The sequence below is a fragment of the Paenibacillus sp. FSL H7-0756 genome, assembly GCF_038006765.1.
Lineage (GTDB): Bacteria > Bacillota > Bacilli > Paenibacillales > Paenibacillaceae > Paenibacillus_AQ.
This window is the reverse complement of sequence record NZ_JBBOVT010000001.1, coordinates 2,133,844-2,191,514: the sequence shown is the minus strand read 5'-3', so window position 1 is coordinate 2,191,514 and position 57,671 is coordinate 2,133,844. Positions and strand designations below refer to the sequence as shown.

The window sequence follows — 57,671 nt, the reverse complement described above, 5'->3', positions numbered from 1 at the left end:
CCAATCCTCGCGCACTTGCCAGTTATACTCAAATAGCTTCTGCATCTGCTGCCTCCTATTCTCCATAAATCTCCTCACTTCATTATTGTGTCACACTTTAACACAAACAGGACAGGCCCGCTACCGCTAATTGCGGCAACCAGCCTGTCCCCTATACTTGTCCTGCATTTATTCAAAAACATACTCGCCTTCACCAACAGTCAGAGTCTGTCCCTTCAGCTGGGGTGAATCGGTCCGAAGAATGACCCGGCTGAACTGGTTCTCCGTGCCCTGCACGAAATTGAAGGTCTGCTGATCTCCTGCCTTAAGACTGTAGCTGCCGTCCACACCATCCGCAGGCCCGCTCACCGGGAGGCCGAACAGCTCACTCCAATGGCTGGCGGCAGCGGCAGGCTCGGAGACACGGAAGACCGCACCCGCCATGTCTACCTTCCCGGCAGGATGGGGCTGATTGATTCTGGCTGCGTTCAGACTGTCCAGCCGCTCCTCATCCGATTGACTCCACTGGATAATGAACGGATAGACCAGTCCCTGAAAATCGCCGTCAATGGTCATCATCCGCCACTCAATTAACCTGCCCTGGTTGTCCAGACGGCGGCCGTCAATGATGGGCGACAGGGCTAATCCCGCAGCCTTCAATTTACCCTCTACTGCCTCAATATCATCTGTGCGCAGCACCACTCTGCTTAATACCTCATGCTCCGGCAGAACGGTAACGGCATCCCGCACAACCACATTATGCTTGGTCGCACGCGCCAGCTCCAGGTTCTCAATCCCGAGGAACTCCAGGTAGGTGAGCCCGAAATAGCTCAAGGCGTTATACGTTCCCCAATCCTTATGCGATCCGCCCCGGAAGGCCGTCAGGCCATGCTCCGCGAAGAGCTTCACCGGCTGGTCCAGATCGTTGACATAGTGCACCAGATGATCCCATTTGAGCAGGGTCATTACTTCTTCACTCCCAGCTCTGTCGTCCGCTTCACAGCCGCCAATACGCTCCGCTGCAATCCGGCCGCGAAGTCACTATTATTCAGCTCGTACAGCCCGTGCATCCCAACCCCGCCAGGCGAGTTGTTGATATCCAGCAACTGTCTCGGGTGGAGGCCGGTCTGCTGCAGCATCGCTACCGCTCCCAGCATATTCTCCAGCGCCACCTTCCAGGCTTGCTCCCGCGGCAGTCCGGCGAGAACTCCGGCATCTGTGAACGACTCAATGAAATAATAGATATAGTTCGGTCCGGCAACGCCGAAGCCGGTGAAGATATCAATGTAGGACTCGTCCAGAACCTGCACCTTGCCGAAGCCGAGCAGGAATGCTTCTACCTGCTCCAGCGAAGCGGCTGCATTCAGGGCTACACCGCTGTATCCGTAACCGGTATCGGTCAAGGTATTCGGAATTACCCGGACAATCGGGCGCTTCGCTCCGAAATAATCTCCGAGCTGGGCAATCGTAACCCCGGCCACAATGGATACAATAACTGCAGACGGTGCAGCATACTCGCGAACCTGTGCTCCAAGTGCAGCCAGATCATCCTGCGGCCGGACAGCAATCACGATCAACTCTGCGCCGGACAGCGCATCTTCCTGCGCGCTCTCCGTGTCTACGTTATATTTGCTTTTTAGTAGCTGAAGCCGTCCTTCATGAATATCCGCTACACTGATCTGTCCGGCAGCCAGCGTGTCGCCTGCCAGACAGGCCCGGATGATCGCTTCCGCCATCTGTCCGCCGCCAATGAAATGAATCTTGCCTTTTGACACTTCCATTCACTCCCTGATTAGATTAGTTATTAGCCCAAGCCTCCGGCAGAATGAACCCGGCATATTTCTCTTGTCCGAGGATGTATTCCTCAAACTCCTTGGATTCATATGCAGCCTTCAGATCCTTGGCCCACTGGGTATCCTGGTCCTTCTTGTTCACCGATACGATGATTCTATGCTGCATAGGCGTATTCTCAATCTTCAGCGCATCTGTAATCTTGCGGTCGGGAGCGTTAGCGATATAATTCCCGTTCACCACACCATAGTCAACATCCTGCAGCGAGACCAGAATCTGCGCCGGGTCCAGCACCTTCAGGTCAATCTTGAACTTGTCCGGCTCCACGCTGTTCACATTGAAGTCCGCTACCCCGGCGCCCTCTTTGATCTTGACCCAACCCAGCTCCTCCAGAATCCGCAGCGCACGCTCCTGATTAACCGGATCGTTCGGAATCGCGACGGTAGTGCCGTCCTTCACATCGTCAAGGGTCGTATGATTAACGGAATACAGCCCCTGCGGAGCGCCTGGAACATAGGCAATCCCCACCATATCGGCACCAATTTCCTTATTGATCGCATCCATATAAGCCGTGCTCTGGAAGATGCTCGCGTCAATCGAGCCTTCCTTCATCGCCGGGTTGACCTGCATATTCTGCGAGAAGGTTTTGATATCTACAGTATACCCTTTTCCTTCCAGGATCGGGAGAATGGATTGCCGGAACTGCTCCTCATACGTGCCTACGCCGAATCCGACTGTGATTTCCTTCTTGTCCCCGGAGCTTGCCGCTTCCTTATTGTTACCGCAAGCCGCCAGCACCGCCATCGAACTAATCAGTAGAATTGCCAGTAATTTTTTCATCACTCTCATCCCCTATCCTAATACTGTGTTTTTAAAATGCACTAATGCCTCGTCTGTAACCGTCAGCGGAATGGCGCAATTGGGCGACAGAATAAACGGCTGACCCTTCATTTTGGACAAAGCTTCCTTCGCCTGCTGTTCAATCTGGTTCAGATCATTTCCGGCAAACAGCCCGTGATCCACTCCGCCCACCTTCGTGGCCTTGAGATCGGCTTCCAGCCCAGGATTGCCTTCGGCTACCGTATCCCAGCTGATCCCGTCAATCCGGTAATCATTGAATTTCACAGGCTGGGCATGAGCACCGCAGGTATGTAAAATATTCTTGCCATAGCTCGCCGCCTCCAGCACGATAGAATCATAGGGTCTGGACAGCTCATCGAACATCGCTTCATCGAATAATCCGGGGTGGGCTGTGCCTGTCACCGCATAGAACAGACCATCTGATCCTGCCTGCCGCAGCTCCTGCACATAATCGGCCAAGGTTAAGGCAATCGCATGCAGGGCATGATGCGCGGCGGCACGATGTTCCTTGAAGAGCGATTCCAGCGTCACCGGCTGCCCGATCCCGAATACGGTCTCCGTAACATAAGCAGAACGTCCTACGATGAACAGCAATACCGTGAGCGGGGAGAAGACCGTCTGAATCAGCGGTGTATCCGGCAAGCCCTGACGAATCTTCCTTACCGCCTCCAGATGCTCCAGCAGCGAAGGGGTTTGCGCGGCTTTTTTCACCTCAAGATCCCAGAGATTCGCGGCAGCCGGAACAGCAGTAGTCAGTTGTCTCGGGAATACCGTCCGGTAATCTGCGAAGTTATACTCATTTCCCCAGGCTTCCGCCAGATAGGTCGCTCTCGGGTTGATTTTGACCCAGTCCCAATTATATTTGTCCGTAAAAGAAATCGTAGACGACGCCAAGTCCTCCGCATTCTGCTCCTTGTCAATAAAGTGGCGCCATCCGCTGATAATCGGCCGGTCGGCAAGTTCCCCGGATAAGATCGCCTGAAAACGCTCCTGCTTGCTCCATACACTCATCTGCCTATCCCCTTTGTCTTGTATTCTCTAGTAACGGCGAATCTTCCGCGCCAAGGTGTTGCCCAAGGACTGAATACCCTGCACCAGAATAATCAGAATAATGACCGTCGCGAACATGACGACCTCGTCAAAACGCTGATACCCGTACACGATTGCCAAGTCGCCGACCCCTCCTCCGCCTACTGCCCCGGCCATTGCCGTAGCCCCGATCAGCCCGATCGTCGCTGTAGTCAGGGAGAGAATTAACGAGCCCACCGCTTCCGGCAGCAGAAAATACCAGATGACCTGCAGCGGAGTTGCGCCCATCGCTTCCGCAGCTTCGAGAATGCCCGGATTCACTTCCAGCAGCGAATTCTCGACCAGCCGTGCGATATAGGGGGCGATATAGATAATCAGCGGAACAATTGCGGCACTGGTCCCAATCGATGTATGAACAATTGCTCTTGTTAGCGGAATAATGGCAAACAGCAGAATAATAAACGGAACCGAACGGATGACATTAATTAAGGGATTCAGTAAGGTATACAGCCACTTGCTCTCCAGGACGCCGCCCGGACGGGTAATGACCAGCAGGATGCCCAGCGGAATACCCAGCAGCGAGCCGATGAATAGCGATACACCCACCATCTGAATCGTTTCAATAATCGCCTTCAGGAATTGCTCACTTGTGATCGATGTCGAGAACATAGGACTTCACCTCCTCTATGCGGACCTCATGCTGCTTCATATAATTCAAGGCTGCTTCCATCTGGGCCGGTTCACCTTGCAGCTGTACGATAATCATGCCGAGCGTCGTCTCTTGAATCTCTGTCGTATTCGCAAACAGAATGTTGACCTTGACCCCGTAGGTACGGATAATCTCGTACAGCACAGGCTCAGAAGCGCTCTCCCCGGCAAAATTCAGCTTATACACCTGGCTCCCCTGCTCAGTCTTCAGCGTTCTGCGGACGCTTGTAGTCATGCTGTTCTGAATAACAGTCTTGACGAAATTCTGTGTCGTCTGATGCTTCGGTGCTCCGAACACATCCAGCACGCTGCCCTGCTCGATAATCCGTCCCTCTTCCATCACGGCTACCTTGTTGCAGATCTCCTGAATCACTGACATCTCATGCGTGATGATCATCACCGTGATGTTGTATTCTGCGTTGATCCGCTTGAGCAGCTGCAGGATGGACTGTGTCGTCTGCGGGTCCAGAGCGGAAGTCGCTTCGTCGCACAACAGTATCGAAGGGTTCGAGGCCAGCGCCCGGGCAATCCCGACCCGCTGCTTCTGTCCGCCTGACAGCTCGCTCGGATAGCTTCCAGCCTTGTCGCTTAGCCCCACGAATTCGAGCAGCTCCTCCACCCGCTTGCGGATTTCTGCCTTGCTCTTTTTCAGCAGCACGAGTGGAATAGCCACATTGTCGAACACCTTTTTGGACTCCAGCAGGTTAAAATGCTGAAAAATCATGCCGATGTTTTTCTTGGCTGCCCGCAGCTCCTTGTCGCTGTACGCTCCCAGATCGTATCCGTCTACCAGAACCTGGCCCTCAGTCGGCCGTTCCAGGTAATTGACCAGGCGGATTAACGTGCTTTTTCCGGCTCCGCTGTAGCCGATGACCCCGAAGATATCGCCCTTTTCAACCTTTAGGCTAATCCCCTTCAGCGCTTCAATCTTCACCTCTTTGCGGGTGAACGTCTTGTACACATTCCGTAGTTCAATCATATTGGTTCCCCTCAATCATCTGGTAAATTTAGGATTCAGGATTCATGTCTGCTGCTTCAGCTTCGCAAGCGCCCTTTCTGCCAGCAGAGCGAAGTACTTAGCCGCCGGCAGGATAGCCGCCTCATCGACATCGAAGCAGGGGTGATGCAGCGCATGGTTTGGGCCGGTACCAATATTCACAAAAGCACCCGGGATCTGCTGCAAATAATAGGCGAAATCCTCTCCACCCATCTGGGGCGGAATATCATGTACCTCATAGCCTGATCGTGCCGCGACCTCTTTGGTGAAGTCTGTCCATGCCCCATGATTGACGGTAGCGGGCGGCCCGGGATACCAGTGCAGCTTCGCCTCTGCTCCGGCTGCGGCTGCAACCCCTTCTATGATCCTCGTCATTTGGGCCGGGATGCTGCTGCGGATCTCTTCATTATAAGTACGTACAGTACCCTCCAGCTCCACCTTCTCCGGCAGGACATTCCAGGTGAAGCCCCCGTTGATCCGGGTCACACTAAGCACGACCGGCTCTTGCGTGTTATTAAGGCGGCTGACTACGGTTTGCAGCATCGTAATGATCTGCGCGGCGGTCACAATGGTGTCTACCCCTTTCTCCGGTGTAGCTGCGTGAGCGCCAACCCCTTTTACCGTAATCTCAAAGCGGTCAACGCCAGCCGTTAAAGCTCCCGTTCTTGTACCGAACGCCCCGTTAGGCAGATCCGGTGAATTATGTAATCCGAATATCGCGTCAACCCCGCTTAGCCCGCCGGATGCCAGTACATCCTCCGCACCATGCCCCGTCTCTTCTGCCGGCTGGAACAGGATTCTGACCTTGCCCGGCAGTTCATGCTCACGCTGCTTCAGCAGGCTGGCCGCGCCCAGGATCACAGCGGTGTGGAAATCATGGCCGCAGGCATGCATGGCTCCCGGAATCTCTGATGCGAACGGCAGGCCCGTCTGCTCCTCAATCGGCAGGGCATCGATATCGCAACGAATCGCTACAATGCTGCCATCACCTTGTCCCACCTCGGCGATCAGCCCGGTCTTCAGAGGAAGATCCAGCACCCGTATCCCCGCTTCACTCAGCCACCCGCGCAGCTTCTCTGTCGTTCTGAACTCTTCATTACTCAGCTCAGGTTCACGGTGCAGGTTCCTCCGCACTTCAGTTAGCCGGGCTGCCAGTGCTTCTTCCGTCTCATGCTGTGGTCTCATAGGCTTGTTCTTCCCCCTTCATTACGTATGCTCAATTCCTCTAATCCGCTCCAGTGCAGTCGCAAGGCTGCTTAGGATATGCTCCCGCATTGCCCGCTCCGCCCCTTCTTCATCCCTGGCTATGATTCTCTGCAGAATCACAAGATGCTCCTCATCCGCCTGCGTATTCCAGTCCCCATGTAGCGAGACATAACGGCAATACCGGAGGGAACGGTCTCTTAACTGGTTCAGCACCTTCTCAAAAGTCTTCAGCGCGCTGATCTCCCACAAGTAATCATGGAATTCGAAGCCATAGGATACAACATCCTGCTGATCCCCCATCTGGAAGGATTGCTTCAGCTTCTCCAGAATGAGCGTTAACTGCTGAATATCCTTGATGGTAGCGTTTCTGGCGGCGCTTCTGGCGATATGGCCTTCAAGCATGCTGCGGATCTGGAAGATCTCCTCGACCTCCTTAATCGTTAAAGGGGCTACCCGCAGCCTGCCGTTGGGCTGGCGCACCAGGAAATCCTCATTCTCCAGCCGCTGAATCGCTTCCCGTAGCGGAGTCCGGCTGACCCCGAGCAGTGCCGCCAGGCTCTCTTCGTTAACCGCCTGATCCGGCTCCAGCTCGCTATCTATTATTTTTTGCTTAAGTGCATAGTAGGTATTATCCTTCGACAATCTTCGTGAACGCATTTCCATGGATTTCATTGCTCCTCGCTATTCATTTGCGGGTCGCCCGGCTAACTGTATAATTGTATACATTTATTAAAGATGAGAGATATCCAAGCTATTTTGAAAGCTTCTGTTGAAAATCTCTTTGTGTAATCAAGCTTTTTTCATACTATAATCCCATTATACCCACTAGTCAAGTATGTTTTATAGGGGAATCAACATTCGACAATAATTTGACAATTAAAGTCGTATTTTCACAAAAAATAACCCTCCACCACCTATTAAGTGTGAAGGGCTATTCACCTTACTAAAGTTCAAATACTATCTCATCACTTGCCTCACTATTCTTGAAAGGGAAACTGTATTCTTTGAACCTAAATTGAATTCCCGAAATCTCATCAGGTAATGGCGGAGAAATCACGTATTTATAAGATGCATGATCAGATCTGCTCCCACCATTAATCATTCGGCAATCATATTGGTCATTAATATCTAGTTCGTAATGGCTATGCTGATGAGATTTGGAGTCAATATCCTGCTTATTGTCCCAATCTATATTAAGTGTTAATACACTTGCATTGGTGTATTGCTTCATAGAAGTTAGAGTATAGAACCGGTCACCTATCACGGCTGACTTCAGAATTGCGATGTATTGTCTAAAACCGGCTGGTTCGATCATGGGTTTAAATTGTTTTTCATTCATCATACTTGCGAATAATGAGTTCAGGAAATCTTCATAGAGTTCGAAGGTCTCTGACCATTTAGAAATATACTCAAGCGGAGGAAATCCTGGATTATTATCCGAGACTTCCTTTCTCTTCTTGATCAAAGAGCAAATGTCTTGATCGATATCAATAATTCGTTCATCATAATGCTCTGTTGGGCGTTCAAATGGCATTCGTATCATTGTTACCCTCCTCGCAGATCCATTAATTATTTCATCACCATATTTTAACATATAATGGTTTGAGTCAACATAAAAAACCTCCTAATAAGTACAGTTTGCACCATACAAATTAAGAGGTTTTGAAATCCGCAATCCACGCTTACTTTATCAGTCATTCAGCATTTGCAGGCTTAGCAAGGCTCCGCCGCCGGATTCCCCGCCTCTTCCTTCGTGCGGAATGAGGAACCGCAGCCACACGTAGCGCTGGCGTTGGGGTTGTTGATGGTGAAGCCGCCGGTCATGCCGGATTCCTCGAAGTCGATCGTAAGGCCGTTCAAGTAACGGATGTCGTCTTTGCTGACGACTACCTTCAGACCTTCAACGTCCATGTAGACGTCCTGCTCACTCTCGGTATCGTCGAAGCCCATTGCGTACGAGAATCCGCTGCAGCCCCCGGCGGTGACGCCCAGACGGAGAAACATATCCGGCACTTCCTGCTCCGCAAGCATAGCCTTCAATTGGCCTGCCGCTGTCTCACTTATGCTAATCATAATTACAACCTCCTTAGAATTCACTGTATTGGAATCAAGCAGCCTTCTGGCTGTGTGTAATGAAATCAAAGCCTTGCGCGGGAAAAGAATGAGTATGATGTATATCATTTTCATTGGCTCTTGAAATCAGTATACTCCACTATTCTTCTGCCCTCAAGTCGCAAACTCTCCGCTGATATGCAATTTATACCGGAAGTCCTACGGTTTCTGGCGGTTGCTCCCCCTCAAGTAGAGGTTTATAATAAGAAAAGCGATAACCAAGAGTATTTTCAAAAAAATTCGAAAAATTGTCACGGGGGTTGCAGTTAACCTCTATTTATAATGCCGGCTGTTGCCGGATATTCTCAGGTACACGATTATGCGATGCAACCGCCTCGCCAACCTTCAGGAGGAACTTATATGTCTACCCTAATTACACCCCACACGGATGCCCGGATGGCGAACATCATTGAGAAGGTTCGCGGCGGAGAACGATTGAATTTGGAAGATGGCGTTTATTTATATGAGAGTAACGATCTCTTAACGATCGGACAGCTGGCCAATGAGGTCAATCTGCGAAAAAACGGGAACAAAGTCTATTTTATCGAGAACATGAGTCTATATTTCACCAATGTCTGCGAATCCCGCTGCGCCTTCTGCAATTTCCGCAAGGATGAAGGCGAAGAAGGAGCTTATACCCTCTCCGGCCAGGAGATGGTGGAGTATGTGCAGCAGCATATTCATCCCGGCGTGCGCGAGTTCCATATTGTAGGCGGCCATAATGATAATGTGCCCTTCCAGTACTACGTTGATTCGCTGCGGGCCCTGAACGAGCATTTCCCCGAGGTGACTCTCAAGGCCTATACAGCGGCAGAGATCGATTTCTTCACCCGTATCAGCGGACTCAGTATCCGTGAGGTGCTGGAGCAGCTGCGCGCTGCCGGACTGAAGACCCTTACCGGAGGAGGGGCAGAGATTCTGTCTGACCAGTACCGCAAAAAAATGCGCGTCGATAAAGCCAATGTCGAGGAATATCTCGAGGTGCACCGCACCGCCCATCATCTTGGCATGAAGACCCATACCACGATGCTGTACGGGTCGATTGAGTCCCGTGAGGACCGCATCCGCCATATGCTGCAAATTCGTGACCTGCAGGACGAGACCGGCGGCTTCATGGTATTCATTCCGCTGTCCATGCAGCCCAAGAATAAGAATGCCGGCATTATGCGCCGCAACTCCGCGAATGAGGATCTGAAGACCATTGCGGTCAGCCGCCTGATGCTGGACAATTTCGATCATATCAAGGCTTACTTCATTAATATCGGACCCCAGCTGACCCAGGTTGCCCTGAACTTCGGCGCTTCCGATGTGCACGGAACGATCCTGAAGGAACGAATCAGCCATGCTGCCGGCGCCCTGACACCGGAAGGGCTGACCCGCGATGAGCTGATCTGGCTCGTGAAGGGTGCGGGACGGATTCCGGTAGAACGGGATACCTTCTATAACGAGATCAAGGTATACGAATAAGAACAGAACAAGCTTACCTCAGCCAGTGAACGCAGAACGGCCTTGTCCATTACGTACCCGAAAGGAAGATCAGTTCGCATGAGAACCTTACTTGTCCTGGGCGGCGGCTACGGCGGTCTTGCCCTCATTCAGCAGCTGCTGGATCATCATCTCCCTTCTGATGTGGAAATCATTCTGGTGGACCGGATGCCGTATCAGGGGATCAAGACCGAATATTATGCACTGGCCGCAGGCACCGTCACCGATTACCATCTGCGGATTCAATTCCCGGTACACCCCCGCCTGACCGTTCGTTACGGGCAGGTGGGTTCCATTGATCTGGAGAGCAAGCTGGTTTTGCTCGATTCCGGGGAGCCGGTAGCCTATGATATCCTCGCGATTGCCCTGGGCTGTACGGATAATTACCATAACATTCCTGGAGCTGAGGAATACACCTGCAGTATTCAGAGTTTCGCCGGAACCCGTGAAACTTACCGCAGGCTGAACGATGTGAAGCCTTATGGAACCGTCAACATTGTCGGCGGGGGACTCAGCGGCGTAGAGATTGCCTCGGAGCTGCGGGAGAGCCGGCCGGATCTGAATATCTCGCTGATGGACCGGGGAGAACGTATTTTATCTTCTTTTCCGGCCAAGCTGTCCAGGTATGTTGAGGAATGGTTCAGTGAGCATCAGGTGGAGACGATTGGCGGAGTGTCGGTCTCTCATGTCGAAAAGGATGCCATCTTCAATGGCACCCAGGCTATTCCGGCGGATGTTACGGTATGGACTGCCGGCATTCAGCCGGTGAAGGTCGTACAGCAGCTTGAGCTTCCGAAGGACCGCGGAGGCAGGCTCATTGTGGGGGAGTATTACAATATAGCTGAATACCCGGAGGTCTATGTGATCGGGGACTGTGCCAGCCTGCCCTTCGCCCCCAGTGCACAGGCGGCAGGTGCCCAGGGCGAGCAGGTGGGCCAGATTATGCAGGCGCTATGGCGGGGAGAAACCCCGAAGCTGCATAAGATTAAGCTGAAGGGAACCCTCGGTTCACTCGGCAAAAATGCCGGCTTCGGCCTGATGGGCCGCCGCTCTGTCATGGGCCGGGTTCCTCGCCTGCTGAAGAGCGGCGTGCTGTGGATGTCTAAACGCCATTTCGGCTGATGAAGCCCGGCTTGAACCCAGGCGGTTTAGTCAATCTCCAGGTTGTCCCAGGCTTCTGCCTCTTTTATGGCGGCTTCTATGGCCTCTTCCAGAGCAGCAGGGGAATCGGCCTCAATGATCTCCCCGTCCACCATGGCGAACGGCTGGAGATAACACTCTCCGCAGTTGTTCAGACAGCCGTACTCCACTACATCATATTCAGGGTTTTGTTCCAGCTTAAGCTTGAGCGGTTCAGTACCGTGGCCGATGTTGCTGGCACAGAATTCTATAATTGGTCTCATGATGATCTCCCTATTCTGCCTTAACCATTTTATTTTTTAACTTTTTGTACTATAATAAACATACGAAAGGAGTGATTGAGAAATGAGTGAGAATGTACAAAGCGCAACCATGTACGATGAAGTACTGGAAGTCCTTGATAAACTTCGTCCGTTCCTGCAGCGCGATGGCGGTGACGTGGAACTGATTGATGTTGAAGACGGCATCGTTAAGCTGAAGCTTATGGGTGCATGCGGCAGTTGCCCAAGCTCCACGATCACGCTAAAAGCCGGGATCGAACGCGCCCTGATTGAAGAAGTAGAAGGCGTGGAAGAAGTCGTTCAGGTATTCTAATCCCGTTTCATAAACCATCCCGGCCTCCGCTAAGAGGCCGGGATTTTTTTTATTATAGAGGATTTCGTCTGAAGGATCAACCACCTGGCTGTGCAAAAAACCAGAAGCCGCTCCGCCAGCCATTTCTGGCTACCGGGCTGCTTCTGGTCTCATTAGGATTATTCAGCTTACCTAAGCTTAAGCTTAGAATGCTGGAATAATCGCTCCGTCGTATTGCTTTTCGATGAATGCCTTCGCTTCCGGGGAAGTCAGCGCTGCCGCCAGCTTCTGAATGGCATCCGAATCCTTGTTGTCAGGACGGGCTACCAGCAGGTTGGCATACGGGGAATCTCCGCCTTCAATGAACAACGCATCCTTCGTAGGAGACAGCTTGGCATCCAGGGCAAAGTTAGTGTTGATCAGCGCCAGGTCTACTTCATCCAGCTGACGGGGCAGCATGGCTGCATCCAGCTCAATGATATCCAGCTTCTTGGTGTTCTCAGTGATATCCGCTTTGGTAGAGGCAATATTGGTGTCATCCTTCAGCTTGATCAGACCGTTCTTCGCCAGCAGAATCAAGGCGCGGCCTCCGTTCGTTGCATCATTCGGAATCGCAACCTTTGCACCCTCTGCCAATTCGTCTATCGATTTGATTTTCTTGGAATAGGCGCCAAATGGCTCTACATGAACAGCGGTTACAGCTACGAGATCTGTGCCGTTCTTGGTGTTCTGATCATCCAGGTAAGGCTTGTGCTGGAAGAAGTTCGCATCGAGCTGCTTCTCGGCAAGCTGTGTATTCGGCAGGATATAATCCGAGAATTCTTTGATCTCCAGCTTAATGCCTTGGGCTTCAAGCTGCGGGGCAATCGCTTTGAGGATTTCCGCATGCGGTACAGCAGAGGCACCAATCACTAGAGTTACCGGTTCTGCCGCAGGCTCTGTAGTCGCTTCTGCACCAGCGGCTTCCGTAGGTGCCGTTGTCGCAGCAGAATTCGCGGCGTTATTCGCCTTGTTGTTTCCGCAAGCGGCAAGTACCAATACCAAGGTCAGGCTGAATAATGTAAGCAGTACTTTTTTCATCTGTAAATCCCCCTCTAATCCATATGTTTTATTGAATAAGGCTATATGTGGACGTACCTTATTTCCGTGTAAAATGTCTTACCAGCCGGTCGCCGGCCATTTGCAGCAGCTGCACCAGAATGACCATCAGTGCTACCGAGATAATCATAACTTCCTTCTCATAACGGTAATATCCGTAGCGGATGGCCAGGTCACCCAGACCACCGCCGCCGATCATGCCGGACATCGCGGTATACGAGACAAGGGTCACTACAGTAATTGTTACTCCGGCCAGCAGACCCGGACGAGCCTCCGGAAGCAGCACGCGCATAACGATCTGCCCGGTGGACGCTCCCATGCCCTGCGCCGCTTCAATGATTCCCCGGTCAACCTCCCGCAGTGCCGTCTCCACTAGTCTGGCAAAGAAGGGCGCCGCGCCGATCACCAGTGCCGGGATCGTTCCAAGCACACCTATCGAGGTTCCCATAATCGTCTTGCTTAATGGAATCAGGGCAACCATCAGGATGATAAAAGGGACCGACCTTAGGATATTCACAATAAAGGATAATACCGAGTAAACAACCCTGATAATAACGTTATTTGACTTGCCCCATAAATATAACACAATTCCGAGCGGTAAACCAAGGATTATTGTGAATATTCCTGAAATTGCGATCATTTTGAGTGTAGCAATCGTAGCTTCCAGCATCTCTTCCCAATTGATTGTGCTAAAATCCAATCCGCCCATTACGAAATCACCTCCACATCAAGACCCTGCGCTACTAACTCCGTGAGCGTGGCTTCAACCGCATCAGCAAGTCCTTCGAACCGTACAATCAGCTGCCCGTAAGGAACATCCTTAATCGTAGAGATGGTGCCATGGAGAATGGCGAAGTGGACCCCGGTTCCTTGAACCACCTGGGAGAGCGTGGACCCGTAAGTCTTTTGCCCGAGAAAAGTGATTTTGACCGACTTCGTGAAGCCTGAGTGCACAGCATCAATCGCTTGCCGGAGCGGTCCGTCCGACTGGGTCTCACTGCGGATGAATTCCTTGGTGACCTCATGCTTCGGCTTCAGAAAGACCTCGGCCACTTCCCCCTGCTCCACAATACCGCCGCCATGGATCACGGCAACGCGGTCGCAGATGCTCTGAATCACATGCATCTCATGGGTAATCAGCACGATGGTCAGATGGAATTTGCTGTTGATATCCATCAGCAGGCGCAGAATGGAGTCAGTCGTCTGCGGATCAAGCGCCGAGGTCGCCTCATCGCATAACAGAACGTCCGGATCACTCGCCAGCGCCCGGGCGATTCCGACACGCTGCTTCTGTCCGCCGGACAGCTGAGCCGGGTACTTATTCCAGTGCTCCTCCAGCCCGACCAGAGCGAGCAGATCTTTAACCTTTTGTTCAATCTCGTTCCTTCCGGCTCCGATCAGCCGCAGCGGAAAGGCGATATTATCATAGACTGTTGCCGATGAGAGCAGATTGAAATGCTGAAAAATCATCCCGATCTTGCGCCGCTGCTCCTGCAGCTGTCCCTGGCTGAGCGCTGTCAGTTCGACACCGTCCACCCACACCTCGCCCGCAGTCGGGCGCTCCAGCAGATTAATGCAGCGGATCAGCGTGCTTTTACCGGCCCCGGAGTGACCGATCACCCCGAAGATTTCCCCCTTCTTAATCGACAGGCTCAGCGCAGAGAGTGCAGTTGCCTGCTTACTGCCTTTGCCATACACCTTGGTTATATCCTTCAATTCTATCAACCGCTGCGTCCCCCTTCTGTTCTAGCTTCCATCATTGCAATAAAAAGACCCCTTACGATCCATGCAGATCGCAAGAGGCCCTGTGTGTATAATGACAATGCCTTCTCATCTGCCAAATACCCCGAAACCGGCGGCATTGTAGGAATTAGCACCATGACATTTGGATGCAGCGCTTCGCTGTATTCAAACCGGTTGCCGGGCTTCATCGGGCCTATCCCTCCGCCGCTCTCGATAAGATAATAGTATGAGGTTATATATTCCGTATCCTGTCAGAAGCTAATGTATGCTTAAGTATAGTTCAGTTTCGAGTTTTTTGTCAAAGGTAAGTTTTTACGTACGTTCATGTCCGGATTTCAGGCCGGGGGCCGCTTTATTCTTGTGCCATTGTTCATTACCGTACCTGTATGCTGCGGTCAGGGCTTGGCATACCATCTCCAGACTCTGCTTCAAATCCTCCAGATGGCTGTCCAGATCCTCCAGACGGATTTTGTCATGCAGCCCCTGGTGGCGCTGCCAGAGATCATCGGTCATCTCCGCGTTCATGTAATGGATCTCGGCATTACGCCGCTTGCGCAGATTCTCCACCGGCTCCCGGTAGGAATTCCTGATCCGCTCCAGTTCGTCCGCAAGCGGATGATGCGGGTGCAGCAGCTGAAATTGCCTCAGCACCGTAAAATAGGAGAAATGCGTCTTCACCTTGCCTGTATTGAGATTGTACAGATTATTCAGCACCGTACCCAGCTTGTCCAGCAGTGAGAAGACACGGATGAAGCCATCCTTGTAGAAATACACATATCTGGCGTACTCCCCCTGCTCGGTGGACGACATATCATCCATATAACCGGCAATCACTGACTTCCGGAAAAAGGCGGCTGCGAACCAGCTCTGCTCCAGCTCATCCAGAGAGGAGATCAGGCCCCGTGTCCAGATTTCCAGCTTGCGGTATTCATGGTCATGGTCTTCATGTGCCGCCATCTCCTTGCGCAGCATGGAGGCAGCCTTCGCCATGGACTCCATAGCTTCAGCCAGCACACCGCTGTTCACGCGGGGCGGCTCTCCCAGTAATGTCCGCAGCATCTTTGACCCTCCTTAAAGTTCACTTCTACGCTAGAGGAAAATAATGGTTCCAGTTGCGCGCTACCCGCTTCGCAATATCCTCGCTCGGAGCCAGCTCCTCCGGGTATCCCGGCTTCATCCGGGCATCTACAATGATCGGCAGCGTATAGCTGACACTGCCCCGGTGTACCCCGGCCGCCGAATAAATATCATCCGCCGGATTGAAGCGGGTGAATACAGACCACAGGAATGAGGTCTGCGTGCTTACCGCCTCTTCCGCCTGATCGACCAGCACAATCAGCGGCCAGGCGGTCTCCCTCTCCTTGAAGGCAGCCACCAGCCGCTCCGGCAGCTCCGGGTCCTCTTCATAGGATGCACCGGAAACGGCTAAACATCCTCCGCAATAAGGCACAGCGGCGGTGATTGATGGAAGCTGGCCCTCTGTATAAATCCTTGGCAGCTGACGGACCGGGCTTCCGATGCCCGCCAGCACCGCCTTACTGCCATGGTTCAGCTTGCGTCCGGTATAATCCAGCGTATCCATCGAGGTATTGGCAAAGATCGTCAGATCCGTGTGCGGGTTGAAGCGCTCAAGCACCGTTTCCAGCAGCTTGGGGAAATCGGTAAGCTCCACCTGAACATTAGTCAGCAGCAGGAATTTGGTTAAGGAGAGCTGGCCCTCCCCTAAGATACGAAACGCTGACACCATATACTCACGCGGATAACTCTCCCTCACGACCGCTGAGGTCAATGAATGCGAACCGGATTCGGAATAGGACCATAGCGCTTTGACCGAAGGGATCAGCAGAGGATAGGCCGGAGCGAGCAGCCGCTGCAAATAATCCTTCAGATAATAATCCTCCTGGCGCGGCTTGCCGGTGATGGTCGCCGGGTAGATAGCATCCTTGCGGTGCCACATCCGCTGAACATGCATAACCGGGAAATCATGCTGCATGGAATAGTAGCCGGACTGGCTGCCATACGGTCCTTCTGCTCTCCGCTCCAGCGGAGACACGCGTCCCCGGATGGAGAATTCGGCCTCTGCCGGAATCCGGTGACCGCCCAAGGGGTCCTGCACCATGGGAAGCTTGCCGCCCAGCATCAGCGACGCAAGCAACAGCTCCGGAATCCGTTCCGGGACTGGAGCCACTGCCGCAGCAATCAGGGCCGGAGGCCCGCCGATGAAGACAGACACCGGCAGGGTCTCGCCGAGATGCTCTGCCTGCGAATGATGGAAGCCGCCACCCTTGTGAATCTGCCAGTGAATGCCTGTGGTGCTATCATCATACATCTGAATCCGGTACATTCCGAGGTTATGATCCTTGGGGTTGGTGATATTCTCCGTATAGACCAGAGGGAGCGTGAGGAATGCCCCGCCATCCTTAGGCCAGGCTGTGATCCGGGGCAGCTCCTTCAGCGGATCACTGCTGCTGCAGACACCGAGCACCGGAGCCTCTCCTTGCGGTATGTTCTTGGTTCCTGCCCTCAGCAGCTCAAGCAGCACCGTCCTCTCCCGCCATAAGCCGGCGGCTGAAGGCGGAATCAGCTGCTCCATCGCCGTTGTCAGCGACTTAAGCAGCTGCTCCGGTCTTGTCCCAAAGGCCTTGTTGACGCGCCGGACTGTCCCGAACAGATTCGTAGCGACCGGGAACGGTGTTCCTTGCACGTTCGTGAACAGCAGTGCCGGGCCTTCCTCCTCCACCACCCGGCGGTGAATTTCGGCAAGCTCCAGATAAGGATCAACAGGTGTATCTATCACTGCCAGATCCTTATCCCTGCGGAGCTGCTCGATCCATTGTCGTAAATTACTGTATCGCACTATAGCGTTCCTCCTCAAACAGGACCTTATGCTTATCCCGTCCACCGTTGCCGTATGCTTATTACTTGCTGCCCCTGCCAGCTCCGCTTAACTGCCAGACTCTTACACTCATGTAACACAGAACCCCGAAGAGTCCGGAGATCAGCACAATATGAGACATTGCAGCAAATATGTACAATCTTTCATTATTCAGTGTGTATACTACAGCCGCTCCGCTGAATACCTGCATCAGGCATAACAGGACTGCTGCTACTCCCAGAGCCCTCAGCTCCGGCAGCTCCTTATACTTCCAGAAGGCCAGATGCCCAAGTATAGCCGTAAGCAGGAACAGAATCGCCGCCGCAATCCGGTGGACGAATACGATCCCTACTCCGCCGCTCATCTCCGGAATCCATTGTCCGTTACACAGCGGCCAGCCGGAGCACCCGCCCTGGGAACTGGTGTGGCTTACGTAGGCCCCAATGTAGACAACGATATATGAATATACTGCAGTAACCCAGGTTAAGTTGCGGAAGGCCGGGCGGACTTTGGGACTTCCTGTGCTGAATTCCGCTCCTGGAGCGAAGGTCCGTCTGGTCCCAAGCGCCAGCATCAGGGAACCTGCGAAGGCGATCAGCGAGAACCCCATATGCAGGGCCATGACCGCAGCTGACTGCGACTTCACTACTGCAAGCGCTCCCATCCCGCCTTGAACGATGACGAAGATCAGGGTCAGGAGGGCACAGGCCAGCAGATCCTTGCGGTGCCTGGCATAACGCCAGAAGGCAACCATGGAAGCCAGTGATAACAGGCCTGCCAGGCCGCTGAACAAGCGGTGGGTATATTCAATCAGAGAGCCGATGGTGTAGGCCGGAATCAGCTTCCCGTGGCACAGTGGCCACTCATTCCCGCATTCCAGTCCCGAGCCGGTTTTCGTCACCACAACCCCGCCGAACAGTGCCATGAACATAATGAGACAGGTCAGATAGCTGAGCCATTTTAATTGAAGTGTCGTCAATAGTATCACCCGTATTGTATAGGAATGAGTATGAAGCATATAAATTCTTATATTTATTAGAAAAAAGCACCGCTTCTGCTCAAAATAGGGCGAAAGCGGTGCTGCGTAATTACTTGTGAATGCTGAGATAAACGTCCAGCGCCGTATCAAGAAACTTCTCGATTTCCTCCCGGGACTTGCGGAGCTTGTTCACGAACCGGACCAGTTCCCGTCCATCGGTATACGCGACAAAGCTTGGAATGCCCAGTATATTCTGTTCCTGGCTGACATCGCCTACGGCATCGACATCCACTTCGACCAGGGTAAGGCGCTCTGCATATTTTTGTTCCACATCCGGCATGAACGGATCAATGAATTTGCAATCCACACACCAATCTGCCTTGAAGACTGCCACCGTCAGGCGCGAAGACTGAATTGCCACCTGGAACTGGGCAGGGGAGCTGATTTTGTCCATCAATTGACCATTCCCTTCTATCAGAAAGTTCCACACGAAGCTTGCTCTTTAAGTGAATCAAAATGTACGGAATAAGTCAAACAATAATGACAAATCAAGACAATAGTCATATCATTATTCACCAGCACGCACACGGGCAGGCTGCAGTTTCATCAAAGGACCCAGCACCTTACGCAGCGGACGGGGATAACCGGCAATCTCCTGGCTGCTGAGTACGCCCAGAATGATCAGGAGAACCAAATAGACAATTACGACTGCCGCTCCAACCACCAGACAGGTAATCAGGAAGGCCAGACGGGCCGGCATAAGCTGCGTCATCAATATACCTGCTTCATTCAAGCCATAGCCGATACCTGCCGAGGCCAGGACCGCAATAGAGAAGCCTCCCCAGCGTTTGCCGAGAATGGTGAAGGGGACGATTTTTTTGAGCATCCGCAGATTAAGCATTGTAATCACTATGAAGCACAGTGCCGTAGAACCGATAATGCCATAAATGCCAAACCACTGGCTGAACAGGAAATTGGAGCCGAACTTCACGAGGATACCCACAAGCACGTAATACATGGATATCCGGGATTTGCCCATTCCGAGCAGGATCGAGTTCGTAGTCATCATCGTTATCTGGAAAATAGTACCGAGTGTCAGCATCGCCACAATACCGCTGCCGTCAAGCGATTTGAACAGCAGGCCGTTAACCGAGTAGGCAGCCACAACAAGTGAGACTACAACCGGTGTGCCTGTAAGAATGGAGACCCGCATGGCGAGTGTGACCTGACGTTGCAGGTGCTGTTCATCTTTGCGGGCGAAGGCGGCAGATATAATCGGAATCAGCGATGCACTTAGGGCGATCGACAATACCGGAGGAATTCCGGCCACACTCTGTGCCCGGCTGCCGAAGATCCCCAGCGTCCACGTAGCTTCCTTCAAGCCGATTTGCCCGCTAAGCAACGGCACAATAAAGGTAGTATCAATGAAGTTCACTACAGGCACCGTAACGGAAGACAATACAATCGGTATGGACAGCTTGAAAATATCCTTGTAAATCTTAAGCAGCGGGATACGGGCTTCATTCGAGTCATACAAAGCGACCTTCTCCTCGCTGCGGCGCAGCTTCATCGCATAATACAGCATCACGCCGAAGGCGCCGATACTGCCGAGTACACTGCCGAAGGATGCGCCTGCGGCCATCCAGGTGTTGCTGTAGCCCTGGCGCAGCAGAATAAAGGCAAGCAGAATAGCTGTGGATACCCGGGCAATCTGCTCGACAATCTGTGAGATGCCCCCGGCCATCATATTGTTACGGCCCTGGAAATACCCGCGCATCATCGCGATTGCGGGGAACAGCAGCAGCGCCGGGGCAATCGCCCGGATGGCCAGTGTGCTCTCGGGAACCTTACTGGATTCCGCGTAATAAGGAGCAGCTATGTAGAGCGCTACGCTCATAATCACACCAACCACAGCCGCAAAAATCAGCGCCGCACGATACACCTGCTGTGCTTCCTGCGGACGGTTCAGCGCATAGCGCTCGGACACCATTTTACTAAGCGTGCTGGGAATACCGGCTGTCGCCAGAGGCAGCAGCAGCAGATACACATTGTTGGCTTGTGTAAACGCAGCGTTACCGACTTCATTGAATAAATGCTCCAGCGGCACCCGCTGGGCAAGCCCGAGGACACGGGCTACCAGTGCGGCTGCCGCCAGAATTAGCGTGCCTTTGACAAAGGATTCTTTCTTGGTGGACAAGCTGTTTCGCCTTCTTCACAATAAATTTAATAGCGTCCGATCCAGATAAAGAAGAGGACGATCATAACAATCTGCAGAATAATCTTGACGACTGTGCTGCTGAACAGCCCGAGCAGAGCGCCGAAGCTGACCTTCACCGCTTTACCGGCCTTCTCGCCGGCAATCAGCTCGCCGATGAAGGCACCCAGGAATGGGCCGATCAGCAGGCCGAACGCCGGAATCAGAAACGGGCCGATAATCAGACCGATGGTGCTGCCGATCACGGAGGCGCGGGAGCCGCCGAACTTCTTGACGCCCCAGGCCCCGACCACATAGTCGGCAATGAACAGCACCACGACGATCAGCGTCTGGGCAATCCAGAACCAGGGACCGAAGGAGCCGAAGGAAAAGAACCAGCCATATACAAAGAATGCCAGGTAAATCGCAAGCGCCCCCGGCAGGATCGGATATACCGCCCCTGCCATCCCGATTGCGAACAAAGCAATGATCAGAATCCAGCCCAGAATTGTCAATTCCCTCAACTCCTTAAGTTTGTTTCGGTAGGTGAACTCATATAATCCGGAATTCTCTAATGGTGGCGGTCATTATCTTTTCATGTATTAAGTTAAACCTTTCCAAACCACTTTACTCGCCCCTCAGCTTATGCTCGCTTCGATATTCTACCAGCCGGGGTTTCAGCCTCTGTCAGGATGTACTTCTGAATCACTTCCGCGATTCCGTCTTCGTTGTTCGTAGCTACTACTGCATCCGCTTCCTGCTTAACAGCTTCCTGGGCGTTGCCCATAGCCACTCCGAAGCCGGACTGCTGGATAGCTGCCAGATCGTTGAGGCTGTCGCCTACGGCAACAACCTGGGACATGTTAATGCCCAGCAGCTTGCAGACTTCAAGAATGCCTGAAGCCTTATTGACGCCCAGCGGATTAATCTCCAGGTTGAATGGCGAGGAGTTGGTGATCTCCAGCCCGCCCAGCTCCTGCAGTCGCATCAGCAGCTTATGGCGGATATCGTTATCCTCGGTGGAATAGCCGAATTTCAGCCATTCCCTGCTGTCAATCTCACCGTCCCAGCTATCCCGGTTGTACACCTCATCTACAGAGTAAGCCCAGAACCAGATATCGAATTCCTCAGCAATTTTGTGCATCTCTTTGACCAGCTCCACATCCATCAAGGAGCGGCGGTACAGCTCATGAGGCGCACGCCAGACTTCACTTCCGTTCACCATAATCATTGGAGTGTTCAGGCCAAGCTGTTCAGCATAAGGCATTGCACTGCGCGAAGAGCGCCCGGTAGACAGGCAGACATGTACGCCGGCCTCCATCGCTTTTTTGATCCATTCCACTGTAAGCGGGGTAATCTTCTGTTCGTCGTTCAGTAGGGTTCCATCCATATCCAATGCAAGCAGGCGGTATTTGGCAGTCATTTGCCACCCCTCCATTCTTGGTCGCTCTTTCGTTTGAAGGCAACCGTATATTTGGTATTTCTCGCAGATCCGTCTCCATCATGGCTATAATATCATCAGTTTGTTGCGGCAGTATTATCGGAACTGTCACCGGAAGCAGCGCCGTCATTCGGGTTCGCTGTTTTCAGGCTTTTCTTAGGCACGCCATCCAGCCCGTATTCCCAGTCGTAAGCGTCGAAAATTTTACGCGCAACCGGTGCCGCACTGTTGGAGCCGAATCCCCCTTCGGGGATGACTACAGCAACAGCCAACTTAGGATTATTACGCGGGGCGAAGGCAATAAATACCCCGTTATCGCGCAATTGCCCTTTACCAAGCTGCTGTGAGGTCCCTGTCTTACGGGCAAAATCATAAGGGAAATCTGCGAATGCCGAGACCTTACTGTTCATACCCTTTTTAATTTCTCTCCAAAAGGACTTGTCAAAGGTCGTCACTTCATCCAGCACCTCGCGCTCAAATTTCTTGACCACCTTGCCCGATGAATCCGTGATCTTGCTGACAAGCTGCGGCTTGATCCGCACCCCTTCATTGGCAAGCGTAGAAGCATACTGAGCTAACTGCAGCACCGTATAGCGGCCCTGCTGTCCGAAGGAGGCATAGACCAATGCGGCTTGCGCACTGCCCGCTGCCTTAGTATCCGTGTAGTTGATCTGTCCCAGGTATTCATTAGGGAGACCGCTCTGCGTGGATACGCCAAGGCCGAATTCCTTCATATATTTATCCCAGACTCCAATTCCCTCGCCTTTATATTGCTCATAGAGCTTCTTGCCGATCATATCTACCATGAACACGTTGGAGGAATCCTCAATCGCCTTAGCCGGACCCATCCGGCCGTATACGTGCCCCGAGGAATTGCGGACGGAGGATTTATCATCCTTACCGAAATAGGCAATCCCTTTGTCTGTGTACGTATAGGAAGTGCTGAAAAAGCCTTCATTCAGACCGATCAACACCGTCAGCGGCTTAATGGTGGAACCGAGCAGTACGGTGGAACCAAATCCATGGCCGGACAGGCCGGAAGAATAAGGGGTGATCGTCCCGTTCTGGTAGTTGCCCATGATCTTATTCCAGGTATCCGAATCCAGCTTCTCCGCTGTCCAGACATTGGTATCGTAATCCGGCATACTGGCCATGGCTACGATATTGCCGGTATCGACTTCCATCGCCACCGCATAGCCTGTCTTGGCGTCAGGATGAGTCTTGCCTTGTACAGCGTTGCGGTGCAGCCAATTGATCTGTTCGGTGATAGCCTGCTCCGTCTTAAGCTGAACATTCTTGTCAATCGTCATCCAGATATCATTACCCTTGACAGGCGGCACTACCTCTTCCACCTTCTCGGCCATATTCTGCGGATTCACCGAGATGACCTGATAGCCGTTCTTGCCGCGCAGCTCCCGCTGATATTGCAGCTCCAGGCCGTCGAAGCCGACGAATTCATCGTCTTTATAATTCAGGCCGGGATCTGCGCCGATCTTCTTCATGGCGCTCTGAATATTCTTGTAGATGTTGAGCGTATTGGAGGATTTGAAGGGCTTGATATACCCGACCGTCTGTACGGCTACGGTATCCTTGTCGTAATGACGTACGCCTTCTTCCACGATCTCAAGGCCCGGGAATTCGCTTTTGTGCTCCATGAAATAAGCGATTTCCTTGGTGGTCAGACCGGATTTGATCTTGCGGGCCATATAGCCCGAATATTTCTTGAAATATAAATCCAGAGAATTAATTACTTCATTAACAGTCAGCTTCTCGCCGTTCGGGTCGCCATATTCATCAAATTTCGCAACCAGATTATTTGCCAGCGCATACGCATTGGCTCTTGCCTCCGGCTTAAGCGAGCTGATTCCCGTTTCCTTATCCACCACTTTAGCTGTATATTCCTTCGTTAGCGTAACATACAGCGTTTGAACGGAGGTGGAGTAAGCAATTTGCTCGCCTGCGGCTGCGCGGATACCTCCACGGATCGAGGCGAGTGGTACACTTTTGGTATCCCGGCTGGCCTCCACCTCCGTCAGTGTCGGTCCTTCCACAAATTGAATAACTGCGAGACGGATAATAATCACACAAAAAATAACAAACGTGCTGAAGAAAAACACGTTAAGCCGCAGGCCAAGCGAGCTCTTGCTGTCCTTCTCTTCCGGGGGGGAGGCCTGCTTTCGGAAAACACCCACAGTTTTTCACTCCTCTACATCAAAATAAACCGTTTAGTTCACCCTTGACTCGGGCACATTTTTCTTAGGGACTCCATCCAGTCCGTATTCCTGGTCATAGGCTTCAAAGATCCGGCGGGCTACCGGTGCTGCACTGTTCGCTCCAAAGCCGCCTTCTGGAATGATCACGGCCACTGCAAGCTTAGGATGCTCACGCGGAGCATAAGCAATGAATACCCCGTTGTCACGGGTGGCCCCGAACGCTTCCATCTCAGAGGTTCCTGTCTTGCGGGCGAAGTCATATGGGAATCCGTCAAACGCCTTAACCTTAGTATTCATCCCGCGCTTGATCTCTTTCCAGTAAGAAGGGTGAAACGAGATGCTGTCCAGGACTTCCCGTCCAAATTGCTTAACCGTCTTCCCTTCGGGATCTGTAATCTTACTGACGAGCTGGGGCTTAATCCGCACGCCTTCATTCGCAAGTGTTGCCGTATACTGGGCAAGCTGCAATGCGGTGTATTTCCCCTTCTGGCCGAAGGAGGCAAGTACCAGCGCCGCTTGGGCAGAGCCAGCCTTCTTCGGATCAAGATAATCGGCAACTCCGGCACTTTCACCGGGAAGCCCGCTTTGCGTAGACACCCCAAGCCCGAATGCCTTCATATATTTGTCCCATACGGCAATACCTTCTCCCGCATACTTCTTGTACAGTGCATTACCGACCCACTCTACCATAAAAGCATTGGAGGACTCCTGAATAGCCTTCGCCGGACTAAGCGGGCCCAGGACATGGCCGGAGGAATTCCTGACCGAGGAGCTGTTATCCTTACCAAAATAAGCAATCCCTTTATCCATGTAAGTATCACCGGTAGTGAATAAGCCCTCTTCCAGACCGATCAGGACACTTAACGGCTTAATCGTGGAACCCAGGAAGATCAATGACTTCAGCCCGTTGCCGGAGACACCGGAGGTAATATCGTTAATTGTCCCGTTCTGATTGTTGTTTTGTATTTTCTCATACACTTCTGGCGGCAGCCTCTCGGCATTCCAGACATTCGTATCGTAATCCGGCATACTCGCCATTGCCACCACATTCCCTGTATCTACTTCCATGGCAACGGCATAGCCGGTGAGCGCATCCTTATGAAGCTTCCCTTGTACAGGATTCCGGTGCAGCCAGTTAAGCTGATCCATGATCGCCTGCTCTGTGCTCATCTGCACCTTTTTGTTAATCGTCATCCAGATATCGTTGCCCTTGACGGGCGGGACCAAAGCAATAACCTTCTCGGCCATATTCTGGGCGTTGACTGAGATCGTCTGATACCCGTTCTTCCCTCTAAGCTCGCGCTGGTATTGCTGTTCAAGACCATAGATACCGACGAACTCATCTTCCCTGTAGCTAAGTCCCGGGTCCGCACCCGTCTGTTTCATGGCGCTGCGGATATTTTTGTACAAATCATAATCCTCTGTAGACCGGAACTGCTTCATATAACCTACCGTTTGGACGGCCACCGTGTCCTTGTCATAATGGCGGATACTCTCCTCCACAACAGACACTCCGGGATAACGCTGCCTGTTCTCCATCAGATGGGCGACTTCCTTCATCGTAAGACCGGTCTTGATCTTGCGCGGGACATACCCCAGTGACTTCTTATATTCAAGATCAAGCAGCAGCAGGATATCCTCCTTAAGCAGCTTCTTCGCAGAAGGGTCACCATACTGTTCAAAAACGGATGACAGTCCCGCCACCAGCGCCTTCGTATTCTCCTTGGCTTCAGCGGTAGGTTCATATAAGCCGGTTTTCTTATTCTTGACCTTCGCAGTGTATTCTTGGGTTAACGTAACGAATAAGGACTGAATCGGTGTGGAATGGGCAATGTCTTCCCCGCCCGCCGCGTGAATAGTCCCACGGATCGCCGCAAGCGGAACATCCTTGGTCTCCCGGCTGGCCTCCACCTCGCTAAGCTCGGGGCTCTCTACAAACTGCAGTCCCGCAAGCCGGATCATAATGATCACAAAAATAAAAAAAGTGCCGAAGAAAAACAGATTTATGCGTAAGCTCAGGTAGTTGCGGGTCTCTCCATCACCCGGGCCGGAGCCCGGCTTACCGAACCATCTCACAAGCAAGTCCTCTCCTTATGTTGCATACGATAACTTATCCTTCTATTTCTCGCTGAAACGGTACCGTCCTTTGAAAAGACGGCACAGCCGTTTCCACTTGCCCGCTGTTATTGTACCATAGATATAAGAGCGTCCGCTCCTTCTCAGAGGATGTTTTCCTTGATATGCGTAGAGTCGAAATCCTGCGGATTGAACCAGTCGCCGCTGCTGGCCCAGGTGGAATCAAGCGGAATCCAGGCTGCACTGCTGCTAATATAGACCTCATTCCAGGCATGCGGGCCATAACCGCCTTGACCGTCATAGCCTTTGCCGGTGACGACACGCACCTGAAGGCCTTGCGAGCGGGCCATCATGGCGTAGAGCCGCGCGTAATCAATGCATACGCCAAGCCGCGTATCCATCGTATCCTGCGGGGTCTGCTCATGCCAGATCCGCTTCTCTTCATAATTCTTCGCCTTGGTATAGTCGTAAGCAATACGCGAGCCTACCCAATCATAGAGCAGTCTGGCCTTCTCTTCATCCCCGCTGGCTTGTCCGGCAATCTCTGCAGCTGCACCGGCAATATCCGCCGAAATATCGTGGTCAATCACCTCATATTTGCGCCGGAGAATATCACTCATCTCGGCAGCTACCGCCTTGGTCAGCACCGGGAGCTTTCCCCTCACCTGTTCACCGGCCAGCGGCTCAAATACCGCTTCTGCACTCTGGCTGTAGACCGGTGATGATTGCACATAGCGGCTGAAGCCGCTGTCCGGGTTCAAGGCGACGCTAATGAACAGGACAAAGACCAGCACCAAGGCGCGGGTAAGCCCTGCGGCGGTGCCAAGCACTGCCCCGACGAGGCGGCTGGCGCCTGTGATCCGCCCCGAACCCCTCCCGGACTGGCGCGGCAGGCGGAACGGCAGCAGCAGGAACAGCAGACCCAGCAGCAGACGAATCAAGCTATAGCACAGCAAGAGCAGCAGCAGAAACCGCACTACTGGTGAATTCGCCAGTACAGAGGCGCCGGTATAATATAGCTGCTGCCATTGGCTTAGCTTGTCATCCTGCGGGGTAACGCCGGAAGCCCAGCTTCCGGCAGCAGGCGAGAGGTATACGGCTGCCGGAATCGCCATCACCAGCGAAGCTGCCGCAAGCACGCCAGATCCGAGCATGCCGAACAGCCCTCCGGCTGCTCTGCGGAAGCCCCGGCCCCAGCCCTGCAGCGCAGAGAAGAGGACCACCAGCAGCAGAACAATGGAGATGATATTCGCTTCCCGAAGACTTTCTATCCAGCTGTCCAATGAATCACTCCTCCTTCTGCTGCAGCAGGCCACCCTGCGCCAGCTGCACTGTTACTTGCCCGCCTGCTTCCGGGCTTCATCGATAAAGGTCTTGGTTGTATCCGTAACACTCCACTTCCCGAGGCTGACTCCGCGGAAGACCACTTCCACCTTATCCTCTGCCGCAGAGCCTTTCACCTCCAGATTAGGAGTGGTAATGGTGAAGGTGCCGTCACCGCCGGAGGTATAGACCGCTTCCTGCGCTTCTTTGAGCATGACCTCCTGCGCCTCATTCTTCAGCGTGCTGACTGTACCGTCTGCTACTTTGTTAACGGCATTACCGATCTGGTCCATAGTTACTCCGCTATAAATGAATAACCCCACCACAATAACCACGACGATAGCCCATTTCAGCATAGTCTTAACGATGTTAACGACTGCGAACAGCAGGACAAGCGCAATAACGATAACAAGCCAATTCTCTCTGATAAACTGTGACCACACTTCCGGATTCATCAATTTCACAACACCCCAATCGCAAATTTCGCCACTCCGGGACGCTGTCCCGTCAGACATTTCATTAATATTAATTATTATACATGAATGACCCTTATAATTCATGGTTGCCGGAATGCAGAACTGCATACAAGGGCTGGCCAAGAAAATGGTATAAGCCCCCGCTGCCTCACGTAAAGTACAAGTAGGCTGTTCCCTCTGCTGGAATCCGTTCCGTCATCAGCGGCTGGCCGCTAATCTGGAGGTGTTATCCGTGAAAACTGCAATGTGGCTGTACCTCTTCATGTTCCTGGCGTTCTTCGATTTGCATGCCCAGTATCCTATCCTGACCCCCTTTGCCATGTCACTGGGAGCGGGCCCGGCCTTCATCGGCTGGATGATGGGGATGTATTCACTGACCCACCTCCCGGGCAATCTGCTGGCAGGTGTGCTTGTAGACCGCAACGGCAGCCGCCGCTATATTGTATTCGCCCTAACCGTAGCAGGACTGATCCTGCTCTTGCAGGCGCATGCCCAGCTGCCCTGGCATCTGCTCCTGCTGCGGGCGGCAAGCGGGTTCGCCCTGGCGTTCCTCTCCCCTGCCTGTATGACCCTCTTGGCCTCGCTCTCGTCTGACCCGGCGACCCAGGGCAAATACATGTCAGGCAACGGAATTATTCACACGCTGGCTTCAGTGGTCTCCCCTACCGCCGGAGCCTTCATCGTAGCCAAAGCTGGCTACTCCGGCACGTTCAGTACATTGGGTTGGCTCCTGATCTTCACCGGTGTGATGGCCTTCTTCAGTGTGCCGAAGCATAATCCGGCCCTGGCACTGCATAAGCCTGTACTCCCGTTGAAGGAGAATCTACAGCCAGGGGCGGCCGCTGCCGCTCAGCCTACTGTCTCCAGGCGATATTATCTGCTGCCCTTCTTCGTATCCTGCTCCCAGGGCGTACTGTTCTTCGAGCTTCCCTTATCACAAGGACAGGACGGAATGGTCTCTACCGGAATTCTGCTCTCTCTGCTCAGCCTTGGGGCGCTCGCGACCCTCTGCCTGTTCTTCCTGAACCGCATCTCGCCGGGCATCCGCATTGCCGCTGCCTTATTGGGAATGGCTCTCTGCTTCTTCGCTCTGGCTGCCTTCCGCAGCATTCCGGCCGGAGTGGTTCTCTTCGTGCTCGGGTCTGCAAAAGGAGTATTGTTTCCGGCTATGGCCTCCCTCTTCATCAGTCTGGGCGGCGCAGGACGGCTGGGCCGGACCTTCTCGCTGCAATCCATCGCCATGTCCCTCGGGGCCTTCGCCGGACCTGTAGCCGCCGGACAGCTTAGAGAGTATGTCTCCCCTTACTTCATCGCCTTCGTCCTGCTGATGACCGCACTTATGCTGCTGCCTCCGGGCAGATCCGGCCGTCTCTCTTCCTACGCCCCCGGCTGGAATAGCCCTGCCGCCTGAATGCGACATTTCCCGGGGAATGAATACATATTGTTCCGCCACGCTGTTAAAAACAGCGCAGCTTAGGTACAATATCGTCATAACAACTAAGATCCGGGGGCTGATTGCATATGTCCATCACCATTATTGTCGAAGGCAAGAACGACCGCAGCAGACTGAGGCGGCTGCTTAAACCAGAGGTCGACATTCTGTGCACCTTCGGTACGCTGAATACCCTGAAGCTGGAATCCCTGCGAAATACCATCCGGGACGGAGAAGTCTACCTGTATATGGACAATGACAGCTCCGGCAAAAAAATCCGTGCTGTCCTTCGCGACGCCTTCCCCGATGCCGTGCATATGTATACGCGCAAGGGCTATGCCGGAGTGGAAGGCACTCCCGATGAATATAACATCACCCAGCTGGAGAAGGCCGGACTTGAAGATTTCATTATTTACCCCCAGCCGTATCTCCAGGGGATAGAAGGATAATTCATCGCATGAAGCATATACATTCTTAACCTTTCACCACAAAATGAGGGTGTCCTGTGCAGCAGCTCCACTGCTCCACGGGACACCCTCGTTTATTGCGTTCCTGTGCTATTCACGGGCCAGCTTCTTAACCGTTCTGGCCAGAAACTCCGGCGTTACATTCTCCGTATCCCCGGCATCGTATAATCCCCGGAGCTGGTTGTTCTTGTCCACCAGACCAATGAGGTTCGCATGGGCGAAATCATCCTTGCTCGTGCCGTAGATCAGCACCTTAAAGGATTCCGCTGCCAGCTTGCGTACCTGCTCCTGATCCCCCCGCAGGAAGTACCATCCGCTGTAATCGGCATGGAACTTGTCAGCGAAGGCTTTGATCGCTTCCCTTGTATCATTCTTCGGATCGAAAGAGATCGAGACGAATTCAACGTCTTTGCCGAAGCTGCCGTCTTTAACCAGTATATTCTGCGTCTCTGACAGCATATAGGTGGTAATCGGACACACATCGGGACAGACGGTGAAGAAGAAATAGACCAGCCTTGCCTTACCTGCCGTATCCGCCAGACTGATCTGCTTTCCGTCCACATTCTCCAGGGAGAAGTCCTGTACCTGACCGATGACCGGCAGCTTCTCACCTCCGAAATCAAACGATTTGACTGCCAGATAGACCGCCATAATTACTGCGAGCAGCAGCAACAGCCAGGTCCATTTGTAACGTTTCAAGGTCTGCACAGGACACCTTCCCTCTCTATCCTAAGATTGCTTACACATGAATGGTATTCAGCACCAGGGCAATCAGGCTTAAGGTCAGATAGTTAATGGAGAAGAGGAAGCTTTTCTTCGCCCAGATCTCATCATCCTTGGCCTTGAATCCGATGAGGGTTAAGTAGAGCCAGCCAACCGACAAGGCCAGTGATACAATAAGATAATAAATACCTGCGTAGTCATAGACATACATCAGCACAGGCACGGGGAGCAGCAGCGCGACATAAGGAATCATCTGGAACTTGGTGCGCCGCGTCCCCTTCACAACCGGAAGGAGCGGAAAGCCTGCTGCTCTGTACTCCTCCTTGCGGCGGATGCCAAGTGCCCAGAAATGGGGCGGCTGCCACAGAAAGAGCATTGCGAACAGCAGCCAGGCTCCAAGATCCACTGTACCTGTAACCGCCACATAGCCGATGACAGGAGGCATAGCCCCCGAGATCGCACCTACGGAGGTGCTCCAGGTAGAGGTTCTTTTGAGCCAAAGGGTGTACACTACAACATAGACGAACATGCCGACTATACCGAACAATCCGGCCAGTACACCGCAGAATGCGAACAGCACGATCAACCCGGCAATGCCGAGTCCGATGCCATAGATAAGCACCGTGGTCGGCTTCAGCCTTCCTGTAGGCAGTCCGCGTTCGCGGGTCCGTTCCATCTTCATATCCAAATCGCGGTCAAAATAATTATTGAAGACACAGGCTGAAGCCATGACCAGCATGGTGCCGAGCAAAGTCAGAATCAGGCGGCCATACTGTACTTCCCAGCCTGATGCCACCCAATAGCCTGCGAATGCCGCAATCAGATTGGAGCGGATAATGCCGGGCTTCGTAACGGTAATAAAGTCGCGCCAGCTTGCACCTTCCGGTGGAGACTTGGCAGACATTGATGCGGAATCAGAAGAAGCTTGATATCTCAATTGATTGTCCACGTATCGGGTTCCTCCTTCTAGGGAACTTCTTACACTCCGCTATTAACTTTATCATAGCAAACCAGGAAAGGCTTTGACAATCATTGACCAAGATGTTCATTAATTCGACAATTACGTGACGATATTTATTTCCCCGTCCTTAAATAACTTAGCCCAATAATGGGTAGTTATTAATAGAGAACTTCCGTACAAAGGAGATCTGACTAATGGATACTGCCACACATTTTGTTATGGGACTTGGACTTGCAGGTCTGTCCTTCGTCGATCCGCTCGTCGCTTCTAATGGAACGCTTGCCGGAGCGGTGATGGTAGCTACTGTACTGGCTTCTCAGGCACCGGATGCCGATACCGCCCTGCGTCTGAAGGATAACGCGGTATATATCCGCAATCACAGGGGAATCACCCATTCACTGCCCTTTTTACTGCTGTGGCCGGCATTGATCACAGTGGTCATCGGGCCGCTCTTTGGCTTCACGGACCTCGGCACCTTAAGCCATGTTGCGCTCTGGAGCTTCATCGGCGTTGCCGTCCATGTATTCTCCGATCTGTTCAACACTTACGGGACTCAGGCCGCCCGCCCGTTCACCGAGAAATGGATCGCCTGGAATATCATCCATATCTTCGATCCGTTTATCTTCGGCAGCCATGCAGCGGCGATTATTCTCTGGATCAGCGGAATGGTACCGCCCGCTCCACTATTCATTACCTTGTACGCCTGCATCGTCTTGTACTACATCTGGCGGACCCTTGTTCATGCCCGCATTACACGCAGCATCAAGAACAAGGATGTTCACCACCATGCAGGTGACCGATATTATGTGATCCCCACCATTTCGCCAACGCGGTGGAACGTGGTCAAAGCCAAGCCGGACGGCAGCTACAATGTCGGGCTGCTGAACAGCGGGCGGCTGGAATGGTTCAAGCATGCGGTGTGCTCCACTCACCCCGCTGTCGAGCATTCCAAATCCCATCCGGATATTCAGGCCTTCCTGTACTTCACCTCTTACGCTGTCGCGGAGGTGGAGGAGCTGCCCTCTGGTTATATTGTACGCTGGGGAGATGTCCGTTATTTACACCGTAAGCAATTCCCGTTCGTGGCTGTCCTGGTAATGGATCATGAGTATAAACCGCTGAATACTTATGTCGGATGGCTAAGCAGCGAGAAGCTCGATGAACGCTTCGCCATTGACCCGGGAACCGTCAAGCTGTAGGAAGTTTTTTTGAAGACAGGTGGCATCTGCAGGGGCAGGTGCCATTTTTTTAATTGTGCGGTCAAAGGTCACGCCGAGATGTTGTAAATATTGCAACTTTGAATAAGGGGTATAAGGATCACTGTATGGATTGTTGCAGGAAATGCAGGAATTTCCCCGCTCCGCCGTTTGGGGAGGAAGATACGTTATAGACTATATTTACCGGGGATCTATTCTCTTGCCTCCCCCTTGACGTCCGGGACGGCATAAGGCACAATCAACAACAAAAGCGGTTACAGTTCAAAGCCTATATACGCTCACTTTACGCAAAATCCCGGCATGCTGCGAGGCACACCGGGATTCACTTGTACACTATTTGAAGCAGAAAGGAAGGCTGGAACATATGGGTAAAGGTCTGTCACTGTGGTTCGCCTGCTCTTCAATTCTACTCCTCACAGCAGCTTCCATCTCGATCAGCTATAACATTTGGCTGGCACTGCTGCTCGGCGCGCTATGCGTGCTTAACATCGGCTGGGGCTTCATCGTCAAGGCCAGGCTGAGACGCAAGGCGGAGAGCAACCAGCCTGCCCCTTAACTTAACGGGTAGGCAGGAAGCCCATCCGTTCCTTCACGCCCTCCAGGGTCCGGGCAGCACTGATCCGTGCACTTTCGGCACCCTGAGCCAGAATATCACTCAGCATCCCTGAGCTGCGGATGTCCTGATATCTTTGCTGGATCGGCTCCAGCAGGGCTACGACCACTTCAGCCAGCTCTTTTTTGAAGCCGCCGTACATTTGGCCTTCATATTTGTCGGCAATCTGCTGCAGGCTCATTCCCGAGCACTCGGCATAGATGCTCATCAGATTGCTGATCTCCGGCTTAGCTGCCGGGTCGAAGATAACCTCACGGCCGGAATCGGTTGTGGCCCGGCTGATCTTTTTGCGGATCACATCAGGCGGGTCCAGAAGTCCGATTCTGCTGCCGGGGTTGGGATCGCTTTTGCTCATCTTCTTGGTGCCGTCATCCAGGGACATAATCCGCGCTCCGACCTCCGGAATGTAAGGCTCAGGGACGGTGAAGAAGTCACCGAACCGGTGATTGAAGCGTCCCGCCAGGTCACGGGTCAGCTCCAGATGCTGCTTCTGGTCTTCGCCTACCGGCACAAGATCCGCATTATAGACCAGAATATCGGCGGCCATCAGCGACGGATAGACGAACAGGCCTGCGCCCACAGATTCTTTGCCGGCCGATTTATCCTTGAACTGTGTCATCCGCTCCAGCTCACCCATGGCAGTGAGCGTAGTCAGAATCCATCCAAGCTCGGCATGCTGCGGCACATGGGACTGCATATAGACATGTGCAATGGACGGATCGATGCCTGCAGCGAGATACAGCGCGGCAACTGATTCGGAATTCTCACGCAGAGCTGCGGGGTCCTGGGCTACCGTAATGGCATGCAGATCGACCACCATGAAGTAACATTCGTATTCCTTTTGAAGCTTGACGAAATTCTTGATTGCCCCGATATAATTACCGAGTGTGAGTGAACCGCTGGGCTGTATGCCCGACAATACTTTTTTAGCCATTCTCTTATCCTCCATCATCATAATTAATGTCCGCTGGCGCATAGAACGCAAAAAGGCCCCACATCCGCAAGGGACGTGAGACCGTGGTACCACCCTTATTCGCTGCCTGGAGTCCCCGCAGGGATCTATGCAAACAGCCTTGGCTTCCGTTAACGGGGAAGAGGCGGCCGGTCTACTTAAGGCTTATGCAGCCTGTTCGAGCGCGGCGCTCAAGGGTCCATTCAGTCAGAGGTGCACCACCGGTTCACATCAGCCACCGGCTTTCTGGAGGTACAGTCCATGCTTACTTGTCCCTGTCATCGCGTTACCTGTGTTACTTGATGCCTCCATCATAGATCGGCCCGGAGAAGTTGTCAAATCCCTAACCTCCTCCGGATAAATCTGGTATGATAAAGATATTCGTGTGTATGTAATCTGATTACAGCTTATCAAAGGAGCATATCTCTTATGAAACAGGTGACCAAAGGGCAGTGGAACGGTTATGATACGTATATTTTGCATAGCCGGGAACTGGAAGTCACGCTTCTGCCCCGGCTGGGTAATAACGTAATTTCATTATGGGACCGCACCATGGAGCGGCAGATCCTCCGTCAGCCTGAAGAAAGCGACTTGGCATCATATATGCAGAAACCTTATCACTTCGGCCTGCCCCTCCTGGTGCCGCCCGGACGGATACGCGGCGGAAGCTTCCAGTTCGAGGGCACAAGCTACCAGTTCGACCGCAATGCGGGAGAACATCATATTCACGGACTGCACCGCACCCAGGCCTGGTGTGTCAGTGACATTGAAGAAGACGAGGACGGCTGCGCGGTCACCACTGAATTCCTTACCATGGATGATCCGGAGTGGATCAGACAATTTCCCGAGCCGCTGAAGCTTGAAATGACCTTCCGGCTTCAGGATGACCGGCTCCAGCAGACGCTCAGGGTCACTCATCTCGGCAGCAAAAGTGTTCCTTTTGGCGCAGGCTACCACACCTGGTTCATGCTGGACGGAACACCTTCCCGCTGGAATGTTACCCTTCCTGCCGGGGCTGTCTATGAGCTGAGTGAGGATCTCCTGCCTACTGGACAGCTATTGCCGCTCGGGGAGCTTAAGAGCCTGCACACCCGGCTGAATCTTCAAGGTGCGGACCTGGATACCGTCCTGCGTATAGCAGAGGGCCAGCCTGCCGAGGCCGTATTGATGCGGGATGATGGATATGGGCTGCGTTACTCGGCCGATCCTGACTTCTTCCGCCACTGGATTCTCTTTACCAAAGGCGAAGCCGACCAGTTCCTGTGCATTGAACCGCTCACCTGGCTCCCGGATGCACCTAATCTCCAGCAGGACGCCTCCTTTACCGGGCTGATCACGCTTGAACCCGGACAGACGCTCGTTCTGGGGGGCACGCTGCAGATGATTTATCCGGAGCGGTAAATTTCATATAATTACCATCCTATAAACCTTCAAAATCCGTGCATGAATTCTCCCTCCCGCGCTCATACTATCTTCACAACGGGCGAAGGAGGTGAGCACACATGGGTCAAGCAGGTCAACAAAGTCGTGGTAGCCGTTCTAACAACCTGGTCGTTCCTCAAGCGAATGCAGCGCTGCAGCAGTTGAAATATGAAGCAGCACAAGAGCTTGGAGTAACTATTCCGGCTGACGGTTATTATGGGAACTATACTTCCCGCGAAACTGGTTCTTTGGGAGGATATATCACCAAACGTCTGGTGCAACTGGCAGAGCAACAACTGTCTGGTCGTTCGTAATCGCTACCTCATCTTTACAAACCGTCTAAGCCGTGAGGCATAGACCAAAGCAGCTTCACAGCCCTCCCGCGCTTCTCGTCGAAGCGCAGGGGGGCTTTTCTATATGTATATAGAATCAGCCGAAGGATTGATCCGAGGCCTCACCGTGACTGCTGCGCGGATAACGGATCATCAGGTTCGCCATATTGTAGTTGGACTCCAGTGTGGCGTCCACCACCACCATTCCCTGACGTACAGCAAATTCGTAGCTGATCTCTCCATGCGTCCACCGTTTCTTATACTTCAGGCTCTCCAGTGCCATGACGCGGAATGAGGATTGCTGCCTAGAAGTCAGCCCCTCCTGTTCGGCTGCGAAGCTTCCGCTGCGTCCGGCGAGCGGATTGTGGCGGACCCCGAACTTGCCGATAATATTATTCCTGATCTGTACAAATACGGTCCCTGAATTCAATCCTGACAATTCCTCCTGCAGCTCATGAAATACCAGATCCATCTGTCTTGCAAGCGATAATTGTTCCGTCCTCACATGCATTTCCTCCTAAAAGTCTTGTGGGTGATGCAGCCTCATGGCTCTGCCTCACACAACACTTGCTTCGTAAGCAGTTGTTTGAATTTCGTGGGTCTAGCAGCGCTTATATAAGGCTTTAGGCTCATTATAGGGTACTATTTAAACACCCACAACATTATTCAACATAATTGGGTTATAATCCCTATAAATGCGCAAATTATTTAGTATTTATAGCAAAATACATACTTTTGTCGCCATTTATCGACAAATAAACAACATAAAAAGACCCCGAAACCGGGGCCTTTGCACATTCACACCATATTCTACAGTCATCATTTCACTGCAAAAAATCAATTCTTCTCATTTTCGACAAATTCTTAGGCGCGTTGTTCCGTCATTTCCAGGAATTCATTAATATCGGCAATGATTAAATCCGCCGCCCCCTGCCAGAAATCCGGCTTGGACAAATCAACGCCCAGATGCTTCGACACCAGATCCTCCAGCGTCATCACTCCGGTATCCTGCAGCAGGCTGTCATACTTATCGGCAAAGGAAGCCCCTTCTTGCAGTGCAAGCCGGTATAGACCGGTGCTGAACATATACCCTACCGTATACGGGAAGTTGTAGAACGGCACATCCGTGATATAGAAATGAAGCTTCGACGCCCAAAAATGCGGATGATATTCGGAGAGAACCCCGCAGAAGGCTTCCTTCTGGGCTTCCTCCATCAGCGCGGACAATTCCTCACTGCTTACCAGACCTGCCTTGCGCTTCTCATAGAAGCGGGTCTCGAACAGGAAGCGGGCATGGATATTCATGAAGAACGCCACACTGTTCTGGATCTTCGCTTCAAGCAGTGCCAGCTTCTCTTCACTGTCCGCCGCAGATTTCACCTGTGCATCCGACACAATGACCTCCGCAAAGGTAGAAGCGGTCTCCGCCACGTTCATTGCATAGTTCTGGTTGAACAGCGGCTGGTCCTCCAGCAGGAAGGAATGATAGGCATGGCCCAGCTCATGCGCAAGTGTGGATACATTGGACGGCGTACCGCTGTAAGTCATGAAGATACGGGATTCCTTGCTCTCCGGGAAGGAGACGCAGAAGCCGCCCGGACGCTTCGCGGCCCGGTCTTCAACCTCAATCCAATCCTTGTCGAAGGCGCGCTCGGCGAAATCCGCCAGCTTCGGACTGAATTTGCGGAACTGGGTCACGATGTCGGCGGCTGCCTGTTCATAGGGAATTTTGCCGGAGGACTTGCCGACAGGCGCATCCACATCGACCCAGGCGAGTGACTCCAGACCCAGAATCTCCGCCTTGCGCTTCAGATAGGATACCAGTGCGGGCTTACTCTTCGTGATCACGTCCCACATGACATCCAGAGTCTCACGGGACATGCGGTTGATGCCCAGCGGCTCCTTCAGCACATCCTCCCAGCCGCGGCCCTTGTACAGCTTCAGGCGGAAGCCTGCCAGATGATTCAAGGTATCTGCACAATAGTCGGCCGCCCCGCCCCAGGCTTCTTCCCATTTGCGGAACATCGTACGGCGGACCTCAGGATTCTCGTCCGTCAGCTTGTTGAAGGCTTGACCGGCAGAGAGCAGCTTCTCTTCCCCGTCTTCTTCACAAGGAATCTGGATCTGTCCGACAATGGTCTCATAATGCTCGCTCCAGCCATGATAACCGTCAACTGCAAGCTCAAGTGCCAGGCTCTCCAGCTCCGGGCTCATCTTCTCACGGGCCAGACTCCGGCTCTCACTGAGCACGAAATTCAGCGGGGCAATCTCCGGCCGGGCCATCCACTCCCCCCATACCGCATCAGAGGTCTGGCGCAGCACGTTATCGAAGGCAGAGCTGATGCCCTCATAACTGGCGCGCAGTCCCGTTACCTTGGAGGACAGTCTCACCGCCCCTTTGTCGAGCTGATTCTGTGCACCCAGACAACCGGCGAATTCCGAGGCCTGTGTAAGACGTCCGGCACAGCTCTGCAGCAGCTCAATGACCGGGTCCAGCCCCTTCGTTGAAGCCGCATCAGCCGGTGCAGCAGCGGCAGCCACCTGCGCGCGCAGACGTTCAATATCGGATTCGAGCACGCTCAGGAAGCTCTCGAACTGCGGAGAGGCAGAGCCTCCCGGAAAAATCGATTCCAGTTCCCATGTCAGTGATAACGGTTGTTTCATATAGACTCACCATTCCTTTGTTATAGAGTAGTTTTCTTTGTAATTGAGGTAGAGCCATGGTAAAGTGAATCATGATACTCCACTAATTGTAAGGAGGGCCTCCTAATGAAGCCACTGCAAATATCGCCGGAGACGGCCATCACCTTATCGAAACAACTCGGCGTTCCGCTGGAACACCTGATGCATATGCCCCAACATATCCTGCTGCAAAAGATCGCTGAATTATCCAAGAAGCCCGCAAGCGAGACCACTGAGGACAGCGCACCTGCTCCCTCCAGTGAGAAGGATAAGCAATGATCCCCTTCAGCCATACCTGGCCTTATGACATTATTCTTGGCGACATGTACGTGCAATACTGCCCCTTCTGCGACCATGAGAATGTTCTTCTGCCGATGAAGCCTAAGGAGCTGCAGCACGTGCGTGACGGCAAAAAAAAGCTGCTGGTCTTTCCCTGCTGCAGTGCAAGTCCCACCGTCATTGATAATGACAATGACTACCTGTTGTTTGACCGGGCGGTCCGCTAAGCTCGGATGACCGGCAGTTCGCCCCGCTTAAGCGGGCAGAGGCGTAGAAGAGGCATTCCTTCTACGCCTTTTTTGCGTTCCGGTATAACGGATAGACGCTTTAACACCCGCACCAAGCCTTCTATGTACCTGCCGGAAGTCCGTCCGGATCAACGTCCAGCCCGCGCATCTGCTCACGCAGAATGGCCCATTGCTCGCGTGAAGCCCGGATCATGGCCGCGTCCGTAATCCGCTGGTCATTAATGACCCTTGAGAACCACCGCACAGCGGCGGCGAACTCCCCGATCCGGCGGTTCAACTCACCAATCAGATACATCAGCCGCGCATCATTACCGCCGGAGGAATCATTCTCAAACACCTTCACATACTCATCCAGCGAATAGGTCAGGAAGCGCTGCTCCTGCACCGTATCCCCTTGATACCGGTAGAGCCAGGCAATATGGTGCAGCAGGCTTGCGATAATACGTTCCTTGTCTTTAATGCTCTGTGCGCAGATCAGCGCCAGCTTGTACGTCTCCAGCGCTTCCTCCCAGTTACGTTTCTCTCCGAAGCTGCGGGCCTGCCACCGTCTTCCTACCTGGGCATCGAAGGATTTCCGCTGCCAGTCAGCCAGCTTGTCCGCAGAATTCTCCGTGGAGGCAAAGCCGCACTTCGGACAGACCCGAACCACATAATAATCGGGATTCTCCGCCTTGTAATAGGAGCAGAAGTCCGCATCGCGGCGGATAGCCTTTTTGAGGCTGGGACGTACTCTTGAGGTAGAAAATTCATGTTCACAGTTACAGCAGGTAACCTTAATCGAGTACAGCGGTATTAATTCCGGCACGGGTGCCCTCATCCTTTCACAACTACACTTTATTCATGGGGCATATTGACAAAATGATGGGCGGGACCAGCCAGCCGGCTCAGAACAAAGGTCCGGAGAGACTCTTCCACACCAATCTCCTCAAGCGCTGCCTTCATGCAGGCGAGCCAATCCTCCGCCAGAGCAGGAGTGATGGGGACATGCATATGTCTGGCTCTCATCATGGGATGGCCATGCTGCTCGGAGAACAGAGTAGGGCCTCCAAAGAATTGGCTCAAGAACTGATATTGCTTCTCCAGCACCGGAGTAATATCTTCAGGGAATAGCGGGCTGAGCTGCGGGTGAAGCTGCACCTTGGCATAGAATACAGTTACCAGACGGTGAATTCCCTCAGCACCTCCCAGGCTGTCATACAGGCTCTCTTTCGGATTCATTGGAGGTATCGCCTTCTTCCATATTTAATCTGATAAGCAGTTGCTTCTCATTATACCAAAAAACCCGCTGCACGGTTATCCCTGCCTTAAGACATCCCCTTATTCCAGGACAAGAAGACCAGTAAGCTGCCCGTGTGCAACAGAAAGCCCAGATTATTTCAAATTCCAGACAAAATAACACCAGAAAATTCAGACAAAAAAAGGCGCCAAACCGGAGTTCAGCGCTCGTAAGCTAATCAGTATGTTCTAAAATCTTCATCACCAGGCGGGACAAGGGAGACCCGGATCACATATACAAAAGCACAAACGAGCACTCCGGCAACTACACTCATCACCATCACTCCATCCCTGAAAATCTAACTCAACAAGATGTGCATTAATTAAGTTTATAATACCATAATTTCAGTGAAAAAGCACCGGTAAATGTAACCGTTTTCCTCGTTTTTTTGTGCTGTTTGTCCACCTTTCGGCATACAACTAAGCATAGAACTGGAGGCGAGAAACCGATGACTCTGAACAAAATCGCAAGCCCGCTGCTCGGGATCGTGCTGGCGGGCTGTATGCTGCTGATGCTGGTGCATCCCGCAAGCGCTCTGGATGCGGCGCTGCGCGGGCTCGCTGTCTGGTGGGATGTGCTGTTTCCCTCACTGTTTCCGTTCTTCGTCATCTCTGAAATTATGCTGGGCTTCGGCATTGTCCATCTGTTCGGCGCCCTGCTTGATCCGCTGATGCGCCCGCTCTTCAATCTACCCGGCAGCGGCGGCTTCGCCCTAGCAATGGGATATGTATCAGGATACCCTGTCGGTGCGAAATTAACCGCCAAGCTGCGCGAGCAGGGAATGATTACCAGAATTGAGGGCGAGCGGCTCGTCGCCTTTACGACCTCCTCGGACCCGATTTTTCTGCTGGGCGCGGTCTCTGTGGGCTTCTTTCATGACGCTTCTCTTGGGCTTGTGCTTGCCCTTGCCCATTACGGGGGAGGACTCATCGTAGGTCTGCTGATGTCCTTCCATGGCCGGGGCAGGCCGGAAGAAGCAGCTACGCCCCTCCCCCTCCCCCATTCAGGCAGCTCTTCTGCGTCTCCGGAAGGACAAGGCCCCGGAAGGCTTCGGGCAGCACTGAACGCGATGGCAAATGCCCGCCGGGTAGATGGAAGAAGTCTCGGCGAGCTGCTGAAGAGTGCCGTCACCTCCTCGCTCCAGCTCATCATCGTTGTCGGCGGCCTGGTTGTCTTCTTCAATGTGCTGATGGAGCTGCTCGCCCGTGCCGGTGTAATGTCCGCCCTGTTCAGCATGACCGGACGGCTGCTGTCGCTGGCCGGCTTCCCGCCTGGGCTCTCTGCCGCCCTGGTCAGCGGCTTATTCGAAGTGACGCTTGGCGCCAGGTCGGCGGGTGAAGCTGCCGGAGGCGTTCCGCTGCAGTTCAAGGCTGCGGCGGCAGCGTTCATTCTCTCCTGGGGCGGCCTGTCAGTTCATGCGCAGGTCGCCAGTATCCTGAATGGTACCGGACTGCGCTATCTCCCGTTCATGGCCGCCCGCCTGGCGCACGCTCTGCTCTCAGCGGTTCTGCTTCTCCTGCTATGGAAGCCGGTAGTCAGCTCGGGACTGGCCGGTCAGTGGTCCGCACAGCCCGCCGCCTCCGGGCTGGCCGGTCCAGAAGCCGCCCTAATCAGCAGCATCAGCCTGCTCTGCCTTCTGCTCGCAGTTATGCTGGCCCTGTCGCTGGTGGTCTTTCTGCTGGGGAAGCTGTGGCGGCAGCCCTATGCGCGCCGAAGATAATTCAATATGCCACGGATCTCCCGCTGCAGCACTGTAGCGGATTCCGGCTTTTCACAGCGCTAATATTGTGTTCCGGGTCAAGATTGATTATGATCGGTGTATGACTGAATTAGACAAAGGAGCCTGTACATCTTGAGATATTATGTTCTGGACCGCGGAGATGAATTATCCATCCAACTAGCGGAGCAATTTCACAAGCTGGCGCAAGGCCGGAATCTGGAGCTGGATGCCAAGTCACCGGAAATCGTGATCTCTATTGGCGGTGACGGCACGATGCTGCACGCTTTTCATACGTTTACCGATCAGATCCCGAACCTCGCTTTTGTTGGCGTGCATACCGGCCATTTGGGCTTCTATGCGGACTGGCAGGCCGAAGAGCTGCCGTCCCTGATTGATTATATGTGCGGAGAAGTTGGGCCGCATAAACCCCGTATCGTTCAGTACCCGCTGCTCGAACTGGAAATACATAAGAAATCCGGCTCCAGCAAGCACATTGCCCTGAATGAATTCACCCTTAAGGGGGTGGACGGGACGGTTGTAATCCAGGTGGATATTAATGATGTAACCTTTGAGATGTTCCGCGGGGACGGCCTGTGTGTGTCCACACCTTCCGGCAGTACCGCTTATAACAAAAGTCTGGGAGGCGCTATGGTGCACCCCTCGATCGAGGCGCTGCAGATTGCTGAAATTGCCTCCATTAATAACCGGGTATTCCGGACCATGGGATCGCCGCTGCTGCTGCCTAAGCATCATCACTGCGATATCTTCTCGCGCAAGGATCAGCGCCTGCTGCTGACCATTGACCATAATAACATTCCGGTGGATGATCTGATTTCGGTACGTGCTCAGGTTGCGGACCACAAAATCAGCTTCGCCCGTTACCGCCCTTTCCCGTTCTGGAACCGTGTCCGGGAGGCCTTCTTAGTCTAATTAATATTTGCCGATAAAGCCGGAGATGCCCCCGATCTCCGGCTTTATCATGCCGGCTGACGGGAACCCTACTGAGTCTGGCAGCAGCACGCAGAATAAATAGACAGACCGAATTTCCAAATGGTATAATGGTTCTATTTTACAAAGTTTTCTATTTGAAGGAGCGAATCTATTGAAGAAATTAGTATCCCTGCTAAGCATCAGCCTGCTGGCCCTTGTGCTGGCGGTTCCTGCTTTTGCCGCAGACAAACCCATTAAGGTGTATATTAACGGCAGTAACCTTGCCTTCACAGCAGGGACTCCTTATTTGAAGAATAATACAGTGCTTGTGCCTTTCCGAGTTGTGTTTGAGAAGCTTGGCCTGCAGGTACTGTGGGACTCCAAGACGGACACCGTAACCGGCACCGGAACAGGCCTTACTATCAGCCTTAAGGTAGGCAGCAAGCGGGCCAGCGTCAATGGAACCGTCAAGCAGCTCACAGTCGCTCCTGTCTCTAACGCCGGGACCACCTACATACCCTTGCGCTTCATCGCCGAAGCCACCGGGGGCACAGCGACCTGGGATTCGGCCAGCCGCAGCGTGAAGATTACCGTATCGCCGTCCTCCGCCTCCAGTGAGCAGGAGATCAAGGCAATCATTCAATTGGCTAACCAATATTATAATGAAGAGAAGGCCAGCAGCTTCTATTCGCTTGTTGATGCAGGGGCAGACCAAACGGAAGCTGTAAGCGATATGAATTCCCAGTTCGAGCTATATGACATCAAGAATACGATCGAGAGTCTTAAAGTGCTCAGTCTAACGGGCAACGAAGCTACAGTCCATTCTGTCGAAAAAGCAGTACGGATCGGCGGGTATTATACACCGGATGAGCAGTACGAATACTTATATACGCTGGTCCGTCAAAACGGCGCCTGGAGGATCTCTGCCATGGATCTGCAGGAATCCTCAGTGCTGCTGACGCGCGAACAAGGTATGAAGCCCGCTGTGCTTCCACAGGGTGATCAGACCGGAATTAAGGATACGCTCAGCAAATACTACCAAGGTATGAATGCCCGCAATGCAGATGCAGTCCTTGCCGTGATGACCTCGTACGATAAGGAGGAGGATGACTCTTACAAAGAGGAGCTGCGTGATTATTTCAAAACCTATGATCTAAGCTATGCGGTGTCTTCCTCCAATGTCTTCTATTACACAGACTATGAAGCTGCAGTCTATGCGGAAGTGGTCATTACGGACGGTGAATCGAAGGAGACCTATACCCAGTCTCTGATCCTCCTGCTCTCGAAGCCGGAGAGCGGTGCCTGGACGATTGACACCACTTATCATATCGGCTTCGACGCGCAGTCCTAAATTTTAAAAATTCATCTAAAGGATGTCATGAACTCATGAAATCAGCCAAAATTGTTACCGCACTTTTGAGCAGCTGTCTGGCTCTATCCATCGCCTTAGCTCCTGCTGCTTCAGCAGCAGACGCTGCCGCCGCCGCCACCGACACGGCGCAAGCCTCCAAGACGGAGATTATCAATGAAATTATGCAATATCTGGAGTATTACAACGTCGAGGGTGTAGATCAGGATACGCTTATCCGCGGTGCGATTGACGGTATGGTCAATACACTGGACGATCCTTACAGCCAATACTTTACGAAGGAGGAAGCTGCAGACTTCGGTCATCAGGTCGATCTGCAATATGTCGGCATCGGCGTCCGGCTGATGTATTCGGGCAAAGAGCTATACATTGAAGAGGTCATGAGCGGCTCCCCGGCCGAGGCCGCGGGACTAAAGCGCGGCGACTCCATCCTCAAGATCGACGGGGTGCGGGTGGCTGATACGAATGGCGACGAGCTGAGCGGCAAAGCGGGCACGAAGGTCTCTTTGCTGATTCAGAGAAACGGGGCTAACAGATCCTATACGGTTACCCGCAGCGAGATTGCTACAAGCTCCGTAACCAGCAAGATGCTTAGCTCCAAGATCGCTTACATCTCCATCAACGGCTTCACCCAGACTGCCGATGAGGAATTCTCCGCAGCGCTGGACAAAATGCGTTCAGGCGGCATGAAATCACTCGTACTGGATCTGCGCGATAATACAGGCGGTTATATGGACAGCGCCCAGAATATCGTCTCCAAGTTCATGGATGCCGGTATTATGATGTACACCTCCGACCAGACCGGTACACTGAAGCCGGTCGCAATTACGAACGGCAGCAAGATCGGCGTGCCTGTGGTCGTATTGACCAATGAATATACGGCCAGCGCCTCCGAAGCCTTGACCGGGGCACTTCGTGACAACAAGCTGGCTACAGTTGTAGGCACGCGCTCTTACGGAAAGGCACGGATTCAGAGCCTGATTCCCATGTCCGGCGGCGGCGAGCTGAAGCTGACCACCATGAAGTATCTGACTCCGAACAAGGAGGACTTCAATCATATCGGACTTGCGCCTGATATCGAGGTCAAGGGCAAAACTGCCCAGTTGATTACCGCTCTGCAAATCGCCGGGATGAAGGAGATTGTCGCCTCTGGTGACCGTCATATTCTGGATATCAACGGCACTGCTTTTGCCGGAAATGTTGGTCTGATCCAGCAGGGCGATAAGGTGTATGCCGCCTCCCGTGTCCTCTCCGCGCTGGTGGAGAATGAGGTCTCCTGGGATGCCAAGAACAAAAAGGTGCTGCTGACCACCGGTTCCGGTAACGTATCCGGGTTCACCCTGGCCTCCAAGGAGGCGCTGTACCAGGACGGCGAGACCTTCATCGAGCTGAATGCCTTCAAGAAAAAGTTCCCTGCACTTGTATGGAGCTACAATGCTTCACTGAAACAGCTCAAATTAGCTGTGAAATAGAATTAGCCCGGCGACAACAAGGGCTGTCCCAAAAGCCATGGAATGGTTGATTGGGACAGCTCTTTATTGTGGAGTAGAATTTACGTGAGCATTTGGGTGGACGCTCCGCAAACGGAATGTTGTTCCAATCGCTTGTCCGCGGATTGTTCTGTCCGCTCCGCTGTTTAAGCGAGATTTGACTCTTCCAGGCTTACGGCTTAGTTTGTTCCCTACACGGTAGGCGTCAACACAATATATGCTGTTTTCGCATACATTCGGAGTACCCGCTATTCACGTCAGCTCATAGTAGAAAAAGCCTCTTCAGCTATTTCCTGAAGAGGCTTTTTGAGTTCCATTTTAGAAACAGGGGGTGTCATGCTGTCCCCTTGGCTATCGTTCTAGTTGTCCTGCTTGTTCTGGTTATTGTCTTGTCTGTCCTGCTTGTTCTGGTTGTTATCCTGTCTATCCTGTCTGTTCTGGTTGTCCTGCTTCTCCGGTCTATCCTGCTTATTCTGATTCGCTTGCTTGTTAGACCGGTTGTCTTTGTGTTCTCTGTTCTGCTTGGCATTATTCGGCTGGCCTTGCTGGCCTCTGCCCTGGAACTCTTTATGGTTCTTCTTGCCCTGGCCTTCTTTGTTGCGGTGATTGCGGCTCTGGTGCTCACGCACGGGTCTGTCCTTGGTTGCATGCTCCCGGCCGGAGCCGCCTGCGGCATCCCTGTCCCGGCCTGCACCCTTCGTCTGCGGCTCCCGGTGTTCTTTTACCGTTACCACCTGTTCAGCTTCCTGCTCCAGATCCTCGTCCAGCCCGGGCTCCGGGACTTCCTTGATCAGAATATCCTTGAAGGTTCCCTCCTGCGGGGACTCCTTCAGCTTATGCAGCACAAAATACGCACAGCCAAAGTTACAGTATTCGTTAATATAATCCACCATGCCTGAGATGGCTGTGTCCCGGTTCACTTTAGGGTGATTATCCCGGTAAAAGCCTTTGAGGCGCAATTGGCTGTAGCCCCAGTCGCCGATGATATAATCGTACCGGTCCAGCACTTCGCTGTATCTTCCGCGAAAAGCCTCCGGGTTCCAGCCGTCCTTATGATCGAGCATCAGCTCGTAACCTTTTCCACCTATAACGATCAAGCGTGTGTCGCCTGCCTTTCAATTGAGAAAATAGGGGCGCGTTGATAAGCCGTCATTGCGCGGGATTTTGAATTTCCGGCCGCTGTTGTGGTCTGATTTCTTCCATTTAACCGCTATGCGGTGAAATCAGACCACAAAGGCGGACGCTGCCGCTCCTACAATTTCAAAATCCCTCTCCATGACTCCATCAACGCGAAGGGGGTGCAACCGCCACCCAAGAACCTCGCCTCTCTTGCGGCATTGGTACTTTAAGCCTTTCAAACCCCTTTTAAAAACCTAACACCTAAAAACCTTAAAACAAAAACCTTAAACAAAAACTGCCTGTGACTTCGTCATGCGGGGAATTTGCCCTAGCAAATTCTAAATAAAAAACCAAGGCTTCGGCAACTGCGCTGCATGGCGCTACGCTGCCGGTTGGTTATCTATGCCTGCGAAACAGAACGCGCCTCACGGGCCACCGCAGCAGACTTCACCTGCTCATGGGCACGGTAAGAGCTGCGCACCAGCGGGCCGGCCTCCACATGGCTGAAGCCGCGCTTCAGGCCCTCTTCCTTCAGCACCGCAAACTCCTCGGGCGGATAGTATTTCTCCACATTCAGATGCTTCGGCGAAGGCTGAAGATATTGTCCTAATGTCAATATATCACAATCTACGGCTCTAAGGTCATCCATCGCCTGCAGAATCTCATCCCACTGCTCACCGACGCCAAGCATAATACTCGATTTGGTCGGAATCTCCGGCTTCATCTCCTTGGCCCGGCGCAGCAGCTCTAGGGAACGGCGGTATTTGGCCCGGGCCCGGACACGGTCTGACATCCGTTCCACAGTCTCAATATTGTGGTTCAGGATATCCGGACGGCTGTTCATCACGGTCTCCAGGCTCTCGCGGTCCCCCAGGAAATCAGGAATCAGCACTTCAATGCTGCATAGAGGAAGGCGCTTACGGATCGCAGACACAGTCTCGGCAAAAATCGCCGCCCCCCCATCCTTCAGATCATCGCGGGCGACGCTTGTAACCACACAATGCTTAAGCTGCATGCCTTCAGCAGCCTCTGCCACACGTTCCGGCTCCAGCAGATCCAGCTCGGTCGGCAGGCCTGTATTCACCGCACAGAAGCGGCAAGCGCGTGTACAGATATCCCCCAGAATCATGAAGGTTGCCGTGCGGTTAGCCCAGCATTCATAAATATTCGGGCAGCGTGCTTCCTCGCATACGGTATGTAACGTCTTAGAGCGCATCATACCCTTGATTTCCTGATATTCCTCACCGGTGGTTAACTTGATTTTGATCCAGTCTGGCTTGGGCTGTTTGGCTGTTCGATTAGTCAAAGTGATGAGACCCCGCTTTCGATCTGAATGTCAATGTCCATTTCTTTCACAGTCAAAAGTTGCTGCCTAATATTATAGCATGCGAAGTAAGGCTTTGCCTGTTTTTGTGAACCTTGGAGCGGTCATGGATAAAAAAAGTCCTTTTGCTTCAATCTAAAGAAAAGCACCTGACGGGTGCCACTTCCGCAATAATGTATGCAACTAATGCGCCCAAACGCAGGAGGATGAGATCATGCTGGCCTTATTAAAGAGCCCCTACACCCGCAGAACCTTAATGTGCATGTCTGCCGCCGCCCTGCTCTGGAGCGGCAGTCCTGCCGAAAGTGCCCAAGCTGCCCGTTATTATCAAATTCCCGAACTGAGCTCAGGCAGTCCTGCTCCTGCTCCCGCAGACAGCAAAGAGACTGCCGCCGCTGACCGCAAGCAGCTCTTTGAGCAGATGGGCGCAGCAACCGGCATTCCCTGGTACCGCTTCGCTGCCATCGACCAGTACGAACGGTCCATTGCCAGGAAGAGCAAAAAAACAGCCGCCGCAGAAAACCCTTCTGCAGCGGCTAAGCCACGGCTTACCGGAATTATAATTCCGGCGCCCGTATGGTCCGGTCCGCTGAACCCGGATCAGGACGACAAGCAGCCGGATTCGATCCGCTTCTTCGGCGGCTTCGGGCTGGATGGCTCGGGGGACGGCATCGCCGATCCCGAGAGCGATGCCGACGTGCTCTACAGCATGGCCCGCCACTTGCTAAAATACGGGGATTCCGCTACGGACTTCAATATCGGGATCTGGGAGTACTACCACAACGGGCGGGCCGCACAGCGCGTCTCCCAGTTCGCCAAGCTATATGAGCATTTTGGACGGCTGGACTTGTCCGGCAGTGCATTTCCGCTGCCGATAGGGACCAATTATGCCTACCGCAGCACCTGGGGAACCGGCCGGAGCTGGGGTGGCGCGCGCATTCACGAAGGCACGGATCTGTTCGCCCCGCATGGCTTGACGGTGCGCAGCACCTGCTTCGGCATCGTTGAGACCAAGGGCTGGAACCGCTACGGCGGATGGCGCATTGGTATCCGCGATATTGAGAACCGCTACCATTATTATGCCCACCTGATGGGGTATGAGAAGTCCCTGCTGCGGGGGGATATTGTCACTCCGGGACAGACCATCGGCTGGGTCGGCAGTTCCGGCTACGGCAGCCCGGGCACACAGGGCAAGTTCCCGCCCCACCTGCATTATGGCATCTACCGTGACCGCGGCATTACGGAATGGGCCTTCGATCCTTACCCGCTGCTCAAGCAATGGGAGAACCAGGAATTCCGGCAGCTGCGGCAAAACAAAAAGAAGAAATAACACCTGCAGGCTGCCCCTCGCAGAGTCCTTTACTCTTTTGCCCGGGACAAAGGTTACAGGTTAGTGCAGCATCAGACAGCCAAACGGCTCGATCTCCACAAGAAGCTTGCTTGAGCTGCGGATGGTCAGTCCGCTTAACAGCTCGGTCAGCACTTTGGTGTCCGAACGGTAGGCAGGCAGCTCCAGATGGTAGCGGTTGGGGGAGTTATTGATAATTAGCCCCATCCGATCCTGCCCGCTGCGCCGGACATACCCAAGGATACCCCGCGTCTCATCTGTGAACCAGGGGCGGAAGGCCCCCCGGCGTAGCACCTCATGCTCTGTTCTCAGCGAGATCAGCCGCTTGTACCAGTCCAGCAGTCCGGTATGCTGTTCCTGCTCCTCCCAGAGCATCGGCCGCCGGCAATGCGGGTCTGTAGCGCCTTCCATTCCAACCTCATCCCCGTAATATATCATCGGCAGGCCTATATAGGTCATCTGAAAAAAGACAGCCAGCCGCATCCGGCTCATCGCCGTAGCTTCCCGGTCCCAACCCCGGCCCCCCTCCTTGCAGGCGGTCAGGAAACGCAGTGTATCGTGGCTGCCCAGCAGCTGGAACATCGCCGAGTTGGCCTGATCATTGTACAAGGCCTCCTGATGCAGCAGTTGCTCCATGAACCGGGCGGGGCCAGCGGTCTGTGCCGCAAAAAACTCCAGCACCGCATCCCGCAGCAGGTAATTCATGCCGCCGTCGAACTGGTCTCCCCGCAGCCAAGGCCCGGAAGCATGCATAATCTCGCCGATCAGCAGCAGGTCCGGGAATTCCGCCTTCAGCTCCCGCCGCAGTCTTGTCCAGAAGGCCGGAGTCACCTCGTTGGCCACATCCAGCCTCCAGCCGTCGATCCCCGCTTCCCGCACCCAATACCTGGCTACGTTCATCATATAATCCGCTACCTCGGGATGATCCATATTCAGCTTAGGCATACTCGTCTCCGCCTTGGCGAAGGTCTCATAGCCGGGAGCCGGCGTAGTACTGACCGGGAAGGAATGGATGAAGAACCAGTCCTTGTAGCGCGAGGCTTCTCCATGCTCCAGGACATCCCGGAAGGCAAAAAAGGTATCGCCGGAATGGTTAAAGACCGCATCCAGCAGAACCTTCATCCCCAGCCGGTGTGCAGTCCCGACCAGCGTCTTCAGATCCTCAAGCGTCCCGAATCCGGGGTCTACCTTATAGTAATCGGAAGTATTGTACTTATGCCCGGAAGGCGATTCAAAGATAGGCGTCATATAAATAGCAGTTACGCCAAGCTCCTGCAAGTATGTAAGCTTGTCAGTAATGCCTTGAAGCGTCCCCTGATGGTAGCTCTCGGGATAAATCTGGTAGACTACAGCATCTGAACTCCAGGCAGGCAGCGCGATGGCGTGCGGGCGGTGAATATAGGCATACTGAAAGGCACCCGCCTGCTCTCTGTTCTCTGAGCTTCCCCGCTCCCCGTACCACATGTATTCGCCTGCCGGATTCCCGATGTGGAACAGATACCGGCATTTGCCAGTCCCGGCCGGAACCAGGGCTTCATGTATGTCATACGCTCCGGCACAGCCGACCCGCTCCATCTCCTGCGGAAGCTCATGACCGGGTGAATCGTAACGGTCAGCGTGGACAACCGTACAGGACAGGGACTGTCCGCTCTGCACGAATAGTCTGAGTTTAAGCAGGCGGGGGCCTGCCGGGAAGGCGAAGGGGTCCTCCGCTGTGTGATATACGAATAACCGGTTAAGCATACTGTATAGTCTCCTTTTATGCCGCATAGAGCAGCTTCAGCAACTGTGTTATTATGACAGGTAGAACAAAGTTCGCCATTAGGGCGCACCATACCGTAAGGACGGGAGGGAAAGCTATGAAAGTTACCATTAAGGATATCGCCCAGGCAGCAGGTGTCGCGAAATCCACTGTATCCAAGGTCATGAACGACTCTCCCAAAATATCCGAGGAAACGAAGGCCCGGGTCCGGGACATCATCAAGCAGATGAACTATACCCCGAGCAGCATCGCCACCGGACTTGCCAGACAGAGCAGCAATACGATAGCTATCCTGATAGATATGTCCAAGGAAAGCGAGTTTCTCAATCAGTTCTTTTATAACATTATCGGCGGGGTGGAAAGCATCATTGGTCCTCTGAAATATGAGCTGACCATTGCCAATATCCAGCATGACCATGCGGAGGGGCACTTCCTGCAAAGGCTGGTGCTGAATAAGCGGGTGGACGGCATTATCGCCAACACCTCGGTGCTGACTCCTGATCTGTGCGCGGAGCTGAACCGGCTTCAGTTCCCCTATATCTCCATCGGTGAGATCAACGCTCCGGGAATCTGGGTCGATTGCGACAATGAGCTGGGCGGATTCATGCTGACCCGGCATCTGCTGGACCAGGGCTACCCGTCTGTGGCCTTCATCGGCGGTGAGAAGGATGAGCCCCTCTTCCTGCGCCGTGCAGCCGGCTACCAGCGGGCACTCGGCGAGGCGGGAATGGCTGTGGATAGCGGCTGGATCATCAATGGCCGGGCGGCCCAGGAGGATGGCTATCAGGCAGCCAAGCAGTTGCTGCAAAGTGCGAATCCCCCCGGCTCCATCGTCTGCATGAGCAACTTTTCTGCTTACGGTGTGCTGCAGGCGGCCCGGGAATTGAATATCTCCATTCCTTCACAGCTGGGCATTGCCACGTTCGATGAATACCCCTTGTCTCCCTACACCACTCCTCCGCTGACTTCACTCGATATGGATACCTTCCAGCTCGGCGCTTCCGCAGGACGGCTATTGATGGACAAACTGGATAACAAAGAAGCTGCCGTGAGCGGACAACTGCTGGAGCCGGAGTTGATTCCCCGGTTATCTTCCAAGCGAAGCGGCGGAGCTGCTGCGGAATAACTAACGAAATAACGGAATAGTAGACTAGCGGGAGGAAGGTACTCATCCCCTTTTAGGGGAAACCGGTTTCCTTAAGCTGAAAATACCACGCCCCCTCCTCAATGTCAATGTATATCATAGACGCAGAGACAGACAGAAGAACCCTTTCCAGCCCTGGAAGGGTTCTTTGCTTACCCGGACTCGCCCGAGCGGCAGATAAACTGGAGCACTTCATCCATCATCGCGGGACTCTCGCCGCTGTGGCAGACCATATGCCCGCTTTGCTCCATAATCAGCACCTGTTTGCGTTCCGAGGGAATCGTCTGCCGGAGATAGTCCGCACTTTTGAATCTCACCAGATGATCCCGCCTGCCCTGTACAATCAAGGTCGGCACCTCCAGCTGCGGATAGACCTCGAAGCTCTCACGAACCAGCCGCTGGAACTCCCGCGTGGCCCTCATGGGTGTAGAACCCCATTTGCTGAGATAATTCCGCAGCATCTCCGGACGGACCAGCGTGCGCAGAATCTCGGCCGGATTGAGCGGATACACCGGGGTAGACAACAAGGTGAGCGACTGAATCCGGGAAGAATACTGAACGGACAGCCGCGACGCAATCAGCGCTCCGGTAGAGAAACCGATCAGATGTACTTTGTCGGAGCTTGAGAATAGCTGCCTGAGCTCCTCCTCAGCGCTTAGCTGCCAGTCTCCCCGGCTTGAATGAAGCAACTCTCTTCTGCCGCCTCCATGCCCATGCAGGGTAAACATTCTGGACACATAACCGCTGCGCTCCAGAAACTGCGCAAGCGGAGAAATCTCGTATTCACCTCCGGTGAAGCCGTGTATAAATAGACAAGTCTCCATGTTTCCTCCTCCCCAATCCTCTAATCCATCCATTTATAGAAAAATAAACCTTAACTATCCTGAAGTCAAGTGGGCACGGCTCTGACGGCTTTTTCGCGATGGTAGCGTTTCAGCGGGAAATAGAGGGATAACGCATAGCGTGAATATACCCACCCTTACAATTTCAAGCTCTACTCTCTGGGAGCTGCTATAGAGATACTACTGAAGCACCTGTCTGCTATCTCTCCCACCAGTTCAGGCTTAAAGCAGATATAATTGTCCCGACTGCCGCGCTTGAGGAGCTTACGCTGATGCTGATGACATTGTTCGGAGGGACGATAATGCTGCCGGTAAAAGCCGGACTGAACACTCCCGGCGCAATCTGAACATTCGCCAGCACAGTGCCCCCGGAAATAGCTGCGGTGGAGGACTGGACCGTCATGGAACTGGCTGCTGGGCTGGCCAGATTATTATTCACCGGAGTCACCGTGGACGGCGAGGATATCGTCCCTCCTTTGACAAGGGTAAAGCTGCCTGAGATCGAGGTCAGCACCGAGGTGCCGCCGATACTGCCGCTGATCCGGGACAGATACAAGGTCCGGCCGCTGCCCGCAGGATTACTGATGCGGACCGAAATGACAGCCGAGAGGAGCGACAGCACGATCGTTGCCGAGTTCGAGGCGTTCGCCGAGAATAAGACGGCTGCCTGCGAAGCGCTGATCTCCGGCGGGGCGCTGATGTCCGGTGCACGGAAGGTGTTCGTCATTTCCACATAGACCGGCTGGTCATTGTCATTGATTACATAGTTATTGGGCATGGTTCATCCTCTCCCCTTCCACTCTAGAATTCCCACCAGCTGATATTTCCCGTTGCCGCAGTACTCCCGGATGCAATCGTTACCGATAGCGTGAGCGAGTTGCCGGGAGGCAGAATAAGCCTGCCGTCCATATTAAGGATGACCGGACCTAGGGCCAGCAGCATTGACATTAATGTCGCCGGAGAACCTGTAGGCGCAGCCGTTGCGGTCCGGGCAGTACTGACGCTAGTGACCGAACTCCCGAAGTTATAGTTAACCGGAGTAACAGTAGAGCCCCCCACCGTCGCATTACGCAGTAGTGTTAAAGTGACCGACGCTGTGCCCGTGCTTGCGATAATGCGGGAGATATATAAGGTACGTCCGCTGCCGCCGGGATTAGCTACCTGCATGACAAGCGGGGTGGAAGTACCCACCGTGGAGGCAAACGGAATTCCAAACAATAAACCTGACATCGCGGCTCCCGCTTCAGGCAGAGTATCAATCCCGGGTGCAATATAGGTGTTAACCTGCTCGGTATACAGCGGCTGGCTGTTCTGGTTAAATACAGTCTCATTCGGCATATTCTCACTCCTTCTGTCGGTCTAGCATATTTTCATAGTATGCGGGGCTGTCCGGCAGGTTGTTTGGCGGCTGCGTATTTTTGCAGAGTTAACCCAGTCATTCTCTTAAAAAGCTCCATATCCTAATATCACACCATTCGAATGGTTCCTGCCTAGCTACACGTTCCTCCCTCTATGAACCGGCAGCCTATACATGCTTAAGGACCCAGACGACGGTTTGGGTCTTTTCATGAGCAGGCTGACGGCAGAAATTGCCCACAGAAAGGATGACTCATGTTGCCAAATTTCAGTTCATTTCAGGCTAATCCGGACAATCTGCGCACACTTATTTTCGGCCGGGACCCTTCAACTCTGATCGACCGCCCGCTCACCACCGATGCCAGCGGGAACCTGACCACCGTCATCTTGAACGGCACGATCTCTAGCATACTTGGCACGACTATTACTGCTGGTACATTAACATCGGCCGGTACAATCACGAACATCCTTGCTGGTACGATTACTAGTGTGCTTGGTGCGACTATCACTGCCGGTACTCTATCATCCGCTGGTACAGTGACGAACCTGCTAGACGGTACCATTACTAGCGTGCTTGGCGCGACTATCACTGCCGGTACATTAACATCTGCTGGTACAGTGACTAACCTGCTAGACGGTACGATTACTAGTGTGCTTGGCGCGACTATCACTGCCGGTACATTAACATCTGCTGGTACAGTGACTAACCTGCTAGACGGTACGATTACTAGTGTGCTTGGCGCGACTATCACCGCCGGTACATTAACATCTGCTGGTACAGTGACCAACCTGCTAGACGGTACGATTACTAGTGTGCTTGGTGCAACTATCACTGCTGGTACTCTATCATCCGCTGGTACAGTGACCAACCTGCTAGACGGTACGATTACTAGCGTGCTTGGTGCAACTATCACTGCTGGTACTCTATCATCCGCTGGTACTGTGACGAACCTGCTAGACGGTACGATTACTAGTGTGCTTGGCGCGACTATCACTGCCGGTACATTAACATCTGCTGGTACAGTGACTAACCTGCTAGACGGTACGATTACTAGTGTGCTTGGCGCGACTATCACTGCCGGTACATTAACATCTGCTGGTACAGTGACTAACCTGCTAGACGGTACGATTACTAGTGTGCTTGGCGCGACTATCACCGCCGGTACATTAACATCTGCTGGTACAGTGACCAACCTGCTAGACGGTACGATTACTAGCGTGCTTGGTGCAACTATCACTGCTGGTACTCTATCATCCGCTGGTACTGTGACGAACCTGCTAGACGGTACGATTACTAGTGTGCTTGGTGCGACTATCACTGCCGGTACTCTATCATCCGCTGGTACAGTGACTAACCTGCTAGACGGTACGATTACTAGTGTGCTTGGTGCGACTATCACTGCTGGTACGCTGAGCAGCGTAACCTCTATCTCTCAGCGCAGCTTCGTTGAGCTGCCTACAACGGCAATTGCCACTTCGGATACCTATACACCGCTGCCTGCCAACAATACCAGTGTCCTTGGGACCTACTCCTACTTCATTGTGAACACCGGAGCCAATCCGGTGAATACACGGGTCGAGATCAGTGCAGACGGAACCAACTATTTCGTCGATACGACTGGAGACAACCCGCTGGCAGCAGGCTCTGTAGACGTAATTGTGCCTGCCCGCTTCCTGAAATACACCCGACTCTCTTATCAATCCGCGACGCCGGGTGCAGCTTCTACGCTTAATGTTATTTTTGATGCACAAGGAACGTAAGCCTAGTTTCCGTCATACGATGCAGAAGCCAAGAGTGCATGGGTACCCATGTACTCTTTCCTGTGCGGTATTCCGCATCTACATAAGACGGCAGCGCTTATACATGCTTATTTTTGCAGAATACCCGGAGGAACTAAGGCCCGCGAAGGAGGAACAATCTTGAATCTATCTGCCAAACCTACACTCGGAGTGCAGCTCATTGTCAACAATGAAGCCGAGCTGCTCCCCCGTTGTCTAGCCAGCTTGCAGGGCGCTGATGAAATCATCGTTGTCGATACCGGCTCAACCGACCCGTCCGTGGAGATCGCCCGCAGATACGGGGCAACGGTCATCGAAGCCCAGTGGAACTATCATTTCTCAGAAGCAAGAAATACCGGTCTCTCTCATGCAACGAGCAATTGGATATTGGTCTTGGATGCGGATGAAATCCTTCAGACCTCCATAGAGTCAATCAAGGAGATTCTCAAGGACAGCACAGCCGAAGCCTACACGGTACGCATAGAGAACCTGCTGGGTAACAGGCCCGAAGATCGTCTGTATCACCATCCTGTGCGGCTGTTCCGGGGTGGGCGGGGCTATCTTTTCAGCGGAAGAATTCATGAA

The 57,671-nt window shown here is 53.2% G+C and carries 57 protein-coding genes, 1 pseudogene and 1 riboswitch (2 of these 59 only partly in view); of the genes and pseudogenes, 19 read left to right on the top strand and 39 right to left on the bottom strand.

Annotation, left to right across the window (positions count from 1 at the left end; genetic code table 11):
- From NST04_RS09785 to NST04_RS09735, 11 genes and pseudogenes are all read right to left on the bottom strand, one after another.
- Positions 1-45, bottom strand: a pseudogene (locus NST04_RS09785) (DinB family protein) (it extends 435 nt beyond the left edge of the window).
- A gap of 123 nt (positions 46-168) precedes the next feature.
- Positions 169-945, bottom strand: coding sequence for a VOC family protein (locus tag NST04_RS09780; protein ID WP_341184086.1), 777 nt, complete (start codon positions 943-945; stop codon positions 169-171).
- Positions 945-1,760, bottom strand: coding sequence for a pyrroline-5-carboxylate reductase (gene proC / locus NST04_RS09775; protein WP_341184085.1), 816 nt, complete (start codon positions 1,758-1,760; stop codon positions 945-947). The genes NST04_RS09780 and proC overlap by 1 nt, the downstream gene beginning before the upstream one ends.
- A 16-nt stretch (positions 1,761-1,776) precedes the next feature.
- Positions 1,777-2,610 carry a MetQ/NlpA family ABC transporter substrate-binding protein gene (locus NST04_RS09770; RefSeq protein WP_341184084.1) on the bottom strand — a complete coding sequence of 278 codons (834 nt, stop codon included), beginning with the start codon at positions 2,608-2,610 and terminating at the stop codon, positions 1,777-1,779.
- A 12-nt stretch (positions 2,611-2,622) separates the two neighbouring features.
- Positions 2,623-3,642 carry a uroporphyrinogen decarboxylase family protein gene (locus NST04_RS09765; protein ID WP_341184083.1) on the bottom strand — a complete coding sequence of 340 codons (1,020 nt, stop codon included), beginning with the start codon at positions 3,640-3,642 and terminating at the stop codon, positions 2,623-2,625.
- A 27-nt stretch (positions 3,643-3,669) separates the two neighbouring features.
- Positions 3,670-4,329, bottom strand: a complete 660-nt coding sequence (locus NST04_RS09760) for a methionine ABC transporter permease (RefSeq protein WP_076081622.1) — start codon at positions 4,327-4,329, stop codon at positions 3,670-3,672.
- Entirely contained in the window at positions 4,304-5,347 is a 1,044-nt protein-coding gene (locus tag NST04_RS09755) for a methionine ABC transporter ATP-binding protein (protein ID WP_341184082.1), read from the bottom strand. Before NST04_RS09755 ends, NST04_RS09760 begins: the two co-directional genes overlap by 26 nt.
- Before the next feature lie 42 nt (positions 5,348-5,389).
- Positions 5,390-6,550, bottom strand: a complete 1,161-nt coding sequence (locus NST04_RS09750; RefSeq protein ID WP_341184081.1) for an amidohydrolase — start codon at positions 6,548-6,550, stop codon at positions 5,390-5,392.
- Positions 6,551-6,571: 21 nt separating this feature from the next.
- Entirely contained in the window at positions 6,572-7,234 is a 663-nt protein-coding gene (locus NST04_RS09745; RefSeq protein WP_076161480.1) for a GntR family transcriptional regulator, read from the bottom strand.
- 280 nt (positions 7,235-7,514) lie between these two features.
- The gene (locus tag NST04_RS09740; RefSeq protein WP_341184080.1) at positions 7,515-8,114 is read right to left on the bottom strand and encodes a hypothetical protein; all 600 of its coding nucleotides are present in this window, start codon (positions 8,112-8,114) and stop codon (positions 7,515-7,517) included.
- A gap of 170 nt (positions 8,115-8,284) precedes the next feature.
- Positions 8,285-8,644 carry a HesB/IscA family protein gene (locus tag NST04_RS09735; RefSeq protein WP_341016897.1) on the bottom strand — a complete coding sequence of 120 codons (360 nt, stop codon included), beginning with the start codon at positions 8,642-8,644 and terminating at the stop codon, positions 8,285-8,287.
- 399 nt (positions 8,645-9,043) lie between these two features.
- On the opposite strand from NST04_RS09735, the gene mqnE reads away from it, so the two are divergent.
- Positions 9,044-10,150, top strand: a complete 1,107-nt coding sequence (gene mqnE, locus NST04_RS09730; RefSeq protein ID WP_341167092.1) for an aminofutalosine synthase MqnE — start codon at positions 9,044-9,046, stop codon at positions 10,148-10,150.
- Between the two features lie 78 nt (positions 10,151-10,228).
- Positions 10,229-11,290 (top strand): NAD(P)/FAD-dependent oxidoreductase, encoded by a 1,062-nt coding sequence (locus NST04_RS09725; protein WP_341184079.1) that lies wholly within the window; start codon positions 10,229-10,231, stop codon positions 11,288-11,290.
- 26 nt (positions 11,291-11,316) lie between these two features.
- Here the strand turns inward: NST04_RS09725 and NST04_RS09720 are convergent, their stop codons facing one another.
- Positions 11,317-11,571, bottom strand: coding sequence for a YuzB family protein (locus NST04_RS09720; protein ID WP_341184078.1), 255 nt, complete (start codon positions 11,569-11,571; stop codon positions 11,317-11,319).
- An 82-nt stretch (positions 11,572-11,653) separates the two neighbouring features.
- Here NST04_RS09720 and NST04_RS09715 point away from each other — a divergent pair, with 82 nt between their 5' ends.
- A complete protein-coding gene (locus NST04_RS09715) occupies positions 11,654-11,902 on the top strand; it encodes a NifU family protein (protein ID WP_036701687.1) in 249 nt (82 codons plus the stop codon).
- A 183-nt stretch (positions 11,903-12,085) separates the two neighbouring features.
- Here the strand turns inward: NST04_RS09715 and NST04_RS09710 are convergent, their stop codons facing one another.
- The 14 genes from NST04_RS09710 to NST04_RS09645 all read right to left on the bottom strand — a co-directional run bounded on the left by NST04_RS09710 (position 12,086) and on the right by NST04_RS09645 (position 28,278).
- Positions 12,086-12,961 (bottom strand): MetQ/NlpA family ABC transporter substrate-binding protein, encoded by an 876-nt coding sequence (locus NST04_RS09710; RefSeq protein ID WP_341184077.1) that lies wholly within the window; start codon positions 12,959-12,961, stop codon positions 12,086-12,088.
- A 58-nt stretch (positions 12,962-13,019) separates the two neighbouring features.
- Positions 13,020-13,688, bottom strand: a complete 669-nt coding sequence (locus tag NST04_RS09705; protein ID WP_341184076.1) for a methionine ABC transporter permease — start codon at positions 13,686-13,688, stop codon at positions 13,020-13,022.
- Positions 13,688-14,704: a methionine ABC transporter ATP-binding protein gene (locus NST04_RS09700; protein ID WP_341184075.1), complete on the bottom strand. Its 1,017-nt coding sequence runs from the start codon at positions 14,702-14,704 to the stop codon at positions 13,688-13,690. The genes NST04_RS09705 and NST04_RS09700 overlap by 1 nt, the downstream gene beginning before the upstream one ends.
- A 102-nt stretch (positions 14,705-14,806) precedes the next feature.
- Positions 14,807-14,942: riboswitch (SAM riboswitch) on the bottom strand.
- Between the two features lie 92 nt (positions 14,943-15,034).
- Positions 15,035-15,781, bottom strand: coding sequence for a Cthe_2314 family HEPN domain-containing protein (locus tag NST04_RS09695; RefSeq protein WP_341184074.1), 747 nt, complete (start codon positions 15,779-15,781; stop codon positions 15,035-15,037).
- Between the two features lie 25 nt (positions 15,782-15,806).
- Positions 15,807-17,579, bottom strand: coding sequence for a UbiD family decarboxylase (locus NST04_RS09690; RefSeq protein ID WP_341184073.1), 1,773 nt, complete (start codon positions 17,577-17,579; stop codon positions 15,807-15,809).
- Between the two features lie 61 nt (positions 17,580-17,640).
- Positions 17,641-18,576 carry a COX15/CtaA family protein gene (locus NST04_RS09685; RefSeq protein ID WP_341184072.1) on the bottom strand — a complete coding sequence of 312 codons (936 nt, stop codon included), beginning with the start codon at positions 18,574-18,576 and terminating at the stop codon, positions 17,641-17,643.
- A 109-nt stretch (positions 18,577-18,685) separates the two neighbouring features.
- Entirely contained in the window at positions 18,686-19,030 is a 345-nt protein-coding gene (locus NST04_RS09680) for a thioredoxin family protein (protein ID WP_341184071.1), read from the bottom strand.
- A gap of 114 nt (positions 19,031-19,144) precedes the next feature.
- The gene (locus NST04_RS09675) at positions 19,145-20,773 is read right to left on the bottom strand and encodes a putative polysaccharide biosynthesis protein (protein ID WP_341184070.1); all 1,629 of its coding nucleotides are present in this window, start codon (positions 20,771-20,773) and stop codon (positions 19,145-19,147) included.
- A 26-nt stretch (positions 20,774-20,799) separates the two neighbouring features.
- Positions 20,800-21,285 carry a DUF456 domain-containing protein gene (locus NST04_RS09670; protein WP_341150362.1) on the bottom strand — a complete coding sequence of 162 codons (486 nt, stop codon included), beginning with the start codon at positions 21,283-21,285 and terminating at the stop codon, positions 20,800-20,802.
- 128 nt (positions 21,286-21,413) lie between these two features.
- A complete protein-coding gene (locus NST04_RS09665; protein WP_341184069.1) occupies positions 21,414-22,193 on the bottom strand; it encodes a Cof-type HAD-IIB family hydrolase in 780 nt (259 codons plus the stop codon).
- A 95-nt stretch (positions 22,194-22,288) separates the two neighbouring features.
- Positions 22,289-24,403: a peptidoglycan D,D-transpeptidase FtsI family protein gene (locus NST04_RS09660; protein ID WP_341184068.1), complete on the bottom strand. Its 2,115-nt coding sequence runs from the start codon at positions 24,401-24,403 to the stop codon at positions 22,289-22,291.
- A 33-nt stretch (positions 24,404-24,436) separates the two neighbouring features.
- Entirely contained in the window at positions 24,437-26,500 is a 2,064-nt protein-coding gene (locus tag NST04_RS09655) for a peptidoglycan D,D-transpeptidase FtsI family protein (RefSeq protein ID WP_341184067.1), read from the bottom strand.
- A gap of 143 nt (positions 26,501-26,643) precedes the next feature.
- Complete coding sequence (locus NST04_RS09650) at positions 26,644-27,783, bottom strand: transglutaminase domain-containing protein (protein ID WP_341184066.1); 1,140 nt, start codon at positions 27,781-27,783, stop codon at positions 26,644-26,646.
- A gap of 51 nt (positions 27,784-27,834) precedes the next feature.
- On the bottom strand, positions 27,835-28,278 hold the full coding sequence (locus NST04_RS09645; protein WP_036722049.1) for a hypothetical protein: 444 nt from the start codon (positions 28,276-28,278) through the stop codon (positions 27,835-27,837).
- Positions 28,279-28,531: 253 nt separating this feature from the next.
- Here NST04_RS09645 and NST04_RS09640 point away from each other — a divergent pair, with 253 nt between their 5' ends.
- Positions 28,532-29,710, top strand: coding sequence for an MFS transporter (locus NST04_RS09640; protein WP_341184065.1), 1,179 nt, complete (start codon positions 28,532-28,534; stop codon positions 29,708-29,710).
- A gap of 110 nt (positions 29,711-29,820) precedes the next feature.
- Positions 29,821-30,180, top strand: coding sequence for a DNA primase (locus tag NST04_RS09635; RefSeq protein WP_341184064.1), 360 nt, complete (start codon positions 29,821-29,823; stop codon positions 30,178-30,180).
- Positions 30,181-30,288: 108 nt separating this feature from the next.
- Here the strand turns inward: NST04_RS09635 and NST04_RS09630 are convergent, their stop codons facing one another.
- Both NST04_RS09630 and cyoE read right to left on the bottom strand, forming a co-directional pair.
- Positions 30,289-30,906, bottom strand: a complete 618-nt coding sequence (locus NST04_RS09630) for an SCO family protein (RefSeq protein ID WP_341184063.1) — start codon at positions 30,904-30,906, stop codon at positions 30,289-30,291.
- 31 nt (positions 30,907-30,937) lie between these two features.
- Positions 30,938-31,870: a heme o synthase gene (gene cyoE, locus NST04_RS09625; RefSeq protein ID WP_341184062.1), complete on the bottom strand. Its 933-nt coding sequence runs from the start codon at positions 31,868-31,870 to the stop codon at positions 30,938-30,940.
- 206 nt (positions 31,871-32,076) lie between these two features.
- On the opposite strand from cyoE, the gene NST04_RS09620 reads away from it, so the two are divergent.
- Positions 32,077-33,081, top strand: coding sequence for a metal-dependent hydrolase (locus NST04_RS09620; protein WP_341184061.1), 1,005 nt, complete (start codon positions 32,077-32,079; stop codon positions 33,079-33,081).
- A 382-nt stretch (positions 33,082-33,463) separates the two neighbouring features.
- Positions 33,464-33,655 (top strand): hypothetical protein, encoded by a 192-nt coding sequence (locus tag NST04_RS09615; protein ID WP_340938264.1) that lies wholly within the window; start codon positions 33,464-33,466, stop codon positions 33,653-33,655.
- A gap of 1 nt (position 33,656) precedes the next feature.
- Here NST04_RS09615 and trpS read toward each other — a convergent pair whose 3' ends face one another.
- Positions 33,657-34,646 carry a tryptophan--tRNA ligase gene (gene trpS, locus NST04_RS09610; protein WP_036722062.1) on the bottom strand — a complete coding sequence of 330 codons (990 nt, stop codon included), beginning with the start codon at positions 34,644-34,646 and terminating at the stop codon, positions 33,657-33,659.
- Between the two features lie 447 nt (positions 34,647-35,093).
- On the opposite strand from trpS, the gene NST04_RS09605 reads away from it, so the two are divergent.
- Positions 35,094-36,065: an aldose 1-epimerase gene (locus NST04_RS09605; RefSeq protein WP_341184060.1), complete on the top strand. Its 972-nt coding sequence runs from the start codon at positions 35,094-35,096 to the stop codon at positions 36,063-36,065.
- A 101-nt stretch (positions 36,066-36,166) separates the two neighbouring features.
- Positions 36,167-36,400 (top strand): alpha/beta-type small acid-soluble spore protein, encoded by a 234-nt coding sequence (locus tag NST04_RS09600; protein ID WP_036701727.1) that lies wholly within the window; start codon positions 36,167-36,169, stop codon positions 36,398-36,400.
- A gap of 115 nt (positions 36,401-36,515) precedes the next feature.
- Here NST04_RS09600 and NST04_RS09595 read toward each other — a convergent pair whose 3' ends face one another.
- Entirely contained in the window at positions 36,516-36,929 is a 414-nt protein-coding gene (locus tag NST04_RS09595) for an O-methyltransferase (protein ID WP_341184059.1), read from the bottom strand.
- A 353-nt stretch (positions 36,930-37,282) separates the two neighbouring features.
- Positions 37,283-39,082 (bottom strand): M3 family oligoendopeptidase, encoded by a 1,800-nt coding sequence (locus NST04_RS09590; protein ID WP_341184058.1) that lies wholly within the window; start codon positions 39,080-39,082, stop codon positions 37,283-37,285.
- A 105-nt stretch (positions 39,083-39,187) separates the two neighbouring features.
- On the opposite strand from NST04_RS09590, the gene NST04_RS09585 reads away from it, so the two are divergent.
- Positions 39,188-39,379 carry a YycC family protein gene (locus NST04_RS09585; RefSeq protein WP_341184057.1) on the top strand — a complete coding sequence of 64 codons (192 nt, stop codon included), beginning with the start codon at positions 39,188-39,190 and terminating at the stop codon, positions 39,377-39,379.
- Positions 39,376-39,606 carry a hypothetical protein gene (locus NST04_RS09580; RefSeq protein WP_340938257.1) on the top strand — a complete coding sequence of 77 codons (231 nt, stop codon included), beginning with the start codon at positions 39,376-39,378 and terminating at the stop codon, positions 39,604-39,606. The genes NST04_RS09585 and NST04_RS09580 overlap by 4 nt, the downstream gene beginning before the upstream one ends.
- A 121-nt stretch (positions 39,607-39,727) precedes the next feature.
- Here NST04_RS09580 and NST04_RS09575 read toward each other — a convergent pair whose 3' ends face one another.
- Together NST04_RS09575 and NST04_RS09570 are read right to left on the bottom strand one after the other, a co-directional pair.
- On the bottom strand, positions 39,728-40,444 hold the full coding sequence (locus NST04_RS09575; RefSeq protein WP_341016863.1) for a DUF2225 domain-containing protein: 717 nt from the start codon (positions 40,442-40,444) through the stop codon (positions 39,728-39,730).
- A gap of 17 nt (positions 40,445-40,461) precedes the next feature.
- Positions 40,462-40,845, bottom strand: a complete 384-nt coding sequence (locus NST04_RS09570) for a globin domain-containing protein (RefSeq protein ID WP_341184056.1) — start codon at positions 40,843-40,845, stop codon at positions 40,462-40,464.
- 506 nt (positions 40,846-41,351) lie between these two features.
- On the opposite strand from NST04_RS09570, the gene ylbJ reads away from it, so the two are divergent.
- The 4 genes from ylbJ (at position 41,352) to NST04_RS09550 (ending at position 46,394) form a co-directional block, all read left to right on the top strand.
- Positions 41,352-42,623 (top strand): sporulation integral membrane protein YlbJ, encoded by a 1,272-nt coding sequence (gene ylbJ / locus NST04_RS09565; RefSeq protein WP_341184055.1) that lies wholly within the window; start codon positions 41,352-41,354, stop codon positions 42,621-42,623.
- A gap of 132 nt (positions 42,624-42,755) precedes the next feature.
- The gene (locus NST04_RS09560) at positions 42,756-43,553 is read left to right on the top strand and encodes an NAD kinase (protein ID WP_341184054.1); all 798 of its coding nucleotides are present in this window, start codon (positions 42,756-42,758) and stop codon (positions 43,551-43,553) included.
- Between the two features lie 172 nt (positions 43,554-43,725).
- Positions 43,726-44,904, top strand: a complete 1,179-nt coding sequence (locus NST04_RS09555) for a stalk domain-containing protein (RefSeq protein ID WP_341184053.1) — start codon at positions 43,726-43,728, stop codon at positions 44,902-44,904.
- A 35-nt stretch (positions 44,905-44,939) separates the two neighbouring features.
- Positions 44,940-46,394 carry a S41 family peptidase gene (locus NST04_RS09550; protein ID WP_341184052.1) on the top strand — a complete coding sequence of 485 codons (1,455 nt, stop codon included), beginning with the start codon at positions 44,940-44,942 and terminating at the stop codon, positions 46,392-46,394.
- 377 nt (positions 46,395-46,771) lie between these two features.
- Here the strand turns inward: NST04_RS09550 and NST04_RS09545 are convergent, their stop codons facing one another.
- Together NST04_RS09545 and lipA are read right to left on the bottom strand one after the other, a co-directional pair.
- A complete protein-coding gene (locus NST04_RS09545) occupies positions 46,772-47,509 on the bottom strand; it encodes a YutD family protein (protein WP_341184051.1) in 738 nt (245 codons plus the stop codon).
- 422 nt (positions 47,510-47,931) lie between these two features.
- Entirely contained in the window at positions 47,932-48,837 is a 906-nt protein-coding gene (gene lipA / locus NST04_RS09540) for a lipoyl synthase (protein ID WP_341184050.1), read from the bottom strand.
- 232 nt (positions 48,838-49,069) lie between these two features.
- On the opposite strand from lipA, the gene NST04_RS09535 reads away from it, so the two are divergent.
- The gene (locus tag NST04_RS09535) at positions 49,070-50,185 is read left to right on the top strand and encodes a M23 family metallopeptidase (protein WP_341184049.1); all 1,116 of its coding nucleotides are present in this window, start codon (positions 49,070-49,072) and stop codon (positions 50,183-50,185) included.
- Between the two features lie 60 nt (positions 50,186-50,245).
- Here NST04_RS09535 and NST04_RS09530 read toward each other — a convergent pair whose 3' ends face one another.
- Complete coding sequence (locus NST04_RS09530) at positions 50,246-51,946, bottom strand: alpha amylase N-terminal ig-like domain-containing protein (protein WP_341184048.1); 1,701 nt, start codon at positions 51,944-51,946, stop codon at positions 50,246-50,248.
- Positions 51,947-52,062: 116 nt separating this feature from the next.
- Between NST04_RS09530 and NST04_RS09525 the strand changes: the two genes are divergently transcribed.
- On the top strand, positions 52,063-53,091 hold the full coding sequence (locus NST04_RS09525) for a LacI family DNA-binding transcriptional regulator (protein WP_341184047.1): 1,029 nt from the start codon (positions 52,063-52,065) through the stop codon (positions 53,089-53,091).
- Between the two features lie 170 nt (positions 53,092-53,261).
- Here the strand turns inward: NST04_RS09525 and NST04_RS09520 are convergent, their stop codons facing one another.
- The 3 genes from NST04_RS09520 to NST04_RS09510 all read right to left on the bottom strand — a co-directional run bounded on the left by NST04_RS09520 (position 53,262) and on the right by NST04_RS09510 (position 55,289).
- Entirely contained in the window at positions 53,262-53,933 is a 672-nt protein-coding gene (locus NST04_RS09520; protein ID WP_341184046.1) for an alpha/beta hydrolase, read from the bottom strand.
- 217 nt (positions 53,934-54,150) lie between these two features.
- On the bottom strand, positions 54,151-54,729 hold the full coding sequence (locus NST04_RS09515) for a hypothetical protein (RefSeq protein WP_341184045.1): 579 nt from the start codon (positions 54,727-54,729) through the stop codon (positions 54,151-54,153).
- A 23-nt stretch (positions 54,730-54,752) separates the two neighbouring features.
- On the bottom strand, positions 54,753-55,289 hold the full coding sequence (locus tag NST04_RS09510; RefSeq protein WP_076161517.1) for a hypothetical protein: 537 nt from the start codon (positions 55,287-55,289) through the stop codon (positions 54,753-54,755).
- A 276-nt stretch (positions 55,290-55,565) separates the two neighbouring features.
- Between NST04_RS09510 and NST04_RS09505 the strand changes: the two genes are divergently transcribed.
- A complete protein-coding gene (locus NST04_RS09505; RefSeq protein WP_341184044.1) occupies positions 55,566-57,068 on the top strand; it encodes a DUF6385 domain-containing protein in 1,503 nt (500 codons plus the stop codon).
- A gap of 159 nt (positions 57,069-57,227) precedes the next feature.
- Positions 57,228-57,671: the 5' end (the start) of a glycosyltransferase family 2 protein gene (locus NST04_RS09500; RefSeq protein WP_341184043.1), read on the top strand. It continues 1,629 nt past the right edge of the window; only the first 444 of its 2,073 coding nucleotides appear in the window; its start codon is at positions 57,228-57,230; its stop codon lies beyond the right edge, outside the window.

Excerpts from the sequence above, each read along its gene's own strand:
- NST04_RS09770 (WP_341184084.1), bottom strand. The coding sequence starts at position 2,610 with ATGAAAAAATTACTGGCAATTCTACTGATTAGTTCGATGGCGGTGCTG.
- NST04_RS09620 (WP_341184061.1), top strand. The coding sequence starts at position 32,077 with ATGGATACTGCCACACATTTTGTTATGGGACTTGGACTTGCAGGTCTG.
- NST04_RS09740 (WP_341184080.1), bottom strand. The coding sequence starts at position 8,114 with ATGATACGAATGCCATTTGAACGCCCAACAGAGCATTATGATGAACGA.
- proC (WP_341184085.1), bottom strand. The coding sequence starts at position 1,760 with ATGGAAGTGTCAAAAGGCAAGATTCATTTCATTGGCGGCGGACAGATG.
- NST04_RS09575 (WP_341016863.1), bottom strand. The coding sequence starts at position 40,444 with ATGAGGGCACCCGTGCCGGAATTAATACCGCTGTACTCGATTAAGGTT.
- NST04_RS09530 (WP_341184048.1), bottom strand. The coding sequence starts at position 51,946 with ATGCTTAACCGGTTATTCGTATATCACACAGCGGAGGACCCCTTCGCC.
- NST04_RS09680 (WP_341184071.1), bottom strand. The coding sequence starts at position 19,030 with ATGGACAAAATCAGCTCCCCTGCCCAGTTCCAGGTGGCAATTCAGTCT.
- NST04_RS09550 (WP_341184052.1), top strand. The coding sequence starts at position 44,940 with ATGAAATCAGCCAAAATTGTTACCGCACTTTTGAGCAGCTGTCTGGCT.
- NST04_RS09535 (WP_341184049.1), top strand. The coding sequence starts at position 49,070 with ATGCTGGCCTTATTAAAGAGCCCCTACACCCGCAGAACCTTAATGTGC.
- NST04_RS09720 (WP_341184078.1), bottom strand. The coding sequence starts at position 11,571 with ATGAGACCAATTATAGAATTCTGTGCCAGCAACATCGGCCACGGTACT.
- NST04_RS09590 (WP_341184058.1), bottom strand. The coding sequence starts at position 39,082 with ATGAAACAACCGTTATCACTGACATGGGAACTGGAATCGATTTTTCCG.
- NST04_RS09585 (WP_341184057.1), top strand. The coding sequence starts at position 39,188 with ATGAAGCCACTGCAAATATCGCCGGAGACGGCCATCACCTTATCGAAA.
- NST04_RS09725 (WP_341184079.1), top strand. The coding sequence starts at position 10,229 with ATGAGAACCTTACTTGTCCTGGGCGGCGGCTACGGCGGTCTTGCCCTC.
- NST04_RS09735 (WP_341016897.1), bottom strand. The coding sequence starts at position 8,644 with ATGATTAGCATAAGTGAGACAGCGGCAGGCCAATTGAAGGCTATGCTT.
- NST04_RS09705 (WP_341184076.1), bottom strand. The coding sequence starts at position 13,688 with ATGGGCGGATTGGATTTTAGCACAATCAATTGGGAAGAGATGCTGGAA.
- NST04_RS09665 (WP_341184069.1), bottom strand. The coding sequence starts at position 22,193 with ATGACTGCCAAATACCGCCTGCTTGCATTGGATATGGATGGAACCCTA.
- NST04_RS09645 (WP_036722049.1), bottom strand. The coding sequence starts at position 28,278 with ATGAATCCGGAAGTGTGGTCACAGTTTATCAGAGAGAATTGGCTTGTT.
- NST04_RS09605 (WP_341184060.1), top strand. The coding sequence starts at position 35,094 with ATGAAACAGGTGACCAAAGGGCAGTGGAACGGTTATGATACGTATATT.
- NST04_RS09510 (WP_076161517.1), bottom strand. The coding sequence starts at position 55,289 with ATGCCGAATGAGACTGTATTTAACCAGAACAGCCAGCCGCTGTATACC.
- NST04_RS09750 (WP_341184081.1), bottom strand. The coding sequence starts at position 6,550 with ATGAGACCACAGCATGAGACGGAAGAAGCACTGGCAGCCCGGCTAACT.
- NST04_RS09715 (WP_036701687.1), top strand. The coding sequence starts at position 11,654 with ATGAGTGAGAATGTACAAAGCGCAACCATGTACGATGAAGTACTGGAA.
- NST04_RS09600 (WP_036701727.1), top strand. The coding sequence starts at position 36,167 with ATGGGTCAAGCAGGTCAACAAAGTCGTGGTAGCCGTTCTAACAACCTG.
- NST04_RS09570 (WP_341184056.1), bottom strand. The coding sequence starts at position 40,845 with ATGAATCCGAAAGAGAGCCTGTATGACAGCCTGGGAGGTGCTGAGGGA.
- NST04_RS09580 (WP_340938257.1), top strand. The coding sequence starts at position 39,376 with ATGATCCCCTTCAGCCATACCTGGCCTTATGACATTATTCTTGGCGAC.
- trpS (WP_036722062.1), bottom strand. The coding sequence starts at position 34,646 with ATGGCTAAAAAAGTATTGTCGGGCATACAGCCCAGCGGTTCACTCACA.
- NST04_RS09515 (WP_341184045.1), bottom strand. The coding sequence starts at position 54,729 with ATGCCCAATAACTATGTAATCAATGACAATGACCAGCCGGTCTATGTG.
- NST04_RS09755 (WP_341184082.1), bottom strand. The coding sequence starts at position 5,347 with ATGATTGAACTACGGAATGTGTACAAGACGTTCACCCGCAAAGAGGTG.
- NST04_RS09615 (WP_340938264.1), top strand. The coding sequence starts at position 33,464 with ATGGGTAAAGGTCTGTCACTGTGGTTCGCCTGCTCTTCAATTCTACTC.
- NST04_RS09595 (WP_341184059.1), bottom strand. The coding sequence starts at position 36,929 with ATGCATGTGAGGACGGAACAATTATCGCTTGCAAGACAGATGGATCTG.
- NST04_RS09520 (WP_341184046.1), bottom strand. The coding sequence starts at position 53,933 with ATGGAGACTTGTCTATTTATACACGGCTTCACCGGAGGTGAATACGAG.
- NST04_RS09710 (WP_341184077.1), bottom strand. The coding sequence starts at position 12,961 with ATGAAAAAAGTACTGCTTACATTATTCAGCCTGACCTTGGTATTGGTA.
- NST04_RS09525 (WP_341184047.1), top strand. The coding sequence starts at position 52,063 with ATGAAAGTTACCATTAAGGATATCGCCCAGGCAGCAGGTGTCGCGAAA.
- ylbJ (WP_341184055.1), top strand. The coding sequence starts at position 41,352 with ATGACTCTGAACAAAATCGCAAGCCCGCTGCTCGGGATCGTGCTGGCG.
- NST04_RS09765 (WP_341184083.1), bottom strand. The coding sequence starts at position 3,642 with ATGAGTGTATGGAGCAAGCAGGAGCGTTTTCAGGCGATCTTATCCGGG.
- mqnE (WP_341167092.1), top strand. The coding sequence starts at position 9,044 with ATGTCTACCCTAATTACACCCCACACGGATGCCCGGATGGCGAACATC.
- NST04_RS09635 (WP_341184064.1), top strand. The coding sequence starts at position 29,821 with ATGTCCATCACCATTATTGTCGAAGGCAAGAACGACCGCAGCAGACTG.
- NST04_RS09760 (WP_076081622.1), bottom strand. The coding sequence starts at position 4,329 with ATGTTCTCGACATCGATCACAAGTGAGCAATTCCTGAAGGCGATTATT.
- NST04_RS09695 (WP_341184074.1), bottom strand. The coding sequence starts at position 15,781 with ATGCTGCGGACATTACTGGGAGAGCCGCCCCGCGTGAACAGCGGTGTG.
- NST04_RS09745 (WP_076161480.1), bottom strand. The coding sequence starts at position 7,234 with ATGGAAATGCGTTCACGAAGATTGTCGAAGGATAATACCTACTATGCA.
- NST04_RS09780 (WP_341184086.1), bottom strand. The coding sequence starts at position 945 with ATGACCCTGCTCAAATGGGATCATCTGGTGCACTATGTCAACGATCTG.